At 53.5% G+C, this 47,805-nt stretch carries 47 protein-coding genes and 1 rRNA gene; 14 read left to right on the top strand and 34 right to left on the bottom strand.

All coding sequences use genetic code 11. The annotated features are described in order from the left end of the window. Positions 1-130: ribosomal RNA gene (locus VFE46_04160) — 16S ribosomal RNA — on the top strand; the annotation flags it as partial. Positions 131-541: 411 nt separating this feature from the next. Next, positions 542-1,150, top strand: coding sequence for a hypothetical protein (locus VFE46_04155; protein ID HZZ27179.1), 609 nt, complete (start codon positions 542-544; stop codon positions 1,148-1,150). A gap of 948 nt (positions 1,151-2,098) precedes the next feature. Here the strand turns inward: VFE46_04155 and VFE46_04150 are convergent. Continuing rightward, positions 2,099-3,169, bottom strand: a complete 1,071-nt coding sequence (locus VFE46_04150; GenBank protein ID HZZ27178.1) for a mannonate dehydratase — start codon at positions 3,167-3,169, stop codon at positions 2,099-2,101. Between the two features lie 198 nt (positions 3,170-3,367). Here VFE46_04150 and VFE46_04145 point away from each other — a divergent pair, with 198 nt between their 5' ends. Then, a complete protein-coding gene (locus VFE46_04145; GenBank protein ID HZZ27177.1) occupies positions 3,368-4,666 on the top strand; it encodes an MFS transporter in 1,299 nt (432 codons plus the stop codon). Between the two features lie 53 nt (positions 4,667-4,719). Here the strand turns inward: VFE46_04145 and VFE46_04140 are convergent, their stop codons facing one another. The 20 genes from VFE46_04140 to VFE46_04045 all read right to left on the bottom strand — a co-directional run bounded on the left by VFE46_04140 (position 4,720) and on the right by VFE46_04045 (position 22,829). Next, on the bottom strand, positions 4,720-5,049 hold the full coding sequence (locus VFE46_04140) for a hypothetical protein (GenBank protein ID HZZ27176.1): 330 nt from the start codon (positions 5,047-5,049) through the stop codon (positions 4,720-4,722). Beyond that, positions 5,046-5,957 carry a homocysteine S-methyltransferase family protein gene (locus tag VFE46_04135; GenBank protein HZZ27175.1) on the bottom strand — a complete coding sequence of 304 codons (912 nt, stop codon included), beginning with the start codon at positions 5,955-5,957 and terminating at the stop codon, positions 5,046-5,048. The genes VFE46_04140 and VFE46_04135 overlap by 4 nt, the downstream gene beginning before the upstream one ends. A gap of 169 nt (positions 5,958-6,126) precedes the next feature. Next, positions 6,127-7,383, bottom strand: coding sequence for a hypothetical protein (locus VFE46_04130; GenBank protein ID HZZ27174.1), 1,257 nt, complete (start codon positions 7,381-7,383; stop codon positions 6,127-6,129). Positions 7,384-7,398: 15 nt separating this feature from the next. Next, complete coding sequence (locus VFE46_04125) at positions 7,399-9,042, bottom strand: ASKHA domain-containing protein (protein HZZ27173.1); 1,644 nt, start codon at positions 9,040-9,042, stop codon at positions 7,399-7,401. 9 nt (positions 9,043-9,051) lie between these two features. Next, the gene (locus tag VFE46_04120) at positions 9,052-9,312 is read right to left on the bottom strand and encodes a virulence factor (GenBank protein ID HZZ27172.1); all 261 of its coding nucleotides are present in this window, start codon (positions 9,310-9,312) and stop codon (positions 9,052-9,054) included. Between the two features lie 9 nt (positions 9,313-9,321). Further along, entirely contained in the window at positions 9,322-9,969 is a 648-nt protein-coding gene (locus tag VFE46_04115) for a corrinoid protein (GenBank protein HZZ27171.1), read from the bottom strand. A gap of 97 nt (positions 9,970-10,066) precedes the next feature. After that, the gene (locus tag VFE46_04110) at positions 10,067-11,116 is read right to left on the bottom strand and encodes a uroporphyrinogen decarboxylase family protein (GenBank protein HZZ27170.1); all 1,050 of its coding nucleotides are present in this window, start codon (positions 11,114-11,116) and stop codon (positions 10,067-10,069) included. Between the two features lie 169 nt (positions 11,117-11,285). Then, the gene (gene upp, locus VFE46_04105; GenBank protein HZZ27169.1) at positions 11,286-11,975 is read right to left on the bottom strand and encodes a uracil phosphoribosyltransferase; all 690 of its coding nucleotides are present in this window, start codon (positions 11,973-11,975) and stop codon (positions 11,286-11,288) included. 114 nt (positions 11,976-12,089) lie between these two features. Further along, positions 12,090-13,511 (bottom strand): phage portal protein, encoded by a 1,422-nt coding sequence (locus tag VFE46_04100; protein HZZ27168.1) that lies wholly within the window; start codon positions 13,509-13,511, stop codon positions 12,090-12,092. A 60-nt stretch (positions 13,512-13,571) separates the two neighbouring features. After that, entirely contained in the window at positions 13,572-15,179 is a 1,608-nt protein-coding gene (locus tag VFE46_04095) for a hypothetical protein (protein HZZ27167.1), read from the bottom strand. Beyond that, a complete protein-coding gene (locus VFE46_04090; GenBank protein HZZ27166.1) occupies positions 15,169-15,630 on the bottom strand; it encodes a hypothetical protein in 462 nt (153 codons plus the stop codon). Before VFE46_04090 ends, VFE46_04095 begins: the two co-directional genes overlap by 11 nt. A gap of 77 nt (positions 15,631-15,707) precedes the next feature. Next, positions 15,708-16,901: a GNAT family N-acetyltransferase gene (locus VFE46_04085; protein ID HZZ27165.1), complete on the bottom strand. Its 1,194-nt coding sequence runs from the start codon at positions 16,899-16,901 to the stop codon at positions 15,708-15,710. Between the two features lie 34 nt (positions 16,902-16,935). Continuing rightward, positions 16,936-17,499 carry a hypothetical protein gene (locus VFE46_04080; GenBank protein HZZ27164.1) on the bottom strand — a complete coding sequence of 188 codons (564 nt, stop codon included), beginning with the start codon at positions 17,497-17,499 and terminating at the stop codon, positions 16,936-16,938. A gap of 159 nt (positions 17,500-17,658) precedes the next feature. Next, a complete protein-coding gene (locus VFE46_04075; protein HZZ27163.1) occupies positions 17,659-18,009 on the bottom strand; it encodes a hypothetical protein in 351 nt (116 codons plus the stop codon). 44 nt (positions 18,010-18,053) lie between these two features. After that, positions 18,054-18,611 (bottom strand): cytochrome c, encoded by a 558-nt coding sequence (locus tag VFE46_04070; GenBank protein HZZ27162.1) that lies wholly within the window; start codon positions 18,609-18,611, stop codon positions 18,054-18,056. 43 nt (positions 18,612-18,654) lie between these two features. Beyond that, positions 18,655-20,073, bottom strand: a complete 1,419-nt coding sequence (locus tag VFE46_04065; protein ID HZZ27161.1) for a hypothetical protein — start codon at positions 20,071-20,073, stop codon at positions 18,655-18,657. A gap of 90 nt (positions 20,074-20,163) precedes the next feature. Continuing rightward, entirely contained in the window at positions 20,164-20,574 is a 411-nt protein-coding gene (locus VFE46_04060; GenBank protein HZZ27160.1) for a hypothetical protein, read from the bottom strand. Continuing rightward, a complete protein-coding gene (locus VFE46_04055; protein HZZ27159.1) occupies positions 20,571-20,948 on the bottom strand; it encodes a hypothetical protein in 378 nt (125 codons plus the stop codon). The genes VFE46_04060 and VFE46_04055 overlap by 4 nt, the downstream gene beginning before the upstream one ends. A gap of 232 nt (positions 20,949-21,180) precedes the next feature. Then, the gene (locus tag VFE46_04050) at positions 21,181-22,170 is read right to left on the bottom strand and encodes an endonuclease/exonuclease/phosphatase family protein (protein ID HZZ27158.1); all 990 of its coding nucleotides are present in this window, start codon (positions 22,168-22,170) and stop codon (positions 21,181-21,183) included. 146 nt (positions 22,171-22,316) lie between these two features. After that, on the bottom strand, positions 22,317-22,829 hold the full coding sequence (locus tag VFE46_04045) for a MogA/MoaB family molybdenum cofactor biosynthesis protein (GenBank protein HZZ27157.1): 513 nt from the start codon (positions 22,827-22,829) through the stop codon (positions 22,317-22,319). A gap of 291 nt (positions 22,830-23,120) precedes the next feature. Here VFE46_04045 and VFE46_04040 point away from each other — a divergent pair, with 291 nt between their 5' ends. Next, a complete protein-coding gene (locus VFE46_04040; GenBank protein ID HZZ27156.1) occupies positions 23,121-24,212 on the top strand; it encodes a hypothetical protein in 1,092 nt (363 codons plus the stop codon). Positions 24,213-24,302: 90 nt separating this feature from the next. Here VFE46_04040 and VFE46_04035 read toward each other — a convergent pair whose 3' ends face one another. The 5 genes from VFE46_04035 to VFE46_04015 all read right to left on the bottom strand — a co-directional run bounded on the left by VFE46_04035 (position 24,303) and on the right by VFE46_04015 (position 30,282). Continuing rightward, on the bottom strand, positions 24,303-25,742 hold the full coding sequence (locus VFE46_04035; GenBank protein HZZ27155.1) for a hypothetical protein: 1,440 nt from the start codon (positions 25,740-25,742) through the stop codon (positions 24,303-24,305). 295 nt (positions 25,743-26,037) lie between these two features. Next, positions 26,038-26,886: a transglutaminase family protein gene (locus VFE46_04030; protein ID HZZ27154.1), complete on the bottom strand. Its 849-nt coding sequence runs from the start codon at positions 26,884-26,886 to the stop codon at positions 26,038-26,040. Between the two features lie 102 nt (positions 26,887-26,988). Next, a complete protein-coding gene (locus tag VFE46_04025) occupies positions 26,989-27,747 on the bottom strand; it encodes a proteasome-type protease (protein ID HZZ27153.1) in 759 nt (252 codons plus the stop codon). Next, positions 27,744-28,730, bottom strand: a complete 987-nt coding sequence (locus VFE46_04020) for an alpha-E domain-containing protein (protein ID HZZ27152.1) — start codon at positions 28,728-28,730, stop codon at positions 27,744-27,746. Before VFE46_04020 ends, VFE46_04025 begins: the two co-directional genes overlap by 4 nt. 64 nt (positions 28,731-28,794) lie before the next feature. Next, positions 28,795-30,282 carry a circularly permuted type 2 ATP-grasp protein gene (locus tag VFE46_04015; GenBank protein ID HZZ27151.1) on the bottom strand — a complete coding sequence of 496 codons (1,488 nt, stop codon included), beginning with the start codon at positions 30,280-30,282 and terminating at the stop codon, positions 28,795-28,797. 374 nt (positions 30,283-30,656) lie between these two features. Here VFE46_04015 and ade point away from each other — a divergent pair, with 374 nt between their 5' ends. Further along, on the top strand, positions 30,657-32,318 hold the full coding sequence (gene ade, locus VFE46_04010; GenBank protein HZZ27150.1) for an adenine deaminase: 1,662 nt from the start codon (positions 30,657-30,659) through the stop codon (positions 32,316-32,318). Between the two features lie 38 nt (positions 32,319-32,356). Here the strand turns inward: ade and VFE46_04005 are convergent, their stop codons facing one another. Next, positions 32,357-32,602 (bottom strand): GlsB/YeaQ/YmgE family stress response membrane protein, encoded by a 246-nt coding sequence (locus VFE46_04005; GenBank protein ID HZZ27149.1) that lies wholly within the window; start codon positions 32,600-32,602, stop codon positions 32,357-32,359. A 284-nt stretch (positions 32,603-32,886) separates the two neighbouring features. On the opposite strand from VFE46_04005, the gene VFE46_04000 reads away from it, so the two are divergent. Continuing rightward, positions 32,887-33,543 (top strand): sigma-70 family RNA polymerase sigma factor, encoded by a 657-nt coding sequence (locus tag VFE46_04000; GenBank protein ID HZZ27148.1) that lies wholly within the window; start codon positions 32,887-32,889, stop codon positions 33,541-33,543. Positions 33,544-33,622: 79 nt separating this feature from the next. After that, the gene (locus tag VFE46_03995) at positions 33,623-35,137 is read left to right on the top strand and encodes a hypothetical protein (protein HZZ27147.1); all 1,515 of its coding nucleotides are present in this window, start codon (positions 33,623-33,625) and stop codon (positions 35,135-35,137) included. A 37-nt stretch (positions 35,138-35,174) separates the two neighbouring features. Here VFE46_03995 and VFE46_03990 read toward each other — a convergent pair whose 3' ends face one another. Together VFE46_03990 and VFE46_03985 are read right to left on the bottom strand one after the other, a co-directional pair. Then, a complete protein-coding gene (locus tag VFE46_03990) occupies positions 35,175-35,486 on the bottom strand; it encodes a helix-turn-helix domain-containing protein (GenBank protein HZZ27146.1) in 312 nt (103 codons plus the stop codon). Positions 35,487-35,609: 123 nt separating this feature from the next. Continuing rightward, on the bottom strand, positions 35,610-35,888 hold the full coding sequence (locus tag VFE46_03985; GenBank protein HZZ27145.1) for a hypothetical protein: 279 nt from the start codon (positions 35,886-35,888) through the stop codon (positions 35,610-35,612). A gap of 574 nt (positions 35,889-36,462) precedes the next feature. Here VFE46_03985 and VFE46_03980 point away from each other — a divergent pair. Further along, a complete protein-coding gene (locus VFE46_03980; GenBank protein ID HZZ27144.1) occupies positions 36,463-37,503 on the top strand; it encodes a glycosyltransferase family 2 protein in 1,041 nt (346 codons plus the stop codon). 19 nt (positions 37,504-37,522) lie between these two features. Here VFE46_03980 and VFE46_03975 read toward each other — a convergent pair whose 3' ends face one another. Next, positions 37,523-38,605, bottom strand: coding sequence for a hypothetical protein (locus VFE46_03975; GenBank protein ID HZZ27143.1), 1,083 nt, complete (start codon positions 38,603-38,605; stop codon positions 37,523-37,525). A gap of 289 nt (positions 38,606-38,894) precedes the next feature. Here VFE46_03975 and def point away from each other — a divergent pair, with 289 nt between their 5' ends. From def to VFE46_03950, 5 genes are all read left to right on the top strand, one after another. Further along, positions 38,895-39,482, top strand: coding sequence for a peptide deformylase (gene def / locus VFE46_03970; protein ID HZZ27142.1), 588 nt, complete (start codon positions 38,895-38,897; stop codon positions 39,480-39,482). 139 nt (positions 39,483-39,621) lie between these two features. Then, complete coding sequence (fmt, locus tag VFE46_03965; GenBank protein HZZ27141.1) at positions 39,622-40,572, top strand: methionyl-tRNA formyltransferase; 951 nt, start codon at positions 39,622-39,624, stop codon at positions 40,570-40,572. A 109-nt stretch (positions 40,573-40,681) separates the two neighbouring features. Next, entirely contained in the window at positions 40,682-40,864 is a 183-nt protein-coding gene (locus tag VFE46_03960) for a hypothetical protein (protein HZZ27140.1), read from the top strand. A gap of 132 nt (positions 40,865-40,996) precedes the next feature. After that, positions 40,997-42,517 (top strand): tRNA (N6-isopentenyl adenosine(37)-C2)-methylthiotransferase MiaB, encoded by a 1,521-nt coding sequence (gene miaB / locus VFE46_03955; protein ID HZZ27139.1) that lies wholly within the window; start codon positions 40,997-40,999, stop codon positions 42,515-42,517. Between the two features lie 537 nt (positions 42,518-43,054). Continuing rightward, positions 43,055-43,825: a helix-turn-helix transcriptional regulator gene (locus VFE46_03950; GenBank protein ID HZZ27138.1), complete on the top strand. Its 771-nt coding sequence runs from the start codon at positions 43,055-43,057 to the stop codon at positions 43,823-43,825. A 299-nt stretch (positions 43,826-44,124) separates the two neighbouring features. Here VFE46_03950 and VFE46_03945 read toward each other — a convergent pair whose 3' ends face one another. The 3 genes from VFE46_03945 to VFE46_03935 form a co-directional block, all read right to left on the bottom strand. Continuing rightward, positions 44,125-45,285 carry a hypothetical protein gene (locus VFE46_03945; protein ID HZZ27137.1) on the bottom strand — a complete coding sequence of 387 codons (1,161 nt, stop codon included), beginning with the start codon at positions 45,283-45,285 and terminating at the stop codon, positions 44,125-44,127. A gap of 68 nt (positions 45,286-45,353) precedes the next feature. Continuing rightward, on the bottom strand, positions 45,354-46,376 hold the full coding sequence (locus VFE46_03940; protein ID HZZ27136.1) for a hypothetical protein: 1,023 nt from the start codon (positions 46,374-46,376) through the stop codon (positions 45,354-45,356). 176 nt (positions 46,377-46,552) lie between these two features. Next, a complete protein-coding gene (locus VFE46_03935) occupies positions 46,553-46,738 on the bottom strand; it encodes a hypothetical protein (GenBank protein HZZ27135.1) in 186 nt (61 codons plus the stop codon). 153 nt (positions 46,739-46,891) lie between these two features. Between VFE46_03935 and VFE46_03930 the strand changes: the two genes are divergently transcribed. Next, positions 46,892-47,107, top strand: a complete 216-nt coding sequence (locus VFE46_03930; GenBank protein HZZ27134.1) for a CDGSH iron-sulfur domain-containing protein — start codon at positions 46,892-46,894, stop codon at positions 47,105-47,107. 45 nt (positions 47,108-47,152) lie between these two features. Here VFE46_03930 and VFE46_03925 read toward each other — a convergent pair. Next, a partial coding sequence (locus tag VFE46_03925; protein HZZ27133.1) for a hypothetical protein occupies positions 47,153-47,805 on the bottom strand: 653 nt, incomplete at its 5' end.

Here is a 47,805-nt window from a genome sequence, read left to right as displayed (position 1 = left end):
ACGAAAGTGGGGGGTATCCGAAGTCGGCAATGCAACCGTAAGGAGCTAACCGCCTAAGATAAACTCCGCGATTGGGACTAAGTCGTAACAAGGTAGCCGTAGGGGAACCTGCGGCTGGATCACCTCCTTTCTAAGGATTTTCCTAAGCTAGTCGTTGTTAACATCTGACAACTTCCGGCGAAACCATTGTGGAGCAGTCCTTGTGTTGGCACGAAGTCAGCTTTGTCGGGTGTCGATGGATACACAATAAGATATCGACATCACTTAGCCCCGGGTTCGCCCGAGGTTAGACGGCAAAACAAAACTACTGATTGACTAGATAGAACCCGCGCGGGCACAAGCCAGGCCCCGCGGGTTTTTTTATTGCGCTATACAACTTCCCGAATCCAATCCCCATTCCGTTTGGCACTGCGCCCCACTTGCGATTTAGCACGTCCCAATTTCCACACCCGAACCCAGCCACAACGTTCCCCTCCTCCGCTTGCGGTTTAGCACGCCTCACGCGAAAATCTTGCTAAACCGCAAAACGGTTGGAATTCCTATGGTCGTCGCCCACCATCTCATCTGGACCGCTTACGGAACGTGGCTCCCCAACGATCCACGCGGCAGCGGCTCGCACACCGTTGCCGCACCCCTCTTGGCCGAACTCGGCGAACTTCACTACGGCCGCAAGCAAGTTCAACCGGCCGGCCGTGAAATCCGTGAATTTTACCAACACGCCGAAGAACGATTGCTGTTCGACGTCATCCGCTTCGATTCAGAACAAATTCAAATGGTCGCCGACGGGCTCGCCGATGCCATGCATGAATTCGGCTACACTTGTTACGCCTGCGCGATCATGCCCGACCACGTGCATCTCGTCATCCGCAAACACAAGCACCTTGCCGAAAACATGATCGATAACCTCCAGGAATCCACCCGCGTGTGGTTCATCGATCGCTTGCGGTTTAGCAAACCCCGCGTCATTGGTCCCGATCATCCCCTGTGGACCCTCGGCGGCTGGAAGCGCTATTTCGATTCGCCGCAACAAGTTCGCCGAGTCATCCGTTATGTAGAACATAATCCAGTTGTAATCGGCCTGCCTCCACAGCACTGGCCTTTCGTGAAACCTTACGACAATTGGCCCTTTCATAAACGCACACGGTCATAACGCTATACCATCCGCCCGACAACCAATCCGCTTGCGGTTGAGCATGCATCTCATTTGTCTTAAACCCGGTCAATTCGCCCACCATCCCGCTTACGGTTTAGCACACCCCGCTCTTAACCCAAACCACACCCCGCGGGTTTTATTGCGCCGAGTTTGAAATTGTCACCGCGTTCATTTTCGGCCTTCCGTGCCAGGAAATTCCCAGCACGACATTATTTTCTCTTTTTTCCAGAGCTGGAATTGATTTTGTTGACGCCCGTTCTGGAACCGAGCGAATTCGCCCTCGCTGCCTGGCCGCAATCGCGTTATTCTTTCGGCAATTGTCAGCGATTGCTCAGTTCGCTTTGCGCAAGCTGATGCGGCGCGCGCCCTGGCCCAATTTCTCACTTCACAACTGATTGCCTGTACACTACACTCAGCGATGTTAACCTTCGGAGTCAATGTGCTCCGCGACCGTTCTTTGGCAATCCGAAATACAGTGCTCTTGCTATCCGGCCGAGCTGTTCGGCTGTCTGCGCCCGCGCTGGCAAGTGTTGCTGAGCCGGAGAGTAAAACTTCCCGGCTCACAACGCTACTGCCGGCCCCTGAACAGACCTGGCCATCAGGAATCAGACCCTGACCACATTCGCGCCAACAATCGGACAGCCGCGGACGCAAACCCAACATGTTCTGTCCCATCTTCGGCCCCTACCGCTCGGAGTTTTTCGGACAACTCCATTAACTCGCTGGTCAATATTCAAGATTTTGTCCGCAAATAAAAATCCCGGACAAAGTAACTGGCCAGAGCCGTAATCACCTGTTACCGGCCGCTACCAAGCAGTGCGCGTCGCAGCCCGACTGGCGGCACATCGCAGGAGTAAGCACGGGCTTTTCGTTTAAGTCCCATTCGATTTTCGGATCAACGAATTGAGATCAACAAGGAACTCGCAATATCAATAATCTCCGCGCTCAAGAATCGATGTTCAGGGCTTGAAGACCGGCTCGAATATACCCTAGCGCATAGGCCATGCCGGCATGCCAGGGGGCGGCACATGTCATTTGTGGAGCGTGATCGGGAATAATGACGCCATTGAAATGATTTTTTTTGAGAATTTGAAGGACGCGCAATATGTCGATATCGCCCTCGTCAATGAATGTTTCTTTGTAAGTGGGAACCTTTCCACGTACATTGCGCAAGTGAACGTAGGCGATTTTTCGTTGACGGCTGTAGGCGTCGACCGCTTCGTACACGTTTCCTTCGGTCATTTCGGCCAAGGTGCCGACACAAAACTCCAATGCATTGCTGGGGCTTGGGTTTAAATCGAGTAGCCGCTGGTAAAGCCGGGGCTGAAACACCAGCCGGGGCTGAGTTCGCACGGTGGCAAGCGGCGGATCGTCCGGATGCGCTGCCAACACGACATTCGCTTCCTCGGCTACAGGAACCAACGCTTCCAGAAAGTCTTTCAATCGCTGCCAGAGTTGCTCGGAAGTGGCGGTAGCTTCATCTCCGGCGGCTGCATTCTGATCGTAAACCATATTCCACGCCATCCCGCGCGGCATGGGTTTGTCGAAGGGACCTTCCATGCCGACAGCTTCAGCTTCGCCGCGAGCGAAGTTTCCTTTGATGCGACCGGCAACACCGGCAATCGAAAAGTTGTAGCCCATGACGGGAATTCCCGCCCGGCCAATGTTACGAATGATCGTTTTCAAGTTTTCTAACTGTTGTTTTTTCCGCGGGCCATCGAGCAACACGTCGTGCCAGTGGGCCGGGTCAAAATTCTCGATGGCTTCTAGCGTCAGACCTGCCGCATTGATTTCGTGCTTTAGCGCCGCCAGTTCTTCGTAGCTCCAAAGCTTTTGCGGGTCTCCGGCCAGACCCCAGCCAGAATCGTCCCCGACCGGTTGATCATTGGTTGGATTACGCGCCGAGCGAAAATAATCGACCAGATGAATTACTAAATGCGTGCAACCGCATTGCTTAGCAAAGCGGAAGTGATCCATGTCAAGCTGGTGCCGATAAAGTCCCAAACCAAGTTTCATAGATTGAAATCGCGGTTTTTACGTCGCCGTAAGCGCGAAGAGCTAGATCAACAGTACAACTTGCGATTATCATGGTTTCGACAAACAGGTCAAGTTTGAGAGTAAGTCGCTTTTCGAACTTGCAGGCGTATTCCCTGTGCCGAGCGTATTGCGGTTTCTTGCACGGTTGTCATCGGTAGCATCCCATGGAGCGAAGGAATGCCAGTGGAACCTGATCGAATTGCGCATCCAGCGGCCACGGCAACCGGCATGTGGTCGAACGGTGGCTTGCGCTGGCTAATTTGTGCATTGCTGTTCTTTGCAACCACTATTAACTACGTCGATCGTGTGACAATGAGTGTGCTTGAATCTGCATTGCAAAAAGATATTGGTTGGACAAGCAGTCAATGGGGTTACATCAATGCCTCTTTTTTGCTGACATATGCATTTGGTTCTTTGTTTGCAGGCTGGATGATGGATAAGTTAGGAGTTCGCATCGGCTTTAGTATTGCGTTAATATCGTGGTCTCTAATCACGGCAGTACATGCCTTGGCGCATAACGTATTTCAATTTGTGCTGGTGAGATTTGCGTTGGGGATTGGCGAAAGCGGTAATTTTCCGGGAGCGATTAAGGCAACGTCCGAATGGTTTCCGAAAAAAGATCGGGCACTGGCGACCGGAGTATTCAATAGTGGCTCGAATGTCGGCCAAATTCTAGCGGCCGCGCTTGTTCCACTGCTGGCCCTCAATTTCGGTTGGCAAGCGGCGTTCCTCGCCACAGCATTTGTGGGTTTATTATGGGTCTTTTTTTGGTGGCCCATTTATCGCCGACCAAGGGAACATCCTTGGATCTCGCAGACTGAATTGACTTACATCGAAAGCGATCCGCCTGATCGCATGGAAAAGATTCCCTGGCGGCAGTTGTTGCCGTACCGACAGACATGGGCGTTTGCGATTGGAAAGTTTTTGACCGATTCGATTTGGTGGTTCTATGTATTTTGGTTTCCGAAGTTCATGAATAGCCAGTTTGGCATGGACATTAAAACCATTGGAAAGCCGATGGTGACGGTGTATGTGCTGGCTACTTTCGGTTCAATTATCGGAGGGTGGGAAAGCTCCTGGTTGTTGGCGCGTGGTTGGTCAACGAATGCCGCACGCAAAACAGCGATGTTGACGTGCGCCTTGTGCGTGTTACCAGTGATTGCCGCACCGCGCGTGGCAAATCCATGGATCGCGGTGTTGCTGATCGGTTTGGCAACGGCCGCGCATCAAGGATTTTCGTGCAATCTGTTCACACTTACTTCGGACATGTTTCCACGCCGTGCAGTTGGCTCGATCGTGGGATTGGGCACGTTCACCGGTGGGATGGGAGGGTTTATTTTGCAGGTTAGCGCCGGAATCATCATCGAATGGACTCACAACTATTTGGCAATTTTTGCACTGGCCGGTTCGTCCTATATTGTGGCGGTGTTAATTATTCAACTGCTGGTGCCGCGGATAGAAATGATCGATTTATGATCCGCAATGTGTGTTGTCGCGGCAGTGTATGCGGCAAACACATTTGTGATGGGTCAGGCCGTAAGGAAAATCGCGCCGTTTTCGATGGCCAGTTCTACACCGGCGGCTTGGGCGGCTTCTTGTAGCGCGGCATCTAACATCTGGATGGGATTGGAACTAACTTTCATACGCCGCATTAAACCTTCCCCTTTTTTTGTTCCTGCTGCAAGCGTGATTTTAAGTCCACGGCGTTTCACTTTGACCAGGGTTCCGTCTTCCAGCTTCACGTTCATTGGTTTCAGATAAGCATCTACATAATGCGCGCCGATGCCTGATTTGTCATCGGTTTTGCCGGGCAGCTTCTCCAGGGCGGCGTCGTTTACATCGCACAATTTGATTTTCATATATTCACACTTAAATACTGGTCGAGTGCTTTTCGGAACGCTCGGATGTGCTCTGGCGTGCTTCCGCAGCATGCGCCGATGATGTTCGCGCCAGCCTCGACTAGCGGCACCACCCCTTGGACCATGTACTCGGGAAGTTCGTCATAAATGACTTTCATCTCGACAAGCTTGGGCTGGCCGGCATTTGGTTGCGCCATGACGGGCAGCTCGGTCACCTGCTGGTAGCGCTGGACGGCCTGACGGGCGCGATTCATATCCATTCCTGTGCCACAGTTCAAGGCCACGATGTCGGCGCCGTGTTCTTGCATAAACTTGGCGGCCCGTTCAGGATCGATCCCCATCATCGTTCGAAACGTGGAGCTATCTAAAGTTACGTCGTACGCCATAGAGCCAATTACGCAGGGCGCCCCCGCCAGTTTCGCGGCGTTAATACCCAGGAGCAGCTCTTCCAGCGAAGTTTGAGTTTCAATAATGATTGCATCGACGCCAGCATCGACCAAGGCCTGGGCTTGTTCTTCGAACGCTGAACGAACTTGCGCTTCGGTAAAATCGCCGAAGGGTTCCATTAAACCGCCGAAGGGACCGATATCGCCGATGATATATCCCTCACGGTTGCCGAAGGCTTCACGCACGATTTGGACGCCGGCTTGGTTAATTTCGACAACTCTGTCGGCTTTGGAATGGCGATTGAGCATAATGCGCGAACCGCCGAAGGTGTTGGTCAGAATGCAATCGGAGCCGGCTTCGGCATACCGCCGTTGAATTGCCAGCACTCGCTCGGGATGCGTCAGATTCCATTCCTCTCCGCAATTACCTTGCTCCAGTCCGGCGAGCATCAATTGCGTTCCCATGGCCCCATCGCCTAACAAGGGACGATCTTGAATTGCCTCGAGTAATGGTTTTTTCATGGAACCCAGAGCAATCGGCGGTTGGGTTTGGTGATAATTAAGAAATCGCAGTGCTTTGTTGCTGTCCAGGGGCAGCAGAGCCCATTGTATAAGTCGCGCATCATGATTGCGAGTCATGTGGCGCGATCGTGCAGCTTTGCAGATTTTTGAATCCTATGAGGTCTGTATTTCAACGGTTTTCTTGCTGGGACAAAGCATAGTGAATTGTCTCCAGCACAAGGCCCCATTTATGTTTTCGGCTGCTGGGCTCGCAGTAGCATCCGGCGGGATCATTGGTGCGCTGCCAGGAGAGTATATCGTTAAGAGGTTGCCCTAGAAGTGGCCTCTCGCGTTCGATGGCCACCATGAGATGCTCGGCGTTATTCATGTAACGGCACATGTAAGTATGGCCGGTATCCCCAGGCGCAGGTTGGCAGCGCTGGTCTTGAATCGGATAACCTTGCTCGCGCCGACCGAGTTTGACGAAGTAATCAAATGCCAAGGAACGACCCATGTTTGTACAGGTCGTTCCGTCGTATCGGAATACAGCTTCAATCGTGCCGTCCGCATGATGATTGAGCGCAAGCCGTTCTTGGCTCCAGCGCTGCAAGGCTTTCATACCGACAGAGTAGTTGGCGAATTTATTGAGCGCCGGAATGGATGCCGCTGGAATGGGAATGGATGCAACTTGCGCAGCGGGCATTTCGGAATCAAGCGGCACGGATGCACGTTGATACGGTACCCGGCGATACTGGCACGGCAAGAACGAACAGCTCTCGCACGGAACCAAATCCGTAAGTTTGCGCATCGATTGCAAGTGCCGCGTCAACCCGAAAACGGCTAAGAGAGATTTCTTGGGACGAAGCATGCCGGTTTCCAGGGCTTCAAGACGATCGAATAGAATCGGATTTCGCCTGTGTTTGATCACTTGCAGCAGCCGGGGCTGCTCGGCGACATCCCACTCGGGATAACCTGGGCTATAGTGCGGCAGCACTCCCTGCCCATGACTTTCGGCCCAGGCGCACAATCGAGCGCCCGTCATGGTGGTAAGGTGTTCGACGACGGCAGATCCAAACACTTCCAGAAAAAAATATTCATCCGGCTTTTCTTCATGCCAAAGTTTTTGCGATTCATGTTCCAACTCCTGTCCAGCACTTACGGCCACAAGAATCGCAGCATGCGCTTGGGCCTGCTGCAACAAGCCTTGCAATCGGGTACTACTGAATAAGGCGCCGTCGATATGCACTGCGTCATTACGAATTTGAAAATCGTTCGAGTGCCGTGCGTAGACCCATGGGCGGCCATGTTCGGTGTACCAGTTGCGGGCCCAATCGGAAAGCTCGCGGGCGCGGCCCTCAATTACGCGTTCGGTTGGGTAACCGAGCAGGCGCTTGTACTCTGCTGACTGGACATTCACGTCAGGAAACGTATCGGCAAGTTCGAGCATCCGATCGCCTTTCGTTCAGTCCATCACAAATGCCACGCTGTGCGCGGGTTTGAATTGACAGCCCTCGACAAAGAAATCGAAGAAACGGGGATGTGTTTCCAAGCGGCAATGTTCGACTTGTTTGACTACATCTTCCAACTGCTGGCGGTGTGAATTGGAAAGCAATGCAACACACGCGCCTTCAATGGCGGCGTTGCCCACCTGTGCGAACTTTTCATCGGGAAGATTTGGAATGAGGCCAATGCGCCGGGCGGCGTCAATTTTTAAGTGCCGGCCGAAACCACCAGCCAGATAAAACATGTCGACATCCTCAAATTGAATGCCGTAGTTGCTGAAGATTGTGTATAGTCCGGCCACGTTGGCACCTTTGGCTTGTGCCAACTCGTTGACATCGCTTTCCAACAAAAAGATATTGTGCTGCGAATCAATCGTAACGCGACTGACGCCATCTTCGAAACGACCCATGGAATTCATGCGATCAGTGCGCAATAATTCGCTAAGCAAATCGACTAATCCGGAACCGCAAATACCCTGTGGCGCATCTGTGTCAATCACGCCCAGATGAAGCTCGCCATTGTCATGGATTGATACATCTTCAATGGCGCCAGTAAGACCAGGCATGCCACATGAAATCGCTCCGCCTTCAAACGCCGGACCCGCCGGGCAAGAAGCCGCCAAGATGCGATTCTTATTTCCCAAAATGAGCTCGGTGTTGGTGCCAATATCCATTACCGCAATCAAACGATCTTCTTGTGCCATGTCGACGGCAAGCAGGCAAGCGGCAGCGTCAGCTCCTACGTGGCCACTGATAATGGGCGCCCCATACACACGGGCCAGCGGGTGAATGGGCAACAGGCATTTTTGCCCCGTGGAAACGAGGCTGGTCGTCGAACGCAGCCCTTGGACCACCTCGATTTCAGTAATCGAGCGATAGGGGTTTTGCCCAATCGAATAGACATTTTGACGGAAGAACAAATCGCGCATGGTGGAGTTGCCAACCACCACCATCTCATAAATGGTGCGCGGATCGACCGGAAACTCTTCGATGGCGTGGCTGAGATAACCTGCCAGGGTCCGCATCAATAACTTGCCAGGATGCTCCGTATCGTAATGAATGCGAGACATGACATCGGAGCCGCCAAAACGCTGCGGATTTTCCAGGGAGGCGTCGGCAATGAGTTCGCCGCTTTCTAAATTAAGTAGGCGCAGAACAATGGTGGTCGTTCCCAGGTCCATGGCAATGCCATGAATTGGGCCCCCGCAGCGGTCGATTTCCACGCCATCGATCAAAATGCGATTTCCATCACGAGTGACCGCAGGATCGAGTTGCGGTTTTTGACGACTTGTTGGCAATTCGAACGCCTGACGTTCGATACGCATTTGGCCGCGCCGCATGGTATGGCAGCGAACCTCGCCGGAATCGGCAATAATGCGTGTGCGGCACGAAAGGCGAAACTTATCGCTCAAGTGCTGCTCCTCAACCGTTGGCGATGAAAGCAATTTCATTCCCTCGACCACTTCCACCAGGCACTCTTTGCATTTACCGTTCTTGTGGCAGGAGGTCGGAACGGTTACGCCCAGTTGTTCGGCATGGTCAAACAGCGACACCCCCGACACCGCCTGCATGGTGAGACCATTGATCGTGAGGTTTGTTGCCATGGACGTCTTTTACCAATTAGCCTGTGCGTCAAATTCAGCTATCAAAGCATCGGCCACCTCTTGGGCAGTGCCGGAACGGTCCATTTCGTCCGTCCAATGCCATTGAGCTAGATAATCGTCACTTCCTTGAAGGCCACGTTGCGCTGCCAGCACATCAATGCGTTCTTGAAATTTTTGATCCAGCGGCAGGTTAACTTCGTTGCCGTGCTCGTCCTCAACCTTGATTTGCGAGGGGACTTCCTGCCAGAAGAGAACTCGGTAAGTGGCCACCGTAGCGCCTTATGCCTTTGCTTTCCCGGCCAAACGCAGGAAAAGATCAACCGCTGCGGAGGCATTAGCGCCATAACCGTCCGCACCGATTTCGTCTGCGAACATTTGACTTATGGGAGCGCCTCCCACGGCCATTTTAATTTGGCTACGACCCGCCGCTTGAAAGCCATCGATCACCGTTTTCATATACGTCATGGTGGTGGTAAGCAGCGCGCTCATGCCGATGATGGTCGGATTACATTTATCAGCGGCGGCCATAAACTTTTCGACGCTTTGATCCACCCCGATGTCGTGCACTTCAAATCCCGCTCCTTCGGCCATCATGCATACCAAATTTTTGCCAATGTCATGCAAATCTCCCCGCACCGTGCCCATGAGCAGCACACCCGCACGGTCCATGTTACCGTCTTTTGAACTTAGCAAAGGTTTGAGGACAGCCATGCCAGCTTTCATCGCGCGAGCGGCAATCAGCACTTCTGGCACATATAAAATGTTGTGCTTAAAATCTTCACCCACGACGCTCATTCCAGCGATCAGCCCTTCGGAAAGCACTTCTTGCACAGGACGCCCCTCGGCCAAGGCGTCCTTGGTCATTTGCTCCACTTCCTTGGCTTTGCCTTCATATAGGCACTGATTCATTAAGGCATAATCGAGCATGAATGCAAATTCTCTCGTGGGAGCAGAGGGGTTGATCACTGTTTACGAGGTTAAATATTGATAAGACGCGATTTCGTCTCCGAAAGAGCTGTTGGATTTAGACGCGGGCAGCGTTGAATTCCTCAAGAGCCTCAAGCATCGCAACAATATTTTCCCGTGGCATGCCAGGGCTTGTGCCTCCGCCGACGGAAAGAATGATTCCTTCACCGCCAGACCCTTCCAGCACATCGAGCGTCGCTTCACGCACTTCATCGGGCGTTCCCCGGACACCAATTTCCAACGGATTTACGTTGCCCATCAAGCACATGCGGTCGCCCACCCGCTGTTTAACTTCGCGAATATCTTTTTGCTTTCCCCAATTGAGCACGTGAAACCCGGCGTCGGGCAAATGATCGAGGCAGGCATCCACTTCGGCGTCATTGTGGTAGACCTTCACCCAGTCTTTCGGAAAGGCATCGCAAATGCGCTTCAAGTAGGGATGGGCAAACTCCATGTAGTGATCTTCATTGATGAAGCCAACGATGTCATCGAGAATGAAAATGCTTTCGACGGTGTCGCCCATTACTTTGTGCTGGGCTTTAAGCCAATCGATGATCACCCGAGTGCACAGGTCGATCAGTTTGTGGCATTCTTCCGGTTTTTCGACCAACTCAACCATGAGATTGGTCGTGCTGCGGACAAAGCCGGCAGTGCATAGCGGACCGCGCGAGGTAATCATCGGCAAAATGTAGCCCTGGTCCAGAATGCGTTGCTTAGCCATGCCGATCCGATGCAACGTTAAAGCGGCGAAGGCATCCGCCTCGACTTCGTATTCCGGAAATTCCGCGATGTCTTCCAAGCGGTACAGCGTGTGGTATTCGCTCGGCGTGTTGTCTTGCCAAAATTTAATTTTGGACCCCAGTACGGAAGGTTCGGCCGCCATGCCATATTCCATCCACCAAGAGGGAACGAAAATAATATCGGTAAATTCCCGCATGATTTTCAGATTCGACTGAAACCATACTTCCGGATCCAGATAGTAATCCATGTGCTTGATACCCAAGTAGCCGGGAATCCAGGGGCTGTCGATGATCAGCGCCATGGGCACTTGGTCGAGTTTTTCAAGCCGGGCGGCACGCTTGAACGTTTCCCATTGCTGGGGCAGCATGGCAACAAATTCTCCACAGCGAAACTGGTTTCAACACGACCAGCGATTGCCAGTCAGAAAAATACACACCGCATTATAACCCGCCGAGAAATGGCATCTCAAGCCACAAGGCGGCGCCAATTGATATTTTGCGCCGCCGCTTCCGCTTCCGCTTCAATTCGTTCAGCAATCACTCGACGGGCTGCGTATTGAAAATCCGGTCCCCGGCGTCCCCTAGGCCGGGCACAATGTACTTTTTGGCATTCAACTCCGGATCGATGGCACACACATAAATTTGCGTGTCGGGGAATTGAGCAAACACTTCGTCGATTCCTTCCCGAGCTGCGATGATCGCACATAACTTTACCTGTGGCACGCCCCATTCTTTCAGCGTGGCCAGCGCTGCCACTGCGGAACCGCCGGTGGCCAGCATCGGATCAAGCACCAATGCGACATCGACCGGGCTTGTTCCCTGGATGCGGCTGTAATATTCGACGGGCGTCGCGGTCTTTTCATCTCGATACACGCCCAAGTGCCACACTTCGGCGCCGGGTATCAAATTCAGCACCGGATCGACCATTCCCAAGCCCGCACGCAAAATAGGAATCAGCCCAATGCGCTGGTTCAATACCTGTCCGGTCGTTACCGCCAAAGGAGTTTGCACGTGGGCTGGCGCTAATTCTAAATCTTTCGTGGCCTCGTAGGCTAACAACAGGGCCAATCGCTGCACCAACACGCGGAACTCCGCCGGCGGCGCGCTTACATCGCGCAGGCGAGCCAAATGATTGGCAATCAGCGGATGCTGCACCTCGAATATGCCCGACATTCGCTGCTTCCTTTCCCGCGGCGCGCTGGGCCGCAATTGCGTTTGGATCGTCATGGGCACACCTCTGTCGAATAGATATGAACTGCGAAACCTGCGGCTAATTCCAAGCTTACTACAATTGACAACAAATGGCCAGCGCCGCTGAATCGTCCTTGCTTCTGGAGGCCGTCAACTTTGTGCGTGGTCGATTTGTCGCCTATAAGCAGCAAAGTTCGCTTGTTCCTGATCGTAATCGAGACCATCCCGTTGGCTCCACGTTTGAGGAGAAAGGATTCCGGCCGCGTTCTCGATGCGAAACCGCTGGGTTTCCTGCAGTTGATCGCGCACCACAAGCGAAGGCGGCACCGTCAGAATATCGACCAGGTTTTCCGTTTCAGCGGGCAATTTGCCCGCGGCGACCGCGCTCCTTACTGCACGCCACATAACGTCCGAGTCGTCGCACACTTGCTCCGCTTGCAACCGTGCGAACATCCGTATGGCCGGGCCTTCAGCCATCATCGTGGACGAATAATTGGCATTCGAAGCGTCGGAGCTGAGCATGAACTCCGGCATCACCAACCGGCTGGCGACAGCTCGCAACTCAGCCTGCAAGACCGTAACGAAATTGGCCGCATCGACTCCGGCTGCAGGAAAGTCGTATTCCACGTTGGCATTGGCATCGAGAATGGTGCCTGGTCCATAACGGCGGAAGGTGCTGGTGCGACCGGCATTGGGCGACGTGACGGTAATATCGGCCTGATTGGCCACAAATTGCTGCACGCCGGTGGCGGTTCCCTGGCGATGCTTTCGGATGAGCGCAATGGCCGATTGTATTTCAGCCACGACACTCATATTTCGCAATAGCTTTTCGGCCCGGCGCAGATTTTTTCGCACGGGATAAAACAGCGGCAAACCGCGGCGAACGTTGGCGTCGACATTTGCTTTGCGATGTTGAATCTCGGCCGCATCAACCAATTGGCCGTCGATGAAATATCCCAGCACGGTTTCCACGTCGTTACGATCGGTAAGAATGCCCAGTCCCGCTGCTGGATTGCCGGCCTGATCGGAGGGCGTGAAGATTTGATCCGGCTCGACAAAGCGCAGCCGCAGCGTGCCATCGGGCGCCACAAAGTATCGCAAGAATGCCTCACCATCCCGGTCGCGCCGACGCACAATTTCTTGCTGCCGTTGGTGCCAATGATTGGCGAACATAAATTCGTTGATGACGCCCTGCACGCGCGCCACCAGCGCTTCTGCAGTTCGATCCGTGCGACCTGCAGGCGGATCGGTAACGATTTTCCGCGCCGCGACCCGATACGAGTGTCCCGGGCCGACAATGTAACTAATTCGGTTCTCATGGCCATTGATGGCAAATTCGTTTTCCAGCGCCAATACGCGACATTGCCGCCGAATCTCTCCCAAGTGTGCTTCACTGGCCGGTCCTAGCATGGGCGACCCGCCGGACGTGCCGTTGCTGCCCAGCGGCAGCCACCAATCGCCATCATCGGTAAAGGGTTCGCGCGGATCAACAAAGCTATCCCACAAGTCGTCGTACGCTTCGAGCAGGCGTTTTTCGAGCCGATCGAGCGTGGGTTGAATTGAATGTGACATGATCGTTCTCCATTTAAGTGGGTGGATTGGCAATTAAATTGGCAGCCGCGGGTGAGGCACCTAAATCAACCGGCTTCCTAGGCCGTCATCCATGGGCGTGGGTTGCAAGTACGCTTCGGCCAGCCGCAGCGCCATTTCGGCGGCGTCGGGCCCGTCGTCATGCGACGAGATCGGAAACTCTTTCATTTGCTCCAATAGCATTCGCGTGCCGGGAGAATTGGTTTTGAAGTGCAGCCTTCGCGCGGCCAACAGCGGTCCCAGCCGGCGAATGCGGACCGCCTTGTTGATTCGATTTTCAATCGAACAGGGCGCAATGCCTACCATGCCCTGCCTTACGAATTCAGCGGCAAAATCTGCCCCCAGCAATTCTTGAAACTGGTTGGCTTCCAGCCCGAACACATGCGGCTGAAAGCGCCGACAGAGTTCGATTCCATCGGTCACCATTTGCGGCGACGGCCGCCGGGCCAAATCGGCTTCTAAATACAACTGCCCTTGTTGATCAACACCCAGCATCACGAAGGCCGAATAGTCGCCATGTCGGGCATCGGCTCCCTTGCTGGGATCCAGCGCCAGGGTGCGCAATCGCAAGTTTGCCGGCCACTGCTCGAACCAAATCCAATCGCCGAAGTACGATTCGGGCCATTCGCATTGTTCGGGATTGACCGGCGTGCTTTGCTTTTCTCGTTCAAAAGCGGTGCTGCCGCTTTCGCAGCGCATGCACATGAGGGTGTATAAATTTTCCAGTTCCGGCCACAACAGCACCGCCCCCACGTCCATTCGCTGCTGGTTTTCCTCATAGAACATTCGAGCGGCGGCTCGTGCATCAAGCCGCTCAATATCGCAATAAATTTGTTCCCAGGCATGCCATAGGGGCATTTCGTCCGGCCACTGTTCAATTGCCCGAAAGGTTCGCGAAATCCACCCGGGCGTGCGGTGCAATTCCATCGCCAGGCACTCGCGATGCAGCGCCGTTCCTAGATTGATCACGCTGGTGGAAACTGTGCCCGCTTTCATCAGCATGCCGTGAAACCACGCGCGGGAGTGATCGCGGGCCAGGGCCGACTGAATGTGGCTGTCGTTTTGCAAATCGTCGCACACGATCAACGTGGGACGATAGAACCTGCGTCGTCGGCCGCGAATTCGCTGGCCTGTGCCGAAGGCTTCAATCATTACGCCGTTGGGCAAGATCACGGCGTTGCCGCGCCACACCGGGCCCACGCCGGCCGATTGTGGATAAGCCGCCAACAATTCCCGATTTTCGAGCAATTCGGTTTTCACATTTTCCAAGTGCGCGGCAGCCTGATGCTTGGTATCGGAAACAATCCAGATGTAGGGCTCGCGGCCTGTTAATGCTTCGCGCAACACATAGGCCAAAGTGGTGACGGTCGATTTCGCGCTGCCCCGTGGCCCGGTGACATTCAGCTTGGCGCCGCGATTTCGCAGCATGGCATCTAACTGCTCGGCCAGCCAGCGATGCATTTGCGACGCCGGCAAACGGAAATGGTCGGGCAGAAAAGTTCGCGACCAGGAAAGCAAATCGGAATCCAGCGCGCTGCCAGTTTCGTGACCGTACCTTTCCTGCAGGCGGTGAGCGCGATGAAACAAGCCATCGACTTGCTCGCGCCACATTCGCGGGGTGCGCCAGGGGTGGGGAATATCACTTGGCATAGGGAAGCTTTTTGGTCGAAGGCGTGGTGAGCGTTTCGTGAGCAACCTTGGCCAGTAATTGTCGCAAGGCCTGTGGATCGCGCGCGTCGGGAGCGTGTTGCATGGCTTTTTCCACCAGGTGATCGACCACGTCGTGCAGTTGGGCCATGGGAATGGTGTCGGGGCGGCGGCGTTCGTAACGCTCCGGAAACATTCGCTCCAAGGCCCAAGCCGCCGCGCGCCAGTATTTTCCTTCCATGGCCGCGTTGGAAATATTTCGCAGGAACGCAATTTCCGGGCTGAGCTCGGTTTTGAGCAACCGTTCGGCGAACTGAGGATCGCGCTTGGCCACATTGCGAATGGTTCGCGCGGAGCATCCCACATAGTGCGCCGCCATTTGCCGTGTGCCGCCCAGCGACAAAATGGCGCAGATTTCACGCTGTTTGCTTTCGTCGAGGCTGGTTGTTTTCATGGCAGAAAATGTTTTCGATGAGAAATTATGATTCGCCAAAAGGGCACATTTCTCGAAAGAAACGCGGTGTTTGCGGTTTATACTTTCCTCAATGTTTCCTCTTGAACTGGGCCATGCTCGCTGTGCTGTGCGCCGTGATATTCAAACGAAACGACCGCTCGGCCGGAGCTGCCACGGTAGCCGGGAATGAATCGCTCCGCGTGGTGAGCGCCCGTCTTCATCACGTTGACCACGCGCCATTTGGGCGAGCGCCGGCAATGAGCAACCAGCGCCGGATGGCTGGCAGTGACGTTCAAACGGTTGCCGTCAGCGCGATGCAAATCGGCCACGGCTTCCACCACCCGCATGCCTATGCCCACCCCTTGATAATCGGGCAAAGTAACAATGCGCGAAATTCGCCAATGCTTTTTCTTGCCGATGACCGGCAGCGTGGCACAGAACGAAACCGGCTCGCCGTGCCACAAAGCGACAAAGCAACGCGCCATTTTGCTCAGGTTGGCGCTTAAATAGTGATGCCGCGCAAACAACCGCCACACAGCATGTCGGCAACGGTGGAGTTGCAGTTCAATCGTCGGTCGCCGAAGTCGCCTCCCGTATTGCGGAGCTTGGGTTTGGGAAGCGGGCTGCGGAGCCGCACCATCGTCAAGGTCGTAATGCGTGAACTGGCGCGTGGCCATGTCGATGACCCAGTCGGGCGACAGCCACTCCAAAATGTCGTAATGGCACGTGACCGCCACAAACTGGCAATCGATTTGCCCGCTACGCACCGCCTTGGCGACAGCTGCAGATCCAATGCGGGCCACATTGCGATCGACCACGCTGGTAAATTCGTCGAAAGCCACCAGCGAAGATAGTTTGTTGGATAACGCCCGCGCCAAATCGCAGCGAAATTTCTCTCCACCGCTAAGGACGTGGTACGGCTTAACCCAGGAAGGAGGCGAACTGAAGCCAACCGCAGTCAGCAGGCCGGTAATTTCGCGAATGGACAACTCGCTAAAACAATCGATGACGGCCCGATTCGCCGGCCATTCGATTTTCTCGATGAATTGCTCGCCGAATAGCCGGCGCGCTAGCGTGGTCTTGCCGCTGCCTGAGGGGCCGACGATCACACCGATTTGCCATTCGAACTGTTCCGGCCCCGAGAGCGCTGGCACGTCGACGGCAAATTGCTCGCGCACTTTTTGAGCCAGCGGCACATCAAACATGCCGGCCACTTGCTGCACGCGGAATGAATCGTACACCGGACATTCAAGTTCAACATTGATCAGCATGAGCGAAGCCTCTCGTCGCAGGTTCTAAGTATTTTCAAAGGGTAAGCACGCGGCACTTGTAACCCTGGGCGGTCAATTGCTCGAACAGTTGTTGTTGCTGCGCCTCGTCGTCGCACTCGACGACAATTTGGAACAATTCAGGCACTTCGATTACTCGGTGCGGCTGGTGGGAATCGTGCTGAGATTTTTGATTTGCCCCGGGGTTCGCAACCGTGTCGAGCATGCTTTGCACAGCAGCGTTTTCGATGGGCACTTTCGCCAGCAGTGAATGAAACGCCTCGAGATCGACCGTGGCCATACCGCTGAGCGGATCGTAAGTGGCCAGCAGTTTGTCCGCCTCTTCGTGCGACAAATCAAGGACGAGCACCGGCACCAGTAAATCGGGCGTGGTTTCCGCGCGCAGATGACCGTCGATTAGCTCCAACGATCCGTCGTCTAATTCCCGAGCCAATAACGCGCCGGCATAGCCAATTTCGGCCAGCACGCCGCGCAACGCATCTTGCTGCGCCGCCGGATGAATCCGCCAGTTTTTCGGATTGGGCCGCAAGTCCCGGGCAGGGACACGGCGCAGCTCTTTGATGCGATCGCGGATGTGCATAAATATCGATTGGTTTGATGTGGGTTTGGCAGAAAACGATGTAACAGCTGAACAACGGAAACAAACTGCGAAGTTCAAAGCAGCAACTGACGATTAGCCGGCCAGCGCAGGTAAGTGGCTCGACCATTGGCACTAATCGCCAGTTGCCGTTAAGGCAAGTTAGCGCGCGCGTACTCGCACGCGGCTAATTTGGACCCGCGCCATGCGCTTGGGATGGTGCACAACCTGGTTCACTACGACGTTGGGGGTAACCACCGCCGGCGTGGCCAACACGGTGGCAGGCGCCACGATGGCTGGAGTCGCCAGAACCGCGACGCTGGGCACCGCAAAACTTTGAACAGCGACTACCGGCGCCGCCTGGGCAACCACCGGCACTGCTTGGACGGCGATGGCGGATTGCTGGCAGACATCGCACGATGCGGCGCTCACCGCCACCTGTGGGCACGCTGTGGCAACTTGCGTTGCCAAAATTGTGCAAATCAAAGCGGAAGCGAAATGTACGACTTTCATGGTCTTTACTCCTAGGTGTGAGGATCAGGGAAAATTCGTAAATATCAGTCAGGTTTTTTATCGGGGGGCGAGGCTGGGGCCGCCGCAGGCAATGCGCTTTGGTGCGATAACTCGCCGATGATTGCGTTTCGTTCTTCCGACGAAAGTTGGCTTCCCTTGGGCATGCGGTTGGTGATTACCGCCTGAATGACTCTTAGCCGATCGGCGGGGGAAAGCGCACTGGGCAGTTGCAGTGAAAGGCCTGCCTTGGGAGTTTGCCCTCCGTGGCAGGAAGCGCAATGCGCGACCACCAGCGATGACGGATTGGGCGCCGAAACCATTGGCGGTGCATCTGCCGGCGCCGCCGGAGCTGCGGCAGCGGGTGGTTGAGAACTGGGCAGCACATAATCTGCCGCCCGGCCTTGCAGTTGCTGATAGCTGTAGAAATAAGGCGCCAGCGGTGCAACGGGCACTCCGACTGGCACGGCAAACGGAATGACGACTTGAACTTCGCCGCTAGATTGGGCCGACACTTTCGTCTGGCAATTGGCCGACAGCGGCGATGCTCCAGCGGCTAACAGGATCGATCCGGTAATCGAGGCGAAAAACATTGTTCGTGGCATGATGGGACTCCGTCTTAGTGGCGCGATGATTTTTTATTTGGAACTATTTATTTGGCGGTGTGATGTTGATTCGGTACGCTTGGGCGGCTAATGCCGCTTCGGCAAAACTCGATTCCCACTGCCCGCGCAGCACGGGTCGATCTTCAAGCAGCAGCAAAATGATTGGATCGCGCGTGGCAAATAATGCTTGCCGGAATTCAGTCGGCTGTAGCCCAACCTCAACGGCTGCTTGCTGCGGTGTCACCGGCAGATAAGCAAACTCTCGGAAGAGTGCCGCCAGCGATTCGGCCAATTCCTCCGGCTTCATGCCGCCAGTGGCGCGGGCGACGGCATCGGCATAGCTTTGTCGGTCGAATTCCATCTGCCGTTGCAAACGCGGTTCATCATAAAATTCGACGGCTCGCTCTACGACATTCGGATCGGGGCTGTACAAATCGACGTGGCCGGAGAGCAATTTGGTTTGGTCGTCGACGAATGGGCGCAGGCCAGCCTCCCGATGGCAGCGAATGCAAGAGATCAGCGGAACCACAATGCCATCGCCGACCGGGTCCGAAGTATCTTTCGCCACTCGATCCGGAACGGAATCTTGACGCTTGCCGGCGGAATTGAAGAGCGCGGTTCGCCATAAGCCGTTGGGCGCCAGTGCAAACCATTCGCCCAAATCAAATTTGAGAGCCAGCCCCGCTGCGGAAATTGGCCGCCGCAGCGGATCACGCTCCGCGTCAACACGCTCCACATCGAGCGTGGAGTAAACGCCGCCGAGTGGTCCTTGCGTCCAAACAATGCGCCGTGGCTTCGCGGTAACGCCGCTCAAAACCAAATTCGCGCCGGCATTGGCGCGCAGCCGGTCGACCACCTCGCGATCTACGCCCAGCGATTTGAGAAATTCATTCTCGGTGTTCGGGACATTGGCGAATTCGTAGTAATGCGGCGTGGTGGTCGCCTGAACGACGAAATAATCGGCCCGCAGCAATGCGCCACTTGAGTGCGTTGCCGTTCGGAGGTATGCGGCGGCGGTCAGATCGGTCCAGCCGCCGTCGGTGGTAACCGTTTTCAGTTTTTCGGATTGAGGCGAAACAGAGGTCGAAGTCTTCTTCTTGTCTGTTTTTTCATTTTCCGACTGGGTAGCAATAATGACTTCGGTGCGTAAATGGAAATAAGAATCGGTCTGCGCCAGTTTTTCCCATGCGCTGGCCCAGGCGGAAAATTCATCTGGGTTGGACACGTACTGGTTGATGTTGAACCGAACCAGCGTAGGCGTGATCGTCACCGGCTGACTAATTGCTCGCCGGTTTGAAAGCGCATTGAGCACATAGCTAACCGATTGCGCCGCCGCGCGACGCTTTGCTGGATCGATCGCATACAAGCTGAGATACCGCGTCGCTGGTTGTATTTCCGGCGACATCTGCTCGACGTCGACGGCCGCAGCTCGAACCTCCTCGGCAGGCGAAGCAATGGCCATCAAACCAAGGCAAATTGACAGGGTGGGCAACATGCGTGGTGTTACTCGCGGCAAGTGATTTCAAAACAAACGGTGGATGGCAAAAACGTGCTACGCGGCCGGCAACAACTGCTCCAGCAATTGCAAAATTTCGCCCAGGAGCGAAAGCCAGTGACTCCAGTCGATCGTCAATTGAGCGGAAGCAGCGACTGAAGATTGTCCTCGAATACTTGCGGGCACCGGCGGCGGGGTTTGAAGAAGAGTCTCCAAATATTGACCAACTGCCAGTACCAGGTTGAGCAGTTGTGGATTGGCTTGAATGGCTTGCAGCCATGTAACCCATTTCGAGCTGAGGCCCATCGTGCCTGCCAAATCCAACAGAATTTGAACGGCACTTTGCAGCTGGCTGGTCGAACTGAATGGATCGGACAAAGCGCCGAGTTTCGATAGCGCTTCCAATAAATCGCGCAACGTGCTGAGGGTTGGCAAGGTCAACGAGTTTGGAGAATGGGACGCATTCATGATGTGCCTTTCGCAGAAAAAGTAGAATTTGGCGGGATATGATTTTCCGGGAGCGTATTTCTCAAGTGACCGATCGACGCGGCAAGTTCGTTTACGGCCCTGGTCATTGCGGCCGCATCGTCCAGCCGCTGAGCGCGCTGGCTGGCCATCTCGCATAAAAATGCGTTGCGGTCGATTCGGTGTTCGCCGCGCTCGGCCGCTAATTCATTGCGGAAGTGATGGACCAATTGCGGAATCGTCTTAGTTGCGGTGTACCACGTGTACCAGCCGAGGATGGCCGTGGCCGTAAGATTGCTCAATTCTGCAACCGGCGGCTGCCCCGTCAGAGCTGCAATCGTGGCAACGGCAAACAATGGACCAAGAAGAATTTTCATGTGGCAACCCGTGCGCATAAAAACAGCCCACGACCGGAAACGTCCGGCGGCGGGCTCGGGAAGATACCGTGCAGCGACAACATGGCTTGGAGGGCCATTAGTGATCGTGCGTACAGTATCCTAGCGGAACGGGTGGCCCAATTTCAAGAGGCACAAAAAACGGCAGAAAATCCGCGCGGGTTAAAGTAGGCCGGCAAAAGCCAGTGGCCGCTGCAGAAGGGATTCGAAAAAGTTATCGCGCGGGCACGGCTTGAGATTTTTCAGCCAGTCGGCCGCGTGCCCCACCTTCGTACGCGCTGAATTCCGCCCAAATAGGAAAATGATCGGACACTTCCAGCGCTTGGTTCAGCGTGAGATTGAATTCTCGCATGACGTCGAACACGCCGGCATGACCCGTAAATTCCACCGTTGCGGTGCGATCGAAAATGATATTGTCATACGTTTTGGTGCCGCGGGTATTGGTTGGCACGCCGGAAATTACCCAACTGATATTGGGAATTTGCTTCAGCAATCCGAATTTCTTTTCGTCGGCATTGAGATCGCCCATCAAAATAATGTCGTCTTCTCCATGACCGTCGTTCCGCACGGCACGGTACACTTGCGCCAGAGCGTTCAGTTCGGACTCTGCTTCGGCGGGCTCGGTGTGAATGTCGATCAGCGTAAAGGTAAACGCCTGCTCGGGCGGCGGTCCCCGGGCGCGGAATGACGCAACCATTGGCGGCCGTTGGAATAAATTGTCCCGATCGTCGATGGTATAAGCCGAGCTGCGATCGACTTCCAGCGATTGGGTGTCGAAGATGAACGTGTACAGTTCCTTATCGTTGGTACGGCCGACGCGGGGGCCAACGAGAGAATCGTAATGGCGGCCCGTTGAGTTAATAAGTTCCACGAACCGCGGCACCACATCGTCCGTACGGACTTCTTGAATGGCCACCAGATCGAACTTGCGGACAATCTCCGCCAGCACTTGCATAACCTCGGGCTTGTTGACTTTAGTATGGCCAAAAACTTGGATGTTAAACGAAGCCATTCGAATCGTGTCGGCATTGGTTGCCGGCACAGACGCGTAACTATCTCCACCGTGCGCAGTGGTGGTGGTGGCCTGCGAACGAGGTTTAACGGAGACTTTATCCAACCCATTGAGTTGAAAATGCTGCAGAAACCAATAGCCGCCATAGATGAGGGCGGTCAGCAGTGCGACGGAAACATGGCGGCGACGCATGATTGTTCTCCGAACAGAAGCAGCAAGATCGAATGGGCGCTGTGCTTACAAACGACCCAGGCATCACAAGAACTGCCCGGGCCGATGCTTTCCTTAGAGGCGGCTAAAGATAACGCCCCGGCTTTAACTGCTCCAGGGCAGTTCGGCTAGCGCCGAGCTTCGCGGACGAGATGTCCAATTTCCGGAAGAATTAGTTTTTCCATTGCCAAGCGAACGGCAGCCGTGGAGCCGGGCATTGCTAGCACAATGGTGCGGTCGATCAATCCGCCAATAGCGCGGCTCAGCATGGCGGCGGCGCCGATCTCCTGATAGCTCAGCATGCGGAAGATTTCCCCGAAACCCGGCATAGTTTTCGTCAGCAGGCCGCTGATCGTTTCAAAGGTTTGATCACGGCTGCCAACCCCAGTGCCGCCGGTCAGCAAAATTGCGTCCAATTTGGGAAGTTGCTGAAAGTGGGCGATGGTCTGGCGAATTCTGTCAGGCTCGTCGGGCACAATCTCCCAGGCGACGACCTGATGTCCAGCTTGCTTCAGCGGATCGACAATGGCGCGGCCGCTGGTGTCGTTCTCCAGGGTGCGAGTATCGCTAATCGTAATTACCGCGGCGAAAACTTGCGTCGGGGATTGTGCGCGGTGTTCTTGAACCGATGCCGAGGACATATGTATTAGATTGAGAAAAAGAGTGACGGGTAACCAGCAAAATATCTCTCCAATAAAGGCATTCCGAGGCAAAGTGGCCGGCGGAAGCCGGCGCGATTATACTTGATAGTGTACCCGTTCCGGAACTCGTGCCAGTAAAACCGCCTGGCAAATGCCAGGCAATGCACCGCCATGCCAGCAATTTTTCGCTTATTTTCTGCCGCATGGGCGATAATTCTTGCACTCTCCATTTGCGGGGCGCGCGCAGATATTTTTGAGTTGAGCAGCGGTGGACAAATTTCCGGAGAGTGGATGAATCGTGACGAGACGCCGCGGCAGAAGTACGTCATTCAGACGTCTGCAGGGGCGACGCTGACTTTCGATCGCTCGCAAATCAAAAAAGTTACCGCACAAAGCCCGGCGGAGTTGGAATACGAAAAAATCCGGCCCACCTTTGCCGACACTGCCGAGGACCAATGGCGATTAGCCGAATGGTGCCGCGAAAACTCTTATTCCAAAGGACGGCAGGCGGCACTGGAGCGAGTTTTGCAGATCGACCCGGACAATCGAAAAGCGCACATGGCACTGGGCTACAGCCAGGTCGATGGCCGTTGGGTACAGCAAGATGAGGCAATGCGCGAGCAAGGCAAAGTCCGGTACATGGGGCAATGGGTTTTTCCGCAGGAGAGAGATTTGCTGGAACAAAAACGCAAGGACGATTTGGCCGAAAAGCAATGGTTCACCACTCTGAAGCGGTTGCGAACCGGGCTGGACGATCCTGCCAAGGCCGATCAGTTGCACGAAGAATTAAATAAGATAACCGATCCGTTTGCAGTTCCGGCACTTGTGCAAGCGCTCGATTCCGAACGCGGCCGGCAAGCGCGAATCTGGTTTTTAGACACACTGGGAAGAATTGCAAGTGTGGAAGCGGTCAAGGCGATTGTGGAGCATTCTTTGGGTGACTCCGACGACGAGCTGCGCTTAACATGCTTTGATGAACTCACCGGCAAGGCAGCCCAATTGGCGGTGCCGCTGTATATTGCGGCTCTCAAAAGCAAAGACAACGCTCGTGTGAACCGCGCTGGCTATGCGCTAGGAAAACTGGGAGACAAAACGGCAATTTTGCCGCTGATCGACTCTTTAATTACTACGCACACTTATACGCTTGATGAAGGAGCGAACCCGGGCCAGATTTCCGCCGGATTTTCGCCTCAGGGGGGCGGCGGAATGACCATGGGGTCAGCCCCCAAGCGAATCCGGCGCGAAATGACCAATCAGCAGGTATTGGACGCTTTGGTCACGCTTACCGGCGGAGCAAATTTTGGCTTCGACGAACATTCTTGGCGGAAGTGGTATGCCGCGGAGAAAAAACCTCCGGTCGTCGATACCCGCCGTGGCGAATAATTGCTTCTTGAATTGATACTGGCTGCTGCTTCATTTGTAAATCAGAGCAGCAGCGGTATTGGGAAAATCTAATCGAGAACTTCGGTGCGCTTAAGCCGCCGCTTGGTCCACGGGCGCTAGATTAGGCTTCCGCTTGGCAAGCGTCCATCGGCCAAGGACTGACAGAGCCACGCGGTCTTCCAGATTTGGACGGAAGATAGTCAGCAGGGTCAATGGCAAATACCAGCCCAGCAATTGACCGCCTCCCAACGCATGCCAAAATTGGGTGCCCAGCATCACCGCCGCGGAGCAACTCAGGAGGGTTCCCAGATTTTTTTGAGCCGGCCAAATGATTAAAGAAATGCACATCGCCACAAATGCCACCAACACGGGTAGGCGATAGGCAGGAACGTTATAGCTAAGGCCCCAGAAGCCCTGCAAATTATCCATGCGAGGAAATATCCATCCGAACATTTGCCGCAAATCGGTTGAAAACGAATGACTGTAGGGATGGAAATACAAATTAGCGACTAACAGCAACAACATCACCGCCACGCCGATGGCAAACCGCATTCCCCCCCGCTTCCAATAAAAACTGCACCACAATGGAAGCAGAAAAATGGGGTAATAAAAGATTCCGATGGCTAAGCCCAGCAGAATCCCGGCAATCAGCGGCCGCCGGTACATGGCTACGGCCCAAACTAAAAAAGCGGCAAGCAAAACGTGGTAAACCTGGCCGATGTGGGCCGCGGTATCCATGTAATGTCCGGTAAGGATCGCCGTGTAAGGCAGCAACAAGTATAGAACCGCCGCGGCGATGCCCGTTTTAATGTTGTCAAAATGGCGATAGCCAATTACCACCAGACCCAACACCACGGCTAAGTAGGAGAAAATGGCCACCATCCGAGCGGTTGCCAGCTTCAGTGAATTTTGAGCCTCGGAAGTGGCCGGCAACGCCGGCGATTCTGCAGGGTGACCTCCCTGAAATAGAATTCGCGTGGGCAATTGGAAAATATCAAATAGCCAGGGATACCCGGGGCCATAAAGGACAAGTGCACTCTCTCCGGCAGGCTTGTCTGTGTCGCGGTCCTCCGTCTTAGGTTCCGTCACCGTTGGAGTGGGCGTTACGTCAATTGTTTCCGAGGCTATGTGTTTGACGGAGAGTTCGCTGGCAGGTTTGTTGGTAGCCACATTGGCCATTAGGAACAGCAGCAATGACAAGCCTAGGAATGTAAGACCGCCGGCAGAGAGATTAGGCTCCAACAACGGGCGCCGGACCATCAACGGATCTAACAGCATTCGCACGAGGAACAACCCAACCATTACAAACAGCCAGAGATAGCCAGTTTGCTGGTAGGCCGGCGAGGCCGTCTCTTGTCCGTAGATTACAAACAACAAGCCGGGAGCCAAGAAGAGCAGCCCGATCAAATCTAGATTTCGAACGCTCCACAGGCGATTGAACTTAAAGTACAACGAAATAATCAGCAGCGACGAGAGGTAAACCCAGGTGGTCGGGCTTACGCGTTCGTAATACAGAAGAAAATCGCTCATGTTCGGCAAAACGGGAATGGATAACCCGCTTCTCCTATCTGAGCTAATGGTGCCATAAGCCTTTTCAAAATGGGAGGCTCAGATAAAGATGCCCAATCTCCCCGGAACCTGTCGTCGAATTTACATGAATGAATAAAGCCTACAATACGCCGTATTCCCAAGATTGCAAGCCCTGTTCCGGAAGGCAGTTACGACTAAAAAATTCGCGAGTTCGCATGCCCGATAGGCCAGCCGATTTGTCGCCGCTGAATGCCGCGCCGTCACATCGGAAAACCGCACGATGAGCAAATTGGCCTTACGAGGAAACCCGAATCACCAATTGGGTTTGCATGGTTGAGGAGGCGTCGGTGCCTCGGAACGATCCAATCGTGGGTGCTGCGGCTAATGGGTTGAGGCCAGCGGCCACCGCTACGTGACGATCGGCAACGGCCACCCCCTGCCCCGGATCAAAGCCGCGCCACCCAGCGCCTGGCAGATAAACTTCGGACCAGGCATGCAAATATCGATCGCCATCGTCCTCTAATTGTGACTGATACCCGCTGACAAAGCGCGCCGCTAAACCGGCAGCGCGACAGCATTCGCCAAACAAAACTGCCAAATCGCGGCAGGTTCCTTGCCGCGATTGTAACGTCGTCTCAGCCGGAAATGCGTCCCCTTCGAGGCGGATGGTTTTTTGGCAATTCGTACTAATCCAACATGCTAGAGCCGTCAAAAAAGGAATCGTTTGACGATTGGTTTCCGCTAAAATTGAATCGACCAGCGCAGTAACTGCGCTGCCGTTGGATGTGTCGGTGATGCGGTACGGAGTCAATACCGGACAAATATCTGGCCGATACTTAACCGGCAGCTCCACCGCAGCACCATCCAGTAAAAAGTTGAATGGATTTATGCAGGTTGTTTCCACCACGCTATTCACGCCAAGCGACAACGCACACGTCGGGCTGCTGAACCAACACTGCGTGGCGATATTGCCGTCGACATCCAAATATTCAGTTATCCCTGCCGGTTGCGGGTCTACCGTAAGTTGGTAGCGCATTAGCCGCTGCAAAATATCTTCGCGCGGCCGAAGCCGGATGATTAACGGTTCACAAAACACCATCCGGCTATATGTGTAGCGGGTGATGTGCTTGATGTGAAACAGCATAGGATGAGACGCGCCAAGAGGAATTCAAACCAGTGACGATCAGCATTTGCCAAGCATGGAAGGTTTCAGTGATACGATCGGCCGTAATGATTCTGAAGGCGCTCAACCGCTCATCGGGATGGTTTGAGTGTGACGTTGCTCAAGACGCATAAAAGCCTGATTCAGCCATTGGGATGGCAATTCGTTGAGTGAGGCCCGCAATCGTTCTTGCCACCACTGGCAGCTTTCCGCCAGATCGGCCTTTTCATAACGGTATTCGTACATTTCTTGGCCGCCGCTTTCAAACAGAACCACGTCGAGGGGAAAGTCGACCGTGGCGCTGCTGATGCGCGTGCTGTCGAACGCCAGGGCGCCGACCTTCAGCGCCAGTTGCATGCCGTCGGAATACTTAAGTGTCCGATCAAGAATTGGCTTGCCATAGCCGGTTTCGCCGATGATGCAATACGGCGTGCCGGGGCCAATTTCCACCCAGTTTCCTTGGGGATACAACAAATACAGCTTGTGTTCTTTATCGTGCTTCAGTTGCCCGCCGACCAGGGCGTGAAAATTAAACAGCAGCTTGCTGTTTTCGAGCGCTTCCTTGTCTTCCGCGGCCACGCGCCGAGTTTGCGCCGCTAACGCATTGACTGCTTTGTGGAGACGATCGAATTCCGAGGTGGTCTCATCCAACGCTTCCTCGAAATACGTGATGATTTTGTCCCGCACGCTGCGTAGGCCCGAAGTCATCACGAACAAGGGATGCCCTGCGTGATGAAACACGGTGAGCTTTCGTGCGGTAATGCATTCGGCGCCTGAGGTAATTCGGGTGTCGGCAATTCCAACCAGTCCGGATTCAACTTTCATGCCCAGACAAAAGGTCATTGGGTAGCTCCATGTCGATTCGAAGTCGAGAGTGGCACGGTCTGCTGTGCAAAAAACGTCGTCTGAATAGCCTCGCCGACAAGATTCAAGTTTTTCTGAAAGCTGTCAATAAACTCGTGCAGTCCACGGTCGATAATATCGCCAATTTGAGCGTAATCCAACTCGGATCGAAGTTGACCCATACGCCGTTCCGCTTGATTGCGGTACGTGGTGGGAGCCGTGCCGGTAATGGCGTGCAACGATTCTTCCGCGCCGCGCAAACAAAACCGCAGCGCGCGGGGAAATTCGGCATTCAGGATTAGAAACTCCATAACCTCGGTGGGAATAATGCGTCCATGCCGTTTACGGTACATTTCCAAGGCACTTGCCGATTTTAATAATGCGGCCCACTGAATCGCGTCGGTAGGTGTGCCCACGTCGGCGGCACTGGGCAAAAGAATATAATACTTCACGTCGACAATGCGAGAGGTTTTGTCTGCCCGTTCCAGCAAACGACCCATTTGTGCAAAATGCCACGCTTCCCCGCGCGACATCGTGGCCTCCATAATTCCCACGATCAACTGCCCACTGCGCTTGACGTTGTTAAAAAACTCAAACGGATTGTCGCCGGCACGTCCATTGCGGGCCGCCTCCTTCACGAGTAAATAGAATTTATTCAGCTCTTCCCAAACCGGAGCGGCGATAATTTCGCGGATAGTACGGGCATTCTCGCGAGCAAATTTCAGACAGGAAACGATTGAGTTTGGATTCTCCTCATCAAAGGCCAGCATGGCCACGGCATTTTTTTGATTCGCGGTGCCGTAACGCTTGTAGAACTGCTCATGATCGCCGCTGGTGTAAATGAGCGGGTCCCATTGATTGGCCAAGGTGCCGCCCAAATCAAGCGTCAGGTTCAAATTGACGTCGACGAAGCGCGCAGCATTTTCCGCGCGCTCAATGTAGCGGCTCATCCAGAAGACGCAATCGGCCACTCGGCTGAGCATACTTAATCCGCCTGAAATGTATCACTTGTTTACCACGGTGTAATCACGGTGTGGCGATAATCCACTACGTTTTGGCAAGAAGATGTTGCGTTTGATTGTCGACTTGGTGTTGGGGAAAGTCTGGCTGGAGCACCCAGGTATCTTTGCTGCCGCCTCCCTGAGACGAGTTAACCACTAATGAACCGCGTTGTAGCGCGACTCGGGTTAGACCGCCGGGAAGTACAAAAATATCTTCGCCATAAAGGATGTAGGGCCTCAAATCGACGTGGCGTCCTTCAAAATGGTCGTCGACCAAAGATGGCACGCGCGAAAGAGCCAGCATGGGTTGAGCGATGTATTCGCGAGGCTTTTCTCGAATGCGTGCAGCGCACGCTTCCCGTTCGGCGTGCGATGTCTTCGGGCCAATCATTAAACCATAGCCGCCGGATTCGTTGGTCGGCTTCACGACGAGTTTGTCAAGATTTGCTAAGACGTGAGCGCATTGCTTAGGATCGGCGCAAACAAAGGTCGGGACGTTGGACAAAATAATGTCCTCATTCAAATAATATTTGATGATTTGCGGGACGAAAGCGTACACAGCCTTGTCGTCGGCAATGCCGGTGCCAGGGGCGTTCGCTAGTGCCACGTGGCCAGCGCGGTAGGCGCGCATTAAGCCCGGCACGCCTAGCATGGAATCGGGCTGAAACGTTTCAGGATCGAGAAAAATATCGTCAATGCGCCGGTAAATGACATCGACGCGCTGAATGCCCTGGGTGGTGCGCATGAACACGTAATCGTCGAGCACGACCAAGTCGCGACCTTCGACCAGTTCCACGCCCATTTGCTGAGCCAAGAACGAATGTTCAAAATATGCGGAATTGAAAATTCCGGGAGTCAGCACGACAACGGTAGGATCGTCCGGCAACTGGGGAGCCAAATATTGCAGCGTTCGCAACAGCCGCTCCGGATAATCTTCCACCGAACGAATGCGCAGGCCTTCAAAGACTTGCGGTAAGGTGCGCTTCATGACCTCGCGGTTTTCCAGCACGTACGATACGCCGGAAGGACAACGCAAGTTATCTTCCAGCACGTAGAATTGCCCATCGCCATCGCGCACCAAGTCGGTGCCTGTGACATGGGCCCAAATGCCGCGAGGCGGATTCAATTCGGCACACGGGGGCAAATAGCATTTTCCCGAGTGGAGCAAATACTCCGGCACCACGCCATCCTTGACGATTTTCTGGCGGTGATAAACGTCGTTGATGAACATATTGAGCGCTGCAATGCGCTGCTTAAGTCCCCGTTCGATGATTTCCCACTCGGCGGCTTCCACAACTCGCGGCACGACATCGAACGGCCAAATTTTCTCAGTGCCCGCCTGATGCCCATACACGGTGAACGTGATGCCCAGGTTCATCAGGGTGCGTTCGGCATCGCGCTGGCGCCGTTGCAGTTCCCCATCGGAGAGCGACTCGATGCGTCGCACCAGCGCCTCGCAGCGTGGGTGCGGCGAACCGTCGGGGCGAAACATCTCGTCGTAAAAGCCATCGGAGGAATAACTGGTGAATCGCATGATCGAACGCCGCCAGTGCAGTCAGGGTTGTTGCCCAAGGAATAGCGAAAATCGGACGCCGGGTCACTCGTCACGCAAAAGCGGCGTGCCTCGAGCATCGGCAGTTATGCAAAGCTTATGCCACATAGTACAGAATGAGGGCTTTCTACGGCGAGCCGATCAAAACTTCGGTTCCACACTATGTTAGCATGGTCGAAAGGAGTTGGAGAATAGGTCGTTGCCCAAACGACCAACGGTTGACTGCTTAATCTGTGTGCAACCTTGCCGAGATTGTAGGGGACTTTCTTGCGTCGAGTTGCCTGGGCAACTGCTCTGCGATAACTTGGAGGCGAAGCAATCCACTGCATAAAATCTACCATCGAAAGGAGACAAAGTTGCCCGTAAGTTCTCCCGTCAAAACTGTCAGCGGCCAAATTGTTGACATCATTAACCAACGGATTTTTTCGGGCACGGTCCATGTCGCCAATGGACGGATTGCCCGAGTCGAGGAAACCGCTCAGGCCGAGAACAAATTTCTCCTGCCTGGCTTTGTCGACGCGCATGTGCATATTGAAAGCTCCATGCTCGTGCCCAGTGAATTTGGCCGTTTGGCTGTAGTACATGGAACGGTAGCAACGGTGTCGGATCCGCACGAAATTGCCAATGTGCTGGGCACGCCCGGCATTCAATACATGATCGACGATGCAAAGCATTCCCCGGTGAAATTTCATTTTGGGGCCTCCAGTTGCGTGCCGGCCTGCAGCTTTGATCGATCAGGAGCCGTGCTTGATGCGGCAGAGGTTGCTCGCATTCTGGATGATCCGCAGATTAAGTACCTTTCGGAAATGATGAATTTTCCAGGGGTGCTTCACGATGATCCGGAAGTGATGGCCAAGATTCGCGCTGCGCACGGGCGGCATAAGCCAGTCGATGGCCACGCGCCTGGATTACGTGGCGACGCGCTCAAGAAATACGCCGCTGCTGGAATCAGCACCGATCACGAAAGCTTCACGTACGAAGAAGGCAAGGAGAAAATCGGCCTGGATATTAAGTGCCAAATTCGTGAAGGCTCCGCGGCAAAGAACTTCGAGGCTTTATATCCGCTGATCGGCCAGTATCCAGAAATGTGCATGTTTTCCAGCGACGACAAGCACCCCAACGATTTGGTCGTTGGGCACATCAATCAGCTCGTTGTACGGGCAATTGAGCGTGGTCAGCCGATGTTCGCTGTTTTGCGGGCAGCATGTGTGAATCCGGTTTTGCATTACAAGTTAGATGTCGGACTGTTGCGGCCAGGCGACGCGGCGGACTTTATTAAGGTCGATCATTTGAGCCGGTTCAATGTGCTGCGGACTGTCATTGACGGCCGGGTTGTGGCCGAACAAGGGCGTACTCCGTTGGAACGTGTTACGGCGCCAATCGTCAACCAATTTCGGGCGGAGCCGTTAAATGCGAAGCAGTTGATCGTGCCTGCTCCCACAGAATCAGGAAAAATGCTACGGGTGATTGAAGCCATCGATGGGCAAATCGTCACCGGCAAAATGAGTATCTCACCAAAGATTGAGAACGGACGAGTTGTCTCGGACGTTGCTGACGACGTGCTTAAAATTGTTTTGGTCGATCGCTACCGTGGCGGACAGCCGGCCATCGGTTTTATAAAGAATTTTGGACTTCGGCAGGGCGCTATTGCGTCCACGGTATCGCACGATTCGCACAACTTATTGGCCGTGGGCGCCGACGATGAATCAATTGTTCGTGCAATGAACTTGCTGATTGAGTGCCGCGGCGGCATTAGCGCGGTAGGGAGCGCGGAGGCAGAAAAGATTGAAGCGGTTTTGCCGCTGCCCATCGCTGGACTGATGTCGCCTGACGATGGCCACCGGGTCGCACAGGAGTACTCCCGAATCGATGGTTTAGCCAAACGACTGGGTTCCAAACTTGCTGCCCCTTATATGACCCTGTCGTTCATGGCTTTATTGGTAATTCCAGCTCTAAAATTAGGTCCGGATGGATTATTTGATGTGAATGAATTCAAACCGGTTTCCTTATGGGAATAAAATGCGCTTCGCGGATCGGCTGCCGCCCGTCTTTTCAATCAAACTTTTCTACCGCCGAAAATTGCTTGGTAAATCACGAGCACCAAAATGGCGCCAATGATTGATAGCACAAACCGCCAGCCGGCAATATCTAATTGTTTGCCGATGAAACCTCCTATGACCGCTCCCAAAATTCCCAAGGCAATCGTGGGCAGACAACCCCGAAAATCAGTCGGTCCCGGGAAGAACAATCGGGCAATTAATCCGGCTAAGAACCCAAAGATTAGCCAAGAGATGATTTCCATTGGGACATCCTTCGAAATGGTGCCGGAAATGTCCGTAAATCTTTACCGGACAAGAAAACTGGCGGCTTTCTGCGGGGTTTAAATGTAAGCTGGAGATGTGCTGGCAACAACCCATTGCGGTCTTGGGCTATCTGGCCTGAGAACAATACAGGGTTTAGACTTACGGCAGGGAAAGCCGAAACCAGCCAGAACCGGGCATAAGCAACCGGCGCACCGCCGGAAATCGCTTGTTACCGAAGGGTTAGGTCTTTTGACAGCACTTCTATCCGGCCTGAGGAATAACCTTGGCGATTAGTGAATCGTCCGCGTTGAATCATCAGCTGCACGATCCCGACGTGCGGCTCATGCTGGAAGTGCGCGACGACAAAGCAGCCGCCTTCGAAGAGTTGATGCTCCGCTATCAAAACCGTTTGGTGACGGTGCTGGAGCATCTTGTAGGACGGCGCGACTTAGCCGAAGACCTTGCACAAGACGTGTTTTTGCGCGTTTATCGCGCGCGAAAAAGGTATGTGCCGGGCGCAAAGTTTTCCACATGGTTGTTTACGATCGCAAACAATGTGGCGTCGAATGCGCTACGGAGCCAATCGCGACGGCGCGAAGTTAATTTGAAGGGAAGGCCCGGTGAATCGACCGGCGCCAATGCGCTAGATCAAATGGTTCAAGATGCTAGCGGCCTGATGCCAACGCGTCAAATCGACAAAAGCGAGATGCGCGAAGTAGTGCGCGAAGCTGTCGGAACATTAAACGAAAGACAACGGTTAGCTGTGCTCTTAAGCAAGTTTGAAAATATGAGTTACGAAGACATTGCGGAGACCATGCAAATGACGCCGCAGGCCATTAAGTCGTTGCTGTCCCGCGCTCGGGGTAATTTGCGTGCGGTCTTGGAGCCCTACTTGGAACGTGGTGAGTTGCATACCAAAAAGAATCATCAGGGCGGATGAACGTGAGTGGCGGGCAAGGTTTTTCCGCAGCATTTTTTGCACTTTGGTCCTGTAACTTGTTCGTTGTTGGTGAGTGATTATGTCCGACGAATCTTCAAACATTCCCAATTCTGAGCAGTTTGACGAGCAGCTTGTGGCCTACCTCGATGGCGAGCTGGAACCGCAGGCTGCGCGACAAGTAGAGAACATGCTGGCCACGGAGCCTCAAGCACAGCAGCGGCTCAATCAGTTGGCAGCTTCTTGGGATTTGCTCGATCAATTACCCAGGGCCACTGTGGACGATTTGTTCACGCGCACCACGGTCGAAATGGTCGCCTTGGCAGCGGAAGACGAAGTCACCCAAGCCAAACGCGCTGATCCAGCCAAACGCCGACGACGGTGGTTGGAGGGTGGCATCGCCGCGCTTGCAGCCGCAACGGTCGGCTTTGTGATTGTGGCGATGACGCTGCCCGATCAGAATGATGCCCTCCTGCGCGATTTGCCGGTGGTGAAAAATCTGGAGCTTTATCGAGACGTGGGCGATCTCGACTTACTCAAACAACTTCAGAAGGCAAATTTATTCACGGAAGATGCCAGCAGCTCGACGCCTGTCAGTAAGAATTCCGCCAGCGATAATCATCCAACGAACGGGGCCGGCGCTGCTTCGTCGGCAATTCCCTCATCGTTGGAGGAGCGGCGGGCCTGGGTGGCATCGCTAGATCCGGCTCAAAAAATTGCTCTGCGCGATGAGCTCGAAAGGTTTTCCGCTTTGCCGCCCAATCAGCAACTAGCTTTACGTAAGCTCGACGAGCAGCTGAGTGCCGATAAAAATAGCGATTCATTGCGGCGCATCATGCAGCGCTATTACGATTGGCTTAAAACTTTAACGCCTACCGATCGGTTTACCGTCGTAGATGAATCGGCTGCTGTCCCGGACCGCATGAAAGCAATTAGCAACCTTCGACAGCGCGAAGTGCAACAAGCACTCGCAATGTTGGACCCTACTCAAATGCTATTCAAGGATCACGACAATGCCGCGGTGCTTCGCTGGATGCGCGAATTTGCTGATATCCACGAAGCAGACCTGCTTTCCTCGTCTGCAGATTCTAAACGGCCTGAAACGCAAAAATCCGACGATCGCCGCCGCCGCCGTCCGGTGGCACTATCACTACAAGAGTGGTGGGGGCCCTCGGCGACGAGCATGCCGCCCGTAACTGCAACGGACATTCACTCCTTACAAGCGCTTCTATCGCCGGAAAAACAACAGGAGCTCGATGCTCAAGCTTCGCTGCCCGACCAAATCCAATTGATCCGTAAATGGATTCAACACGCCGGGGAACTGGCCGTAGTAAATTTTGGACGTAATCGTAATTTGCCTAATGCTGAGCGATTGAAGCAATTTGAAGAACAGCAATTGAGCGCTGATGAGAAAAAAGAATTAGCGGCGCTCCCCCCTGCGGAAAGATCTCGCAAGCTCATGGAATTGTGGAACAAGCATCGCGGGACCGACGCCACGCGTTTTGGCGGATCTGCTGGCAGGCAGCCTGGCGATTCGCCAGCTACAGGAGCTCAGAAGTCCAGCGATCACGAAAATGCCGAGCCTCCTTCGGATTGATGTGCTGACTAGATTGTTGCTTTTCGTAACGGGTGGATCAACCTGCTGCAGAGAGCGCATACTTCAGACGGGCTTCGGACAGTGCTCTTTCGCGGGCGATCAGCGCTCGTATCCGGCATAACCTGCAGGGAGCGCGCACTAGGCCGCCGCAGCCGCGGCAACGCGTCGGCATTACCATGCGATCAATACCTTCATCCGGAATTTTGATCGAATAATTAGGCCGCTTACCAGCGGCAATTGCGCCAACAGTGCCGCGGCTAATTCCCAGTTCTCGTGCGATTTGCCGTTGCGATACTGTTCCTTTAGCCAGCAACAGACGAATTTCATCGACTTTGGCTTGCGGCAACACGTCATTCCTCCCTGGAAATTGTCGATCGTTACGTGCCTTACAACCTTTAGCGCCCGGATTTTGCAATTCATGTGAGTTGGAGCGCGGAGCTTTTGTGCGATCCGGCTCAAGGATAGCGAAGCCTCATTCCCAGTCGGCATCGTTCAGGAGTTCGTCAGGAGGAAGCTCCGACTCGTCGGGATACGCTTCAAATTCAAAGTCGTCATAGACTTTGTCGTCGAACGGCTCTGGATCGAATGGATCGTCGTCATCAAGATCGTCCCAGTAATCTGGATCACGACGCTCTTGATCGTCGTCATCGTCGAAACGTAACCGGCAACGATTGGAAACGGTGGTCGGGTAATCTGCCGAAAGAATGCGCGGGTTCTTAAGCAAGTGGGAAAATAGCTTGGAAACTTCCATGACAATTCCTCGTCGCATGAAATAGCGGGACCTGATGCAAAGGGACCAATCGGGTGACGAACCAAAAAGGTACCTAAAAATCCCTCTCGATAATGTACTTATGTACACCATCCCAACGGGAATGTCTACCAAGTTTTGGGCCACACGAAAATTGAAGAAAAACCCCGCTGGAACGGATTCCGACGCGGGAATATGCACTGGATGCCTGCAGTTTGTGGAACTGGAGCGGGCTGTTACAGGCTTAGCGCAACTCGCCAAAACTTGGAGTGCCCAGAGATGTAGTTAAGGCATTTCGGGAAGGAATAAGTACTTCGATTCACCCGGCTGATTCACTAACTCAAAGGCAAAATTTGCCTAATCGATTTGCTTGCTTGTGTTATGGTGGGATGGCAAAAGCTACGCAAACCTTGCGGTTCCCTTTCTCAATAGTTGTGAGTTTAGGTAAACGCAACGTCATTATCCGGTCGAAATTAACGACAGGCCTTATTCCAATTTCGCTGCAATCACCATGGTTTTGATTCGCTGGGCAATTTAGTCGCTATGCGGCTACCCTTTCTTTGGTTGCGTTGACAGGATGACAATTGTGCCGAACGTGGCGTGTATTATTCCCGTCGTAGGTAATACGGAAGGGTTGGAGACCACACTGGTTTCCGTCTTGGAACGCCGCAGTGAGTTCTGTGAAGTCATTGTGGTCCTCAATGTTCCATACAGCGATCCTTACCACTTACAGGGTGAAATCCAGATTATCCAAGCGGCGCCCGGTGCTCGACTTGTCAGCTGTATCAATCGGGGCATTTCTGCAAGCCGTGCACCGATTGTGCATCTTTTGGCCACCGGATGCGAAGTCGATGAGCATTGGACAGAGCAAGCCTTAAAACATTTCAAAGATCCGCGCGTGGCAGTTGTCACGCCGGTAATCTTTGATCGAACCAACCATCAGCGATTATTGGCAGCGGGCGTCCAATGCGGCCTCGGAGGAAAAAGAATTATCCATCGCACGACGCCAAGTGCCTCTGGCTCACCTGAAACCTTACTTGGCCCGTTACTCCAGGCAGCGTTTTATCGCAAAGTCGCTTTGGAAGCTTTAGGCGGCGGCCTATCAACCGACGTGGGCGATGATTTGGCGGACGTTGACCTGGCGTCCTTTTTACGGCAAGCAGGGTGGCGCATGGTGCTGGAAATTCAATGCCGAATATTCGCGGATTCTATTGCAGAAATTGCGCCGGGCGGCTTTTTCGCCGGACTATGGGCCGAACGCTTTTATCTGCGGCATTTTTCCGAGGCTGGTGGCTTCAAAGGCCTACTCGCTCACCCGCGAATTGCCCTGCAAGATTTATTACAAAGCCGTCCGTGGTGGAAGGCTCCGGCATTTGCCGCAGGACGATTGACGGCACTTTGCCAATTGGGCCACTATCCAGCATATCGTCGTCTGCAAGAAACGGCAGCGGCGAGTGCGTCTGCAGCTCAAAATCAATGGCAAACAAATCGGATCAAAAATCAGGCACAGATGGCCTCCAGCGACAGAAGAAACCGCGCCGACGTCGCACATGAAAGTCTTCCGCCGCACAATCCTCGTCGAGAACACAGCGCTCCTCGCCGACTGAGAAATCGCTGATTCTGCCTGCTCCGTTACGTCAGCGATCCAAGTTTTTCTCTAGCTTGCGCCGCAGCATTTCGTCATCGTCAGGGAAAAACAAATTGACGACAGCCTGAAGTAATTTCAACCCTTTGGGCTCAGGCTGGAGCGAGCTCAGGTGTTGCTGTAGGCAGGTAAGCAGCAAACATCCTTCCGGCCATCGCACGGTGATCGCCTGCTGACATTCTCCCAGCAATTGATACACTCGGGCACGGGTAACGCTCATCCGCTTTGCCTGAAGCCTGACACTTTGCGGCGCACCGTGCAAACCTAGTCGCCCTTCAGCTAATCGCCCAATCGTTTGGCCGCAATCGATTTGAATTTGCTTAACTAAGGGAATTGCCAACGATTCACGCACGGATTCTTCGGAAATTAAGTCTGCTTTTTCCAACCTCGACGTAACCCACGTCTCCAATTGAACGATGAATTTTGGAACAATGCGTAAAGCCAGATGACTTGGTGGCTGCGGAGAGTTACCCAGCAGCTCATACAACGAATAAAATACCTCCAAGATCGCGGCCACACGCTTTTCGCCGTGCGTTTTTAAGTGCCGCAATTGTGCAATTGAATAACCGAAATAAGTCGAAAGAGGCATGCGCCAAATGACAGTGGGCAATGCTTGAAGAGTGGGGGCCAAACGCCCGAGCTGCACTTCTCCTAGCGCGTGGTTAGCGATTATGTTACGCCACTGCTCCCATTGCGATTCGGAAACCAGATTCGAATTAAATTCACCCGGCTGCAGGCCGCTGGCCAGCGGTAATTGTGTTGCTAATGACTGGGCGCCGGATAGGTGCAGAGTAGCTGTTTGGTTCTTTGCAACGCGGGATAGCAATTTCAATAGTGAGGTTATTTTCTTCTGGCCGATACCAGGCGTCGCAATCAGCTCTTCAAACGACGATTGAAGCAAATCCCGCAAGGTGCGGCCCAAAAATGCCAATGGCAAACGGCGATCTCCTGGAAGTGCCCAATATGCCAACGGTTTATCCAAATCCGCAGCAAATTGATCCCCAAAGAGTGTTTTGCGCAGCGCCAGAAAGCTTGTGATTTGGCGACACTCTTCGACCGAAGACGTTTTTCCCATTGCTGTGCGACTCTTCTCGGGGGGGAGACGCGGTTTCCAAAATACCGGCCTACCCACTTGGCTGGAAGCCAGAGCACGCTGGCCACCCTTTGCGATCATTTGCCGAAGACTTTACGATACAGCTCTACGGGCCAGGGCTACAACCTCCTTATAGAAAAAAACCGGAGGAAACTAAATTTTGTGCCTCAGAGATTGGCTGGACGTGATCAGTGTCAGGCACAAATCGAAAGCTCACGGTAATGTCAGGGAATGATCGATTTTAAATTTATTGCCTTGTTTCATGGTTGCCATGCCAGACCCTAAGATAATTCAGTATCCTCATCCGACTCTTCGGCACGTTTCTAAACCTTTGAAACGAGTGGATGTTGAGCTACGCAGCCTTATTGCTCGAATGTTTGAGCTAATGTACGAAGCCAAAGGAGTGGGACTTGCCGCAAATCAGGTGGATTTGCCATATCGTTTTTTTATTGCCAATCTGCAGTCCGATCCAGCCAAGGGAGAAGAAATGGTGTTTATTAACCCCATTCTTAGCCGCCAAAAAGGATCCGTCGAAGCAGAAGAAGGCTGCCTCAGCTTGCCCGGTCTGTATGCCGATGTGAAGCGTTCCGAAAGCGTGGCTATTGATGCTTATAATCTAGCCGGCGAGGCCGTTCATCTCGATGCCGATGGCTGGCTGGCTCGGGTCATTCAACACGAAACAGACCATCTCAACGGAAAATTATTTTTCGACCGTCTGGGGACTGCGACGCAGCTTGAATTGCGCGATGCATTGCGCGAATTCGAAATTCAATTTGCCAGTCAACAGGAGCACAGTGAGATGCCAGACGACGTGACAATAAAACGTCGACTGGAAGAGTTAGAACAACTACGAACGTGATGCCGACATTCGTTAATTAATAATGAACCGTGACCCATATATTGGCTCCGGGACAAAAGCGCTGCCTTCTGTTCCCACGCAACCCGAATCTGATCGCTCCAATTCCATTGCATCACTTCCGTCACTTCGACTTGTCGTCATGGGGACAGGCCCGTTCGCCGTGCCCACGTTTGAATCGCTGATCGATTCTGGGCACCAAATTCTCGCGCTGGTTACTCGACCGGACCGGCCGACTTACCATCGGGAAAAATCGCCGATAAATCCGATGCGCGCCGTCGCAAAAAGTCACAGCATTGATGTTTTCGAACCAGAAAGCGTTAACTCCCTTGAGGCGCATTCTTGGTTACAATTTCAAAAGGCCGACTTGTTCGCCGTCTGCGACTATGGGCAAATTCTTTCACAAAACACACTCGGGTTGGCACGGCTGGGGGGAATTAATCTGCACGCATCGCTGTTACCCACATATCGTGGAGCCGCACCGATCAATTGGGCGATTTTCCACGGCGAAACTGAGACCGGTGTCAGCGTCATTCATATGACGCAACAACTCGATGCTGGCCCCGTCTTAATCCAGCGGCGTATCGCAATCGATCCAAGGGAGACAGCGCCGGAATTAGAATCGCGACTTGCAATATTAGGGATGAATGCCGTCCTAGAGGCAATTAAGCAGCTGCGGCACGGAGTCTCCTCACGGGCTGTCTTGCAGGACTCCAGATCCGCCACCAAAGCGCCTCGACTTAAAAAAGAAGACGGCCTTATCATTTGGTCTCGCTCAGCAACCGCAATTTTCAACCAAGTTCGAGCTTTCCAACCTTGGCCAAAAACTTATACGTTTTGGAAGCGCCCGGTTGGTGAACCGATGCGACTGATATTGGAACGGGTGAAAGTTGTTGAAGACCGAGCAGACATCGCCGCCAACACAACGAGCAGCCCCGGCACAGTTTTATTGGCCCAGGCAAATGACATTATTGTCGCCTGCGGTGAGCAATTATTGCGCATCGAGCAGCTTCAACCCGCTGGAAAACGCACGATGCTGGCCGGAGAATTTCTGCGAGGCCACCCGTTGCCGACCGGCACTCTGTTGGGGTGAAATGCTTGCGAAAGGAAAAATATCGCGGGTTTTCCCATTTTCTCGCCAAACCGTCCTCGATTAGAATTGTTTAACGATCGAAGGGATGCAATCACCAGAGGTAACCGACATGGATGGCCTCAGTCGCTGGGATGTGGTGTTATGGATTATCGTGGTATATGTTGCCGTGACGGCAATGGTACGAATGATGCTGGCTTATCGGGACGCCACTGTTCGAAAACTCACTGATCGACTCGCAAAGAAACCCCGACGCAATAAGGCCGATGAAAACGCAAAACGGGAAGCTGCATAAACTCCTTCGGCGATGATCGCCAGACAAACTCCATTGGCGCGGCAACTTTCAAAAGATCCGAAATCTCAGTAAATAACTCTTAGTGCATTGATAGATTTCCGCTAATTTTCACTTTTCCATTCACTTTTTTCCGTGGCGAAGCGACTATACATCGAGACCGTGGGTTGCCAAATGAACGTGCTCGACAGCGAGCTTGTGGTCGCTGCGCTGCGCAAAGCGGGTTATGAACTCACCGAATCTCCGGCCCAGGCCGATACCATCCTGTTCAACACGTGCAGCGTTCGCCAGCACGCCGAAGATAAAATTTATAGCGCTTTAGGACGCCTGAAGCATGCCAAGGAAAAAAATCCGGGGAAGATTATCGGCGTGCTGGGCTGTATGGCTCAAAAGGACCAACGCTTGATTTTCGAGCGGGCGCCGTATGTGGATTTGGTCGTCGGCCCAGGCCAATTGCATCAGGTGCCACAATTGCTGGAAGGAATTGCGGCCGGCAGTGGACCGCGTTTAGAAGTAAGCCTGGATCGCAAAACCGGCAGTCGAGACGATGTCCAACGTAGCTTTGAAAGTTACGATCCAGATCGAGATCCGCAAATGCGCCCTTCGCCATATCAGGCATTCGTGCGCATTCAAATCGGCTGTGATAAGTTTTGCACTTATTGCATCGTTCCTCGAGTACGTGGCCCCGAACAAGGCCGGCACCCGCAGCATATTGTGGCCGAAGCAAAAAAATTGGCCGCTGAAGGTTGCCGAGAAATCACACTGCTTGGACAAACGGTCAATAGCTATCAGCATGTCGAAATCGCGGTTACCACGCGCCTCTCCGATTTGCTTTACCGCCTGCACGACATAGAGGGACTAGTGCGGCTAAAATTTGTGACCAATTTCCCTAAAGACATGACGGACGATCTGCTTCAGGCGGTGCGCGATCTGCCCAAGTGCTGCCCATACTTTCACGTGCCTGCACAAAGCGGTTCCAATGCAGTTTTAAAGCGAATGAAGCGTGGTTACACCGTGGAAGAGTACTGCGAAATGCTACTCCGCGTTCGAGCTCAAGTCCCCAATGCAGCTATCACCAGCGACTTCATCGTCGGCTTCTGCGGCGAAACCGAGGAAGATTTTCTGCAAACCGTTACGCTGGTCCGCGAGGCACGTTTTAAAAACAGTTTCATCTTCAAATACAGTGAACGACCAGGCACAAAGGCTCCGGAATTATGGCCCGATGACGTACCTGATGAAGTCAAGCGGCGCCGTAATAATGAACTTCTGAGCGTGCAAAACGCTATCAGCGAAGAAGATCATCAGCAATTCATCGGCCGTACCGTGGAAGTATTAGTCGAAGGCCCAAGCAAACACTCCCAGCGGTTCGATCGCACCGATCAGCCGAATACAAATGCTAACGCAGATTCTGTGTTTTTGGAATTTCCTGCTCGTGGTGCCGCACATGACATTGATAAAAACGTCAATAATTCCGACATGTTGACGCAACTTGTCGGACGCACTTCGTGTGATCGAATCGTCGTCTTCGAAGGCAATCGCCGCCAAATCGGCAGCATTTTGCCGCTGACGATCTATGATTGTACCCCCATGACTCTTTTCGGCGCTGTGGTGACCCACGAAGTTGGCCCAGAAGTCTACCACCTCTCGCCACACTAAATCTGTGGGGACTTCTCAGCCGTGAAGAACATATGCTCTCGCGGGACTGGCGCCGCAACCCAGCGAGGAAACAAGTAGAGCGCCTTTATTGATGTGCGCCGATAATGCGGCGCCGTTTCCCGATCGACGCCGAGGAAGCACGTCGACACAAAAGGATTCGGCAACTAAATAGGCAAATGCACGCGAACATAGCACCCAAAATTGGGTGAATGTAATTTACAGGCATCGTTCGCGCTCCTAGCAAAACGGCATTTTGACAAATCCATATACACTGGTTGCAAAGCCGTCCGTGCCTAATCATTTATCATCGACGTTGCTGCTTCCATAAATCACGCCGGTTACCTGGAATGGCGAATTCCCATCCTGCGATGCAATCGTCACCGGCGGAAAACGCGGACTATCCGGTTTGGCCATGAGGCGTGCAAAAGACGCCTACCGACAACCAAATGCTGTACGACGCCATCAGTGCGCCAATCGAGCGATAAAATCAACTACCGCGCGCGGACAGCGTGAATCGATGTTGCATTCGAAATCGACTTGGGCAATATCGTAGGCCATGAGCCTGTTTTGCCCCTTGACAACCTAAAATCGATATGTGTACCTTTGTTTAGTATGCGAAGGAGACCCATGGTTACTCTTAACGGTGATTGCCTGTCGACCCATGCGGAGAACCTTCGTCGGCTGATGGCTCGTGAGGGGTTAACATTCCATCAGCTTGTGGTGCGCAGCCGATTAAATCACCGCACGCTTAAAGAGATATTGGCGGGGCGCCGCCGGCCGCAACCGCGCACCCTGCGCCGATTGGCAGATAGCATGAAGGTGTCCGTCGACGAATTATTTCAAGACCCGGCATTGCTGCGGCATCGGCTGTTCGATCGTTGCACAAATCCGACGGTGGATGAAGTAATAGCGGCCAATCCGCAATTGTTTCGCGGCTGGTCACCCGTGGAGTTCGACGAATTATACAGCCGCTTTGGTACAGGAGGAGCGTTGACACAAGAAGGCACGCTTGCAGCAGTCTGCGCCATGAATCGACGCCGCGAATTACTGGCGAAAGCGACAATTCTTTTGGAAAGTAGCGAGGCCGATTTGCTGGAATCGATTTTGGAATCACTCTATTACCGTGCGGTACTTGCTTCGCCCGGTCAAAATCAATCTGAAGTCCAGAATTATTTGGGAGCGATCTCGGATTACGGAATGCTGAGTGCTGAAAGCGAATCAAGACAATTATGTGATGGCCTGAGATCGCACTTCAAAAGGCGCAAGTCCAAGCAGCTTTGCGTCGCACCAATCGACGGTCTCCTGTAACGAAGTAATATACGCGGTCCAGGACACCGTTTGTCCATCGATTGTATAGGTTGGCTTGGGGTTTTCCCGCAAATCGGCTATTTGGGACAAAGTCAGTTGCCTGATGTTTTCGATTTGTTCGATGTCAGTCATAGGATGATTAATGGGCGTTGAAGATGCTTGTGTAAAAATGCGAAAAGTAAAACACAGCCCGGAGGTGTGAGGCGGAGATGCGTCGGCAAAAGATGCACCTGCCGGGCTGTGGAATCGAATGCGGCGTCTCATATGCGGCTGACGGGCTTTGCCGTGGGTTCTACGGCCTAGCCGGTATTCTTTACTACATACCGTGGGTTAATCACGGCTGCAGCACCGCGCTCGCTCGCTTTGAACCGCACGACAATATCGCTATTGAAATCTGCTTCGCTTCCAAGCGGCGATTGTGTGATCGTAATCGGCCAGTTTTCCATGTATGCAAAGGCCTTCCGGAAATCGCCGATAAACCACCACTTCTGGACGTCGGAGGATGCGACGCCCGATGCAAGAACTCGCCGGTAAGCCAGCCGACTTTCTACAACGCGATAGTTCCCCAGCGGATTTGCGGCTGTGGTCGTCGTATTGGAGCCAGTGGCTGTATACGTAATTTCTGCGGCATTGAATACGCGATGTGCGGCGTGTCGGTACGCAGGCATCACGAGGACGGTGTTGGCACTAATGAGTACAGGCTCTCCCGTATTAGGGTCAAGGATATCTGCGAAGAGCTGTTCGGCAGCATCGACGTTGATCCAATCCACCAATGCATTGCTCGTTACGATGTTGCTCCACGGCGTTGACGACTGGTAGGTGTTGTAATTGACGCCGCGCCACTTGTAATTGTTTGTAACGCCAATGAGCAGATCGAGCAGGCGTTTTTCCTTGTTCAGACCAAGGATTTCTCCCACTTCTGCCGCACGCGAGAGCACCAGATGCGTCCGATCGAAGAAAATGGCCTCCTTCGTGACCGGCACGATGAAGCCTCGTTTGGTAGTTGAGGGAGTTTCGATGTAATCTTCCCCGAACCCCAAACTCGGATAAGGCATGCCGGGGGGCACAGCGTCGATTTGGTCAGCAATGCGCGAAACACCGGGAATTTTTTCCCCGTCGAAACGTGTGGGGACCGAATCCACCAATGCCGACATCACGAAAGCATCCTGCGTATATGCCTCCATGATTTTTGAATAAATTACCTGACCGGTAATGTTTAAGAATGCGGTTACGTCCACTCCGTCGGCAGCCTCTAAGACATTCATTCCACCCGCGGTGCGTGGATCAAGCATCCGCACCCACTGGCCTCCATCCGGTATCAATGTTTCCGCTAGATCGCGGATACTAAAGTCCTCCGGCCGGAGGTGTTTTTCGCGGATGGATTCGGCCAAGTGTTCAACGGTCTTTGCAGCGCCGTCCAATTCGTAACGGCGTTTAAGTTCGCGATATTTAATGCTCACGGAAAGTCTCCTTTGGGATTGGATGTTGGATTCAATAACCGGATGCCTACAAAGCATTCAAACAGATTTCACACGCTGATTTCTCGAGCAAATGACTTGGCATCGAAAGGACCTTTTCGGTCCGTTGTAATTTGATCCCGTGAAATGGGACGCCGATGCGGCGAGCGCGGATTGCTATGCCAAAGTTGGGCATGCGTCAGCAGACGTGCCCGTTCCTCGACCAGGCGGCGCACCGTTGGCTCATCGGGCGCTTCGAGCAGCGATCGGAGGAAGGCATCGCTGATAATCGCTTTCGAGGCAGCGTCCGTTGCAGCTGGATCGGGCAATTTGTATTCCGCCAAGAGCAATTGCACAACCGTTCGCCGTTGGTCCGCCGCATGGCTGACATGTAATCGGTCAATTTCCGAGCACAAGCGCGTGATCTCTGTAGTTTGCTCTTCGCAATGAGTTTCCAACGAGTCAGATTCCAGTTCACAAATTATGTTTGCTGCCTGATCCGTCACAGCAAGAGGGAATGTCGTATCTTCCGAAGTCATCGATTGGGGAGGAGATGGCTTCGCCGAGCTATCTGTCGAGGTTTGTAAGCAACCATCCGCTGTTGTGGCAAATTCCTCAAATAATCCGCGCGTGGTTGCAGGATCAGCTACCAGATCGACGCTATGAACTTGCAAGATATCCTCAATCACAGTGGTTTCACCTTGGCGACGAGTTTGGGCTTGCACATTATGGGAAAAACCAACGCTTTCCGGCGCGTGCTCGGCATCCCACATAAGTTGCTCGGAAAGGTGATGCTTGGGGTTGAAGTGGAAATCAGCAAACAGTCCATCGCCTGGGCGATGTTGTACGTTGCGAATTACCCCAATCCGCTCCTGATAATCGCGTGGCGATAGCGGATGACCCTTGGGATGATTTACGTTCACCTTCGCGCCTTCGTACAATCCAACGGCGCGGGCCAGGGCATCCGGCAAATAACTTCTGCCGTTGCGGGAGCGAGGGCCGAGAATTTTGATTCCGCGAATCACGCCGGCATGGCGGTCAACGCGCAACGCCAACCCTCGTGAATCGCAATATTCTTGCAACAGGTTGCTCATGGAATGTTCCTTTCGCGACGATAAAAAAAGCCCGCACAGGAATTTAAGTCCTGTCGCGGGCTCGTAAGGAAACCGTGCGGCTTAGCGCAGCGGCTCTTTCGATACCATTCACAGTGTTAGCGGTCGGTCAATTCATTTCCGATGACAGACAGCGCATTCAATATTTTCGACAGAGGTTATTTCTCAATTCTTTCGACGGCACGGCGCAAGTGCTGAATTGTGCCATCTTGGATGACCAGCTCCAGCAACGCCTTTCCGTGAAAACCACGGCGCAGTGTTTCCGCGAGCAATTCGGCCAAAGCCGCTTCTACCTGGCTGATTTTCAATTGGTTGCCGTGCGTGGATTTGAACGTTGTTTCCATGGCGTGAAGTGTACATAGGAACAGTACGGCATTCAAGTTCATTTTTAGGCCACTTGACGGACACGGTCGCAATTTGATAATGATGCAGTTGCATGCTGCGTGGCCTTAGCTCTGCCGCGGTGAACGTCCCAATCCTTTTTTTCGCGAATTAAAATGTCAATTACTATCCGGTGCCGGCCGAACGGACCCTTGTTGGTCGAAGGTGAAATAACGTTGCTTGACCATCAAGGTCAGGCGTTCTCGGTTCCTCTGAACAAACCGGCAATTGCGTTATGCCGGTGCGGTCATTCGAAGAACAAGCCGTTCTGTGACGGCGCGCATAAAACCTGCGGTTTTCTCGCAGAGGAATTGGCGCCTAAAGCTGAATAAAATTACGATTTCGCAGCCGAACGGCAACTGAAATTACGGCTAAATCTACTGATTTACGGCGCGCTGTGGCTTGAGATGCCGCAGTTCTTGGAGCAGATTTTGAATCTGTTCGTGTCCTTGGTAATTTTGCCAAATGACAAGGGCGCACACGCCGTTCTCGTTGAAAGTGGCCAACGAACCTTGACCACCGGCTTTGTCCCAGCTTTGCGGATCGACGGTTGAGCGGATAACGTCAATGAGCGAATCAAAATCTGCTGTTCCATTGGGATCGTAGTCGTGTCCAACTAAATCGCGAACGTCGTACAAGCGAGTATCGAACATGGAATCGGCTTTTGCTTTTGTCGTGAGGAGTAGCACTTCGTCTTTGATGACGAATGCCAGATCGTACTGTGAGAGAAGCAGATTCAATGCGGAGCGCAAAGAAATATCTTTTACCGCCATGGTTATCTGAGTTGCGCTAGGATCGATCTGAGCCCCTTTGAGGGCGCTGTTGTCAATTTGAATCAGGATATGGTGCTTGTCCGCAATGAATTGCATTACATCTCGCAGCGGCACACCCTGAAAATCGAACGATGTTTTATCGTTCAAAGAATGCTTAATCACTTGTTCGCTGGAGTTCGCAGCTAATAGAGAAGTAGTTGATGGTGCATCGGCCGCAGATATGGCGGGAGTCACGCAGAATTGTGGGAGGAAAAGCG

Source organism: Pirellulales bacterium (assembly GCA_035656635.1).
Taxonomy (GTDB): domain Bacteria; phylum Planctomycetota; class Planctomycetia; order Pirellulales; family JADZDJ01; genus DATJYL01.
This window is presented reverse-complemented; position numbering and strand designations above follow the sequence as displayed.

Bases quoted from the DNA above. Each gene is read 5' to 3' on its own strand.
- VFE46_04110 (HZZ27170.1), bottom strand. From the start codon at position 11,116: ATGCTGCCCCAGCAATGGGAAACGTTCAAGCGTGCCGCCCGGCTTGAA.
- VFE46_04035 (HZZ27155.1), bottom strand. From the start codon at position 25,742: ATGAGCGATTTTCTTCTGTATTACGAACGCGTAAGCCCGACCACCTGG.
- VFE46_04065 (HZZ27161.1), bottom strand. From the start codon at position 20,073: ATGGCCATTGCTTCGCCTGCCGAGGAGGTTCGAGCTGCGGCCGTCGAC.
- VFE46_03930 (HZZ27134.1), top strand. From the start codon at position 46,892: ATGTCAATTACTATCCGGTGCCGGCCGAACGGACCCTTGTTGGTCGAA.
- def (HZZ27142.1), top strand. From the start codon at position 38,895: ATGCCAGACCCTAAGATAATTCAGTATCCTCATCCGACTCTTCGGCAC.
- VFE46_04085 (HZZ27165.1), bottom strand. From the start codon at position 16,901: ATGCTGATCAATGTTGAACTTGAATGTCCGGTGTACGATTCATTCCGC.
- VFE46_04130 (HZZ27174.1), bottom strand. From the start codon at position 7,383: ATGCTCGAACTTGCCGATACGTTTCCTGACGTGAATGTCCAGTCAGCA.
- VFE46_04040 (HZZ27156.1), top strand. From the start codon at position 23,121: ATGAATCGTGACGAGACGCCGCGGCAGAAGTACGTCATTCAGACGTCT.
- VFE46_04100 (HZZ27168.1), bottom strand. From the start codon at position 13,511: ATGTCACATTCAATTCAACCCACGCTCGATCGGCTCGAAAAACGCCTG.
- VFE46_04030 (HZZ27154.1), bottom strand. From the start codon at position 26,886: ATGCTGTTTCACATCAAGCACATCACCCGCTACACATATAGCCGGATG.
- VFE46_03995 (HZZ27147.1), top strand. From the start codon at position 33,623: ATGTCCGACGAATCTTCAAACATTCCCAATTCTGAGCAGTTTGACGAG.
- VFE46_04005 (HZZ27149.1), bottom strand. From the start codon at position 32,602: ATGGAAATCATCTCTTGGCTAATCTTTGGGTTCTTAGCCGGATTAATT.
- VFE46_04020 (HZZ27152.1), bottom strand. From the start codon at position 28,730: ATGCTCAGCCGAGTGGCCGATTGCGTCTTCTGGATGAGCCGCTACATT.
- VFE46_03935 (HZZ27135.1), bottom strand. From the start codon at position 46,738: ATGGAAACAACGTTCAAATCCACGCACGGCAACCAATTGAAAATCAGC.
- VFE46_04025 (HZZ27153.1), bottom strand. From the start codon at position 27,747: ATGACCTTTTGTCTGGGCATGAAAGTTGAATCCGGACTGGTTGGAATT.
- VFE46_04090 (HZZ27166.1), bottom strand. From the start codon at position 15,630: ATGAAAACAACCAGCCTCGACGAAAGCAAACAGCGTGAAATCTGCGCC.
- VFE46_04015 (HZZ27151.1), bottom strand. From the start codon at position 30,282: ATGCGATTCACCAGTTATTCCTCCGATGGCTTTTACGACGAGATGTTT.
- VFE46_04045 (HZZ27157.1), bottom strand. From the start codon at position 22,829: ATGTCCTCGGCATCGGTTCAAGAACACCGCGCACAATCCCCGACGCAA.
- VFE46_03975 (HZZ27143.1), bottom strand. From the start codon at position 38,605: ATGGGAAAAACGTCTTCGGTCGAAGAGTGTCGCCAAATCACAAGCTTT.
- upp (HZZ27169.1), bottom strand. From the start codon at position 11,975: ATGACGATCCAAACGCAATTGCGGCCCAGCGCGCCGCGGGAAAGGAAG.
- VFE46_04135 (HZZ27175.1), bottom strand. From the start codon at position 5,957: ATGAAAAAACCATTACTCGAGGCAATTCAAGATCGTCCCTTGTTAGGC.
- VFE46_04060 (HZZ27160.1), bottom strand. From the start codon at position 20,574: ATGAATGCGTCCCATTCTCCAAACTCGTTGACCTTGCCAACCCTCAGC.
- VFE46_04150 (HZZ27178.1), bottom strand. From the start codon at position 3,169: ATGAAACTTGGTTTGGGACTTTATCGGCACCAGCTTGACATGGATCAC.
- VFE46_03980 (HZZ27144.1), top strand. From the start codon at position 36,463: ATGACAATTGTGCCGAACGTGGCGTGTATTATTCCCGTCGTAGGTAAT.
- VFE46_04155 (HZZ27179.1), top strand. From the start codon at position 542: ATGGTCGTCGCCCACCATCTCATCTGGACCGCTTACGGAACGTGGCTC.
- VFE46_03960 (HZZ27140.1), top strand. From the start codon at position 40,682: ATGGATGGCCTCAGTCGCTGGGATGTGGTGTTATGGATTATCGTGGTA.
- VFE46_03985 (HZZ27145.1), bottom strand. From the start codon at position 35,888: ATGGAAGTTTCCAAGCTATTTTCCCACTTGCTTAAGAACCCGCGCATT.
- VFE46_04145 (HZZ27177.1), top strand. From the start codon at position 3,368: ATGCCAGTGGAACCTGATCGAATTGCGCATCCAGCGGCCACGGCAACC.
- VFE46_04125 (HZZ27173.1), bottom strand. From the start codon at position 9,042: ATGGCAACAAACCTCACGATCAATGGTCTCACCATGCAGGCGGTGTCG.
- VFE46_03940 (HZZ27136.1), bottom strand. From the start codon at position 46,376: ATGAGCAACCTGTTGCAAGAATATTGCGATTCACGAGGGTTGGCGTTG.
- VFE46_04075 (HZZ27163.1), bottom strand. From the start codon at position 18,009: ATGAAAGTCGTACATTTCGCTTCCGCTTTGATTTGCACAATTTTGGCA.
- VFE46_04050 (HZZ27158.1), bottom strand. From the start codon at position 22,170: ATGCGTCGCCGCCATGTTTCCGTCGCACTGCTGACCGCCCTCATCTAT.
- VFE46_04070 (HZZ27162.1), bottom strand. From the start codon at position 18,611: ATGCCACGAACAATGTTTTTCGCCTCGATTACCGGATCGATCCTGTTA.
- VFE46_04055 (HZZ27159.1), bottom strand. From the start codon at position 20,948: ATGAAAATTCTTCTTGGTCCATTGTTTGCCGTTGCCACGATTGCAGCT.
- VFE46_04115 (HZZ27171.1), bottom strand. From the start codon at position 9,969: ATGCTCGATTATGCCTTAATGAATCAGTGCCTATATGAAGGCAAAGCC.
- VFE46_04095 (HZZ27167.1), bottom strand. From the start codon at position 15,179: ATGCCAAGTGATATTCCCCACCCCTGGCGCACCCCGCGAATGTGGCGC.
- VFE46_04080 (HZZ27164.1), bottom strand. From the start codon at position 17,499: ATGCACATCCGCGATCGCATCAAAGAGCTGCGCCGTGTCCCTGCCCGG.
- VFE46_04140 (HZZ27176.1), bottom strand. From the start codon at position 5,049: ATGAAAATCAAATTGTGCGATGTAAACGACGCCGCCCTGGAGAAGCTG.
- fmt (HZZ27141.1), top strand. From the start codon at position 39,622: ATGGGGACAGGCCCGTTCGCCGTGCCCACGTTTGAATCGCTGATCGAT.